Origin of the sequence: Hyphomonas sp. UBA4494, from assembly GCF_002388935.1 — a bacterium.
Classification (GTDB): domain Bacteria; phylum Pseudomonadota; class Alphaproteobacteria; order Caulobacterales; family Hyphomonadaceae; genus Hyphomonas.
On the sequence record NZ_DGNK01000038.1, the window covers coordinates 4,149 to 60,434 of the forward strand.

The 56,286-nt window shown below is 60.3% G+C and carries 55 protein-coding genes and 1 tRNA gene (1 of these 56 cut by a window edge); 18 read left to right on the forward strand and 38 right to left on the reverse strand.

The genetic code is table 11. The features are described from left to right. Together B2P82_RS14670 and trxB are read left to right on the forward strand one after the other, a co-directional pair. Positions 1-1,022: cation diffusion facilitator family transporter (locus tag B2P82_RS14670; protein WP_349679754.1), on the forward strand; the 1,022-nt coding region annotated here is incomplete at its 5' end. A gap of 86 nt (positions 1,023-1,108) precedes the next feature. Then, on the forward strand, positions 1,109-2,077 hold the full coding sequence (gene trxB, locus B2P82_RS14675; protein WP_290479867.1) for a thioredoxin-disulfide reductase: 969 nt from the start codon (positions 1,109-1,111) through the stop codon (positions 2,075-2,077). A gap of 4 nt (positions 2,078-2,081) precedes the next feature. Here the strand turns inward: trxB and B2P82_RS14680 are convergent, their stop codons facing one another. The 8 genes from B2P82_RS14680 to B2P82_RS14715 form a co-directional block, all read right to left on the reverse strand. Then, positions 2,082-2,846 carry a hypothetical protein gene (locus tag B2P82_RS14680; protein ID WP_290497715.1) on the reverse strand — a complete coding sequence of 255 codons (765 nt, stop codon included), beginning with the start codon at positions 2,844-2,846 and terminating at the stop codon, positions 2,082-2,084. A 61-nt stretch (positions 2,847-2,907) separates the two neighbouring features. Further along, positions 2,908-5,751: a BACON domain-containing protein gene (locus B2P82_RS14685; RefSeq protein WP_290497716.1), complete on the reverse strand. Its 2,844-nt coding sequence runs from the start codon at positions 5,749-5,751 to the stop codon at positions 2,908-2,910. Positions 5,752-6,122: 371 nt separating this feature from the next. Further along, a tRNA-Met gene (locus tag B2P82_RS14690) sits at positions 6,123-6,199 on the reverse strand. 90 nt (positions 6,200-6,289) lie between these two features. Beyond that, positions 6,290-6,682 (reverse strand): DUF983 domain-containing protein, encoded by a 393-nt coding sequence (locus B2P82_RS14695; protein WP_290497717.1) that lies wholly within the window; start codon positions 6,680-6,682, stop codon positions 6,290-6,292. Between the two features lie 7 nt (positions 6,683-6,689). Next, entirely contained in the window at positions 6,690-8,321 is a 1,632-nt protein-coding gene (locus B2P82_RS14700) for an ATP-binding protein (protein ID WP_290497718.1), read from the reverse strand. A gap of 150 nt (positions 8,322-8,471) precedes the next feature. Then, entirely contained in the window at positions 8,472-9,071 is a 600-nt protein-coding gene (locus B2P82_RS14705; RefSeq protein WP_034810690.1) for an ATP-dependent Clp protease proteolytic subunit, read from the reverse strand. Between the two features lie 114 nt (positions 9,072-9,185). Next, entirely contained in the window at positions 9,186-11,021 is a 1,836-nt protein-coding gene (recQ, locus tag B2P82_RS14710) for a DNA helicase RecQ (protein WP_290497719.1), read from the reverse strand. A gap of 49 nt (positions 11,022-11,070) precedes the next feature. Further along, positions 11,071-11,961 (reverse strand): histone deacetylase family protein, encoded by an 891-nt coding sequence (locus B2P82_RS14715; RefSeq protein ID WP_290497720.1) that lies wholly within the window; start codon positions 11,959-11,961, stop codon positions 11,071-11,073. Positions 11,962-12,098: 137 nt separating this feature from the next. Between B2P82_RS14715 and B2P82_RS14720 the strand changes: the two genes are divergently transcribed. The 3 genes from B2P82_RS14720 to B2P82_RS14730 all read left to right on the forward strand — a co-directional run bounded on the left by B2P82_RS14720 (position 12,099) and on the right by B2P82_RS14730 (position 13,777). After that, positions 12,099-12,794 (forward strand): pirin family protein, encoded by a 696-nt coding sequence (locus tag B2P82_RS14720; RefSeq protein WP_290497721.1) that lies wholly within the window; start codon positions 12,099-12,101, stop codon positions 12,792-12,794. 82 nt (positions 12,795-12,876) lie between these two features. Next, positions 12,877-13,188 (forward strand): cupin, encoded by a 312-nt coding sequence (locus B2P82_RS14725; protein ID WP_206991239.1) that lies wholly within the window; start codon positions 12,877-12,879, stop codon positions 13,186-13,188. Positions 13,189-13,285: 97 nt separating this feature from the next. Then, the gene (locus tag B2P82_RS14730; protein ID WP_206991240.1) at positions 13,286-13,777 is read left to right on the forward strand and encodes a hypothetical protein; all 492 of its coding nucleotides are present in this window, start codon (positions 13,286-13,288) and stop codon (positions 13,775-13,777) included. Here B2P82_RS14730 and B2P82_RS14735 read toward each other — a convergent pair. Both B2P82_RS14735 and queC read right to left on the reverse strand, forming a co-directional pair. Then, positions 13,774-14,193: a 6-carboxytetrahydropterin synthase gene (locus tag B2P82_RS14735; protein WP_290479876.1), complete on the reverse strand. Its 420-nt coding sequence runs from the start codon at positions 14,191-14,193 to the stop codon at positions 13,774-13,776. The two genes, B2P82_RS14730 and B2P82_RS14735, sit on opposite strands and share 4 nt — an antisense overlap. Positions 14,194-14,322: 129 nt before the next feature. Continuing rightward, positions 14,323-15,030, reverse strand: coding sequence for a 7-cyano-7-deazaguanine synthase QueC (queC, locus tag B2P82_RS14740; RefSeq protein ID WP_290484651.1), 708 nt, complete (start codon positions 15,028-15,030; stop codon positions 14,323-14,325). A gap of 211 nt (positions 15,031-15,241) precedes the next feature. Here queC and B2P82_RS14745 point away from each other — a divergent pair, with 211 nt between their 5' ends. After that, positions 15,242-18,115 carry a TonB-dependent receptor gene (locus B2P82_RS14745; protein WP_290497722.1) on the forward strand — a complete coding sequence of 958 codons (2,874 nt, stop codon included), beginning with the start codon at positions 15,242-15,244 and terminating at the stop codon, positions 18,113-18,115. A 119-nt stretch (positions 18,116-18,234) separates the two neighbouring features. Beyond that, positions 18,235-19,377: a PQQ-dependent sugar dehydrogenase gene (locus tag B2P82_RS14750; RefSeq protein WP_290497723.1), complete on the forward strand. Its 1,143-nt coding sequence runs from the start codon at positions 18,235-18,237 to the stop codon at positions 19,375-19,377. Between the two features lie 6 nt (positions 19,378-19,383). On the opposite strand, the gene recR is transcribed toward B2P82_RS14750, so the two are convergent. From recR to B2P82_RS14820, 14 genes are all read right to left on the reverse strand, one after another. Further along, positions 19,384-19,989 (reverse strand): recombination mediator RecR, encoded by a 606-nt coding sequence (gene recR, locus B2P82_RS14755; protein ID WP_206991245.1) that lies wholly within the window; start codon positions 19,987-19,989, stop codon positions 19,384-19,386. A 130-nt stretch (positions 19,990-20,119) separates the two neighbouring features. After that, positions 20,120-20,833, reverse strand: a complete 714-nt coding sequence (gene ctrA / locus B2P82_RS14760; RefSeq protein ID WP_034810668.1) for a response regulator transcription factor CtrA — start codon at positions 20,831-20,833, stop codon at positions 20,120-20,122. A gap of 135 nt (positions 20,834-20,968) precedes the next feature. Beyond that, on the reverse strand, positions 20,969-21,808 hold the full coding sequence (locus B2P82_RS14765; RefSeq protein WP_034810665.1) for a nucleotide-binding protein: 840 nt from the start codon (positions 21,806-21,808) through the stop codon (positions 20,969-20,971). Between the two features lie 4 nt (positions 21,809-21,812). Further along, entirely contained in the window at positions 21,813-22,823 is a 1,011-nt protein-coding gene (locus B2P82_RS14770) for a flagellar biosynthesis protein FlhF (RefSeq protein WP_034810663.1), read from the reverse strand. Positions 22,824-22,988: 165 nt separating this feature from the next. Then, positions 22,989-23,255, reverse strand: coding sequence for a flagellar motor switch protein FliN (fliN, locus tag B2P82_RS14775; RefSeq protein ID WP_034810661.1), 267 nt, complete (start codon positions 23,253-23,255; stop codon positions 22,989-22,991). Continuing rightward, positions 23,252-23,656 (reverse strand): hypothetical protein, encoded by a 405-nt coding sequence (locus B2P82_RS14780; RefSeq protein WP_290497724.1) that lies wholly within the window; start codon positions 23,654-23,656, stop codon positions 23,252-23,254. The genes fliN and B2P82_RS14780 overlap by 4 nt, the downstream gene beginning before the upstream one ends. Continuing rightward, complete coding sequence (locus B2P82_RS14785) at positions 23,653-24,582, reverse strand: FliG C-terminal domain-containing protein (protein ID WP_290497725.1); 930 nt, start codon at positions 24,580-24,582, stop codon at positions 23,653-23,655. Before B2P82_RS14785 ends, B2P82_RS14780 begins: the two co-directional genes overlap by 4 nt. Then, positions 24,579-25,256 (reverse strand): hypothetical protein, encoded by a 678-nt coding sequence (locus B2P82_RS14790; RefSeq protein ID WP_206991247.1) that lies wholly within the window; start codon positions 25,254-25,256, stop codon positions 24,579-24,581. Before B2P82_RS14790 ends, B2P82_RS14785 begins: the two co-directional genes overlap by 4 nt. A 106-nt stretch (positions 25,257-25,362) precedes the next feature. Continuing rightward, entirely contained in the window at positions 25,363-25,635 is a 273-nt protein-coding gene (gene sciP, locus B2P82_RS14795; protein WP_206991248.1) for a CtrA inhibitor SciP, read from the reverse strand. 210 nt (positions 25,636-25,845) lie between these two features. Beyond that, the gene (locus tag B2P82_RS14800) at positions 25,846-26,928 is read right to left on the reverse strand and encodes a phosphotransferase (protein ID WP_290497726.1); all 1,083 of its coding nucleotides are present in this window, start codon (positions 26,926-26,928) and stop codon (positions 25,846-25,848) included. After that, positions 26,929-27,567: a hypothetical protein gene (locus tag B2P82_RS14805; RefSeq protein WP_290497728.1), complete on the reverse strand. Its 639-nt coding sequence runs from the start codon at positions 27,565-27,567 to the stop codon at positions 26,929-26,931. 13 nt (positions 27,568-27,580) lie between these two features. Further along, positions 27,581-28,390, reverse strand: a complete 810-nt coding sequence (proC, locus tag B2P82_RS14810) for a pyrroline-5-carboxylate reductase (protein WP_290497730.1) — start codon at positions 28,388-28,390, stop codon at positions 27,581-27,583. Between the two features lie 10 nt (positions 28,391-28,400). Next, on the reverse strand, positions 28,401-28,904 hold the full coding sequence (locus B2P82_RS14815) for a type III secretion system chaperone family protein (RefSeq protein ID WP_034810645.1): 504 nt from the start codon (positions 28,902-28,904) through the stop codon (positions 28,401-28,403). A 129-nt stretch (positions 28,905-29,033) separates the two neighbouring features. After that, a complete protein-coding gene (locus tag B2P82_RS14820; RefSeq protein ID WP_290497731.1) occupies positions 29,034-29,285 on the reverse strand; it encodes an accessory factor UbiK family protein in 252 nt (83 codons plus the stop codon). Between the two features lie 85 nt (positions 29,286-29,370). Between B2P82_RS14820 and lgt the strand changes: the two genes are divergently transcribed. Both lgt and B2P82_RS14830 read left to right on the forward strand, forming a co-directional pair. After that, positions 29,371-30,327 (forward strand): prolipoprotein diacylglyceryl transferase, encoded by a 957-nt coding sequence (gene lgt, locus B2P82_RS14825; protein ID WP_290497732.1) that lies wholly within the window; start codon positions 29,371-29,373, stop codon positions 30,325-30,327. A gap of 7 nt (positions 30,328-30,334) precedes the next feature. Then, positions 30,335-31,381, forward strand: a complete 1,047-nt coding sequence (locus B2P82_RS14830) for a class I SAM-dependent methyltransferase (protein ID WP_290497733.1) — start codon at positions 30,335-30,337, stop codon at positions 31,379-31,381. Between the two features lie 6 nt (positions 31,382-31,387). Here B2P82_RS14830 and B2P82_RS14835 read toward each other — a convergent pair whose 3' ends face one another. Further along, entirely contained in the window at positions 31,388-33,346 is a 1,959-nt protein-coding gene (locus B2P82_RS14835) for an alpha/beta hydrolase family protein (protein WP_290497734.1), read from the reverse strand. Between the two features lie 165 nt (positions 33,347-33,511). Between B2P82_RS14835 and B2P82_RS14840 the strand changes: the two genes are divergently transcribed. Next, a complete protein-coding gene (locus tag B2P82_RS14840; protein ID WP_349679756.1) occupies positions 33,512-34,495 on the forward strand; it encodes an LLM class flavin-dependent oxidoreductase in 984 nt (327 codons plus the stop codon). Positions 34,496-34,519: 24 nt separating this feature from the next. Here B2P82_RS14840 and panD read toward each other — a convergent pair whose 3' ends face one another. Next, positions 34,520-34,876 carry an aspartate 1-decarboxylase gene (gene panD, locus B2P82_RS14845; RefSeq protein ID WP_206991255.1) on the reverse strand — a complete coding sequence of 119 codons (357 nt, stop codon included), beginning with the start codon at positions 34,874-34,876 and terminating at the stop codon, positions 34,520-34,522. A gap of 272 nt (positions 34,877-35,148) precedes the next feature. Between panD and B2P82_RS14850 the strand changes: the two genes are divergently transcribed. Next, positions 35,149-36,486, forward strand: coding sequence for a hypothetical protein (locus B2P82_RS14850; protein ID WP_206991256.1), 1,338 nt, complete (start codon positions 35,149-35,151; stop codon positions 36,484-36,486). A gap of 91 nt (positions 36,487-36,577) precedes the next feature. Further along, complete coding sequence (locus B2P82_RS14855; protein ID WP_290497736.1) at positions 36,578-37,189, forward strand: NAD(P)H-dependent oxidoreductase; 612 nt, start codon at positions 36,578-36,580, stop codon at positions 37,187-37,189. Here the strand turns inward: B2P82_RS14855 and B2P82_RS14860 are convergent. Further along, positions 37,181-37,621, reverse strand: a complete 441-nt coding sequence (locus tag B2P82_RS14860) for a secondary thiamine-phosphate synthase enzyme YjbQ (RefSeq protein ID WP_290497737.1) — start codon at positions 37,619-37,621, stop codon at positions 37,181-37,183. The two genes, B2P82_RS14855 and B2P82_RS14860, sit on opposite strands and share 9 nt — an antisense overlap. A 101-nt stretch (positions 37,622-37,722) precedes the next feature. On the opposite strand from B2P82_RS14860, the gene ypfJ reads away from it, so the two are divergent. Beyond that, positions 37,723-38,565 (forward strand): KPN_02809 family neutral zinc metallopeptidase, encoded by an 843-nt coding sequence (gene ypfJ, locus B2P82_RS14865; RefSeq protein WP_290497738.1) that lies wholly within the window; start codon positions 37,723-37,725, stop codon positions 38,563-38,565. 50 nt (positions 38,566-38,615) lie between these two features. Further along, on the forward strand, positions 38,616-39,905 hold the full coding sequence (locus B2P82_RS14870; protein WP_290497739.1) for an O-acetylhomoserine aminocarboxypropyltransferase/cysteine synthase family protein: 1,290 nt from the start codon (positions 38,616-38,618) through the stop codon (positions 39,903-39,905). A gap of 79 nt (positions 39,906-39,984) precedes the next feature. Here B2P82_RS14870 and rpoD read toward each other — a convergent pair whose 3' ends face one another. The 4 genes from rpoD to B2P82_RS14890 form a co-directional block, all read right to left on the reverse strand. Further along, the gene (gene rpoD / locus B2P82_RS14875; RefSeq protein WP_290497740.1) at positions 39,985-41,940 is read right to left on the reverse strand and encodes an RNA polymerase sigma factor RpoD; all 1,956 of its coding nucleotides are present in this window, start codon (positions 41,938-41,940) and stop codon (positions 39,985-39,987) included. A gap of 410 nt (positions 41,941-42,350) precedes the next feature. Then, positions 42,351-44,258, reverse strand: coding sequence for a DNA primase (dnaG, locus tag B2P82_RS14880; protein ID WP_290497741.1), 1,908 nt, complete (start codon positions 44,256-44,258; stop codon positions 42,351-42,353). Positions 44,259-44,380: 122 nt separating this feature from the next. After that, positions 44,381-45,148 carry a PRC-barrel domain-containing protein gene (locus B2P82_RS14885; protein WP_290497742.1) on the reverse strand — a complete coding sequence of 256 codons (768 nt, stop codon included), beginning with the start codon at positions 45,146-45,148 and terminating at the stop codon, positions 44,381-44,383. Between the two features lie 94 nt (positions 45,149-45,242). Then, positions 45,243-45,731: a GatB/YqeY domain-containing protein gene (locus tag B2P82_RS14890; protein WP_242517384.1), complete on the reverse strand. Its 489-nt coding sequence runs from the start codon at positions 45,729-45,731 to the stop codon at positions 45,243-45,245. Between the two features lie 154 nt (positions 45,732-45,885). On the opposite strand from B2P82_RS14890, the gene carA reads away from it, so the two are divergent. Both carA and B2P82_RS14900 read left to right on the forward strand, forming a co-directional pair. Beyond that, positions 45,886-47,067 carry a glutamine-hydrolyzing carbamoyl-phosphate synthase small subunit gene (carA, locus tag B2P82_RS14895; RefSeq protein WP_349679755.1) on the forward strand — a complete coding sequence of 394 codons (1,182 nt, stop codon included), beginning with the start codon at positions 45,886-45,888 and terminating at the stop codon, positions 47,065-47,067. A gap of 33 nt (positions 47,068-47,100) precedes the next feature. Further along, the gene (locus tag B2P82_RS14900; RefSeq protein ID WP_290497745.1) at positions 47,101-47,763 is read left to right on the forward strand and encodes a 2OG-Fe(II) oxygenase; all 663 of its coding nucleotides are present in this window, start codon (positions 47,101-47,103) and stop codon (positions 47,761-47,763) included. Between the two features lie 16 nt (positions 47,764-47,779). Here the strand turns inward: B2P82_RS14900 and B2P82_RS14905 are convergent, their stop codons facing one another. From B2P82_RS14905 to B2P82_RS14930, 6 genes are all read right to left on the reverse strand, one after another. Next, positions 47,780-48,364 carry a TetR/AcrR family transcriptional regulator gene (locus B2P82_RS14905; RefSeq protein ID WP_290497746.1) on the reverse strand — a complete coding sequence of 195 codons (585 nt, stop codon included), beginning with the start codon at positions 48,362-48,364 and terminating at the stop codon, positions 47,780-47,782. 382 nt (positions 48,365-48,746) lie between these two features. Beyond that, positions 48,747-51,479: a beta-glucosidase family protein gene (locus B2P82_RS14910; RefSeq protein ID WP_290497748.1), complete on the reverse strand. Its 2,733-nt coding sequence runs from the start codon at positions 51,477-51,479 to the stop codon at positions 48,747-48,749. Positions 51,480-51,601: 122 nt separating this feature from the next. Continuing rightward, a complete protein-coding gene (locus tag B2P82_RS14915) occupies positions 51,602-52,039 on the reverse strand; it encodes an EVE domain-containing protein (protein ID WP_206991266.1) in 438 nt (145 codons plus the stop codon). Next, positions 52,040-52,900: a heme-dependent oxidative N-demethylase family protein gene (locus B2P82_RS14920; protein WP_290497750.1), complete on the reverse strand. Its 861-nt coding sequence runs from the start codon at positions 52,898-52,900 to the stop codon at positions 52,040-52,042. It abuts the gene before it with no gap. Positions 52,901-52,909: 9 nt separating this feature from the next. Beyond that, positions 52,910-53,470 carry a class I SAM-dependent methyltransferase gene (locus B2P82_RS14925; RefSeq protein WP_290497752.1) on the reverse strand — a complete coding sequence of 187 codons (561 nt, stop codon included), beginning with the start codon at positions 53,468-53,470 and terminating at the stop codon, positions 52,910-52,912. Positions 53,471-53,532: 62 nt separating this feature from the next. Beyond that, the gene (locus B2P82_RS14930) at positions 53,533-54,252 is read right to left on the reverse strand and encodes a hypothetical protein (protein WP_034810600.1); all 720 of its coding nucleotides are present in this window, start codon (positions 54,250-54,252) and stop codon (positions 53,533-53,535) included. A gap of 227 nt (positions 54,253-54,479) precedes the next feature. Between B2P82_RS14930 and B2P82_RS14935 the strand changes: the two genes are divergently transcribed. Both B2P82_RS14935 and B2P82_RS14940 read left to right on the forward strand, forming a co-directional pair. Further along, the gene (locus B2P82_RS14935) at positions 54,480-55,382 is read left to right on the forward strand and encodes a DMT family transporter (protein WP_290497754.1); all 903 of its coding nucleotides are present in this window, start codon (positions 54,480-54,482) and stop codon (positions 55,380-55,382) included. Next, a complete protein-coding gene (locus B2P82_RS14940) occupies positions 55,382-56,131 on the forward strand; it encodes a peptidoglycan recognition protein family protein (RefSeq protein ID WP_290497755.1) in 750 nt (249 codons plus the stop codon). Before B2P82_RS14935 ends, B2P82_RS14940 begins: the two co-directional genes overlap by 1 nt. Here B2P82_RS14940 and B2P82_RS14945 read toward each other — a convergent pair. After that, a protein-coding gene (locus B2P82_RS14945) for a YhjD/YihY/BrkB family envelope integrity protein (RefSeq protein ID WP_206991272.1) crosses the window boundary here: on the reverse strand, positions 56,110-56,286 show its 3' end. It continues 768 nt past the right edge of the window; the window shows 177 of its 945 coding nt (coding positions 769-945); its start codon lies off the right edge, out of view; its stop codon occupies positions 56,110-56,112. The two genes, B2P82_RS14940 and B2P82_RS14945, sit on opposite strands and share 22 nt — an antisense overlap.

Genomic DNA, 56,286 nt, shown 5'->3' on the forward strand with positions numbered 1-56,286 from the left:
AACGCAACGCTATCACAGGCCGATTGACCCCTTCCCCCAGACCCGCCAGTACAGCCGATATGAGCGATCACTCCCATTCTCACCACCACGATCACGATCATGCACATGGCCACAGCCATGAGCACCATGCCGACATGACCAGCGCCGACTCGCGTCGCCGCGTCGCCATAGCCGGGCTGCTGACAGCCGCCTTCATGTTTGCCGAAGTGGCGGGCGGCCTGATCTCCGGCTCGCTGGCCCTGCTGGCCGATGCCGCGCACATGCTGACCGATGCCGGCTCGCTGGCCCTCGCCTGGGTGGGGTACAAGCTGGCCGAACGCCCGGCCGACCCGCAGCGCTCCTACGGCTTTGCGCGGATGAAGATTCTCGCCGCCTTCACCAATGGCATTCTTCTGGTCGCGCTGGCCTGCTGGATCATGTGGGAAGCCGTGCATCGCCTGCTGGACCCGGTTGATGTAATGGGCGGCGTGCTGATGGCCGTCGCCGTGGGCGGCCTGCTCGTCAACATTCTTGCCTTTGCCATCCTGCATGGCGGCAGCAAGGAAGACCTGAACCTGCAAGGGGCGCTCTGGCATGTCGCGGGCGACCTGCTCGGCTCGATCGCGGCCATTGGCGCGGCGATCATCATCATGACCACCGGCTGGATGGCCGCCGACCCCATCCTGTCAGCACTGGTGGCCCTGCTGGTCCTCATCGCCGGGGTGCGCATTGCCCGCAAGTCCGGCCATATCCTTCTGGAAGGCACGCCTGCCGGGCTCGATCCCGAAGACATACAGGCCGACCTGCTGGCCGAGATCGACGGCATCGCGGGCGTGGCCCATTTCCATGCCTGGGCCCTGACCGAATCCAAGCCCCTGATCACGCTGGAAGTCACCGCTGCCCCCGGCGCCGATCCTGACCAGCTGCGCCGCGCCGTAAAGGCCCGCCTCGCTGACCGGTTCGATGTCTTCCATGCCACGGTCGAAGTCGTCTGCGACGGCAATAACGGGGCTTTGGGCCCCGCCGGGCAGTGTTCACATTGATATGATGCCCGCAGCACTTTAAGGCTCATGCCGCAGGCCCCATATGCCGGGCCGATATGACAAGAACAGATGGCGGATCCTTCGCAATGGCTGACACGAAACACACCGAAATCCTGATCATCGGCTCTGGCCCCGCTGGCTGGACCGCCGCCGTCTATGGCGCGCGCGCCATGCGCGATGTGACCGTGGTGACCGGCATGCAGCCGGGTGGCCAGCTGACCATCACGACCGAGGTCGAGAACTATCCCGGCTTCACCGAGATCCAGGGCCCGGACCTGATGGTGAAGATGCAGGAACACGCCGAAGCCATGGGCGCAAACGTGATCAATGATCATATCGCCGAAGTCGACTTCTCCTCGCGCCCGTTCAAGGCCGTCGGCGAGAGCGGCACCACCTACACGGCTGATTCCGTTGTCATCTCCACGGGCGCACAGGCCAAATGGCTCGGCATCCCCAGCGAAGAGAAATACAAGGGCTTCGGCGTCTCCGCTTGTGCCACCTGTGACGGCTTCTTCTATCGCGGCAAGGAAGTGCTCGTTGTCGGCGGCGGCAACACGGCCGTTGAAGAGGCCCTGTTCCTCACCAATTTCGCGTCCAAGGTCACGGTCGTGCACCGCCGCGAAGGCTTCCGCGCAGAGAAGATCCTGCAGGACCGCCTGTTCAAGAACCCGAAAGTCGAAGTCATCTGGAACAGCGTGCTCGACGAAGTCCTCGGCGGCGGCGACCCGGCTGGCGTCACAGGCGCGCGCATCAAGAATGTCGAGACCGGCGAGACCACAGACCTGCCTGTCCACGGCGTCTTTATTGCCATCGGCCACGCTCCATCGACCGAGCTGTTCAAGGGCAAGCTGGAGATGAAGGACAATGGCTATCTGATCACGGCGCCAGACTCCACCGCGACGGAAATCCCCGGCGTCTTCGCAGCGGGCGATGTCACGGACGAGACCTATCGTCAGGCTGTCACAGCCGCTGGCATGGGCTGCATGGCAGCGCTCGAAGCCGAGCGCTTCCTCTCTGAACAAGAGGCCCACGCCGAAGCCGTCGCCGCGGAATAGCGCCCTACAGCATACCCGCCGCGATCTCCTGGGCGCGGCGGTCATCTCTCAGCATTTCGGCTTTCAACATGGCCGCGCGCGCCTGCATGACACGCTCCAGTTCGGAATCGACAGCTGCGGCAAGCGCTGCGTCCAGCGCGGATAATACTTCATCACGATACTTGCGCGCATTCAGCGCCGCGAGCGCCCGCGCCCATTGCCAGTGAACCGACGCCTCATCCGGCGCGGCGGCTATGGCGGCCTCATAATGGTCGCGTCCGTCAGAGACCCCCGCCCCCATGATCATGGCCCCGATCGGACCGCCGCGATTGACGACTTCCAGATTCCACACCGACAGGAAACCGTGCGCATAGACATTGCCGGGTTCGTCTTTCAGCACGCCCCGCGCCAGGTCTCGCGCCTCTTCCGCCCAGCCGGTCTTGCGCGCCTCACGCGTGCTCATCGGTCTCAGGATCAACGACAATGCAATCGCCCGCTGCAAACGCCCCTCGGCATGGGCCGGGTCCATGATGAGGGCGACATTGGCGTCATCCAATGCCCGGTGCAGCACATCCTCCGGTGGGTCAGCCGGCCCTGACATCGCCTCTGCCAACAGCGCCCGCGCGCGAAAGGCCAGCGCATCTGCAGTTTTGCTATCCGACAGTTCCGTGCGGGCAGTATCATACTCCCCCCGCACAAAGGCCGCCTCCGCCGCTGCCTCATCAGCCACCGCCAAGGGCGCAAAGGCCAGGCCCGCCAGTACGAATGCAAGGAAAACTGATCGCGTCATGGATGAACATGATAGAGCGCGGCATCTTGTGCGGCCAGTCATTCTCGCGAATTTTAATCCCCTACTCGGCCGCCAGAATCGCCGTGTAGCCGTCTACCGGATCAAAGTAATCGGATATCGCACCGATGATCCTGCTGCCGTCTCCCGAAACAATCAATTGCCTCTGTCGCAACTGGTCCGAAGACTTCCCGACCGAATATTTTTTTATCAAGCTTCCTTCGCGGTCATACGCCCACACATCTCCCTGGTCTCTGGTAATACGAAACCCACCATAGAAGATGCCATTCACGTCGACCTCAGCCGCAGTAGGATACGGATTGCCCGCGAGCGTCTGGACCTGTTTCAACGTCGTCGTGTCGAACACATTGAACTGATAGGGGGACCCGGAAGCGGTGTAGGCTACGGTACCGTCAAGTGACAATGCGGTGTCCGCCCCACCGGATCCCACACCATGATCAACGTCCCCATGATAAAGGGAGTGAAGTGTCCCGCCATCCCGATGGCGATATGTCAGGCTGAAACAGTACAGCGAAAACGGGCTCAAGCCCTCGTCCAAGAGGCATAGCTTCTCACCGTTTCTGCTGACATCAACCGAGTTTCTGTTGTTGTAGGTGTACAGGCCAAAGTCCACATCCAACTGCTCTCTATTCGCGAGATCGTATGCCAGCCCCGAACCGGTAAAAAGAATTTCCTTTCCATTTACTCGCCTGACCACCATTGAATCGAGGTACTCAGTACTCCATCCTTCCTGGACCTCGTATGTGGACAGGTCTACTGGAACGATGTTGTTATTCGTCTCGTCGAACACATACAGGAATGAGCCGTCAGGACTGATGGTCATGACACCATTCTTAGGTGACACATTCTCAATCGTTTCCACGAGCTCTCCGGTATAGACATTGAAAATGTCCACGTTCTTATCAACTATGTAATCGCGGTCCGTCGTATTAGCGTAAAAGTATGGTCTCACAGGATCTGCAACAATATTTCTGGCACCAATTGCATTGTTTGTGACCTCCAGCCGAGCTTCAGGGTCCTCTTCCCCAATCCAGAGGGAGACCTCGACTTGTTCAGTATTCTGCACGAAAGTGTTGTCCGTCCTCACCTCGACCTGAGCCATATGCACCACACCGGCGGCAAGGCCGGTAGGGTCCGCCTGAAGAGTCAGCACACCTGGGGTCTGGCCGGAGGGCGTGACAGTTAGCCAAGCCGCATTGTCGGTCGCTGTCCAGTCCAGCGGATCACCCGAATTTTCGGAGACGGTGATCTCCCGATCCAATATGGATTTGGCAGGAAAGTGCGAAAAGCTCACGCCCGTTTCTTCGACCAGGATTCGGCGGGGCTCAATATACACATCGAGTCCGACCGTGAAGGACTGGTCGAAATTGGTGTCCACGAACTTTACATCCGCCCTGTACTTGCCGGGCGCCAGATCTGTCGGGCTCATAGTGATCGTGGCGAAGTCAGGCTGGCTTGCGCTGGACGGTGTCACGCTGACCCAATCCTGCAGCGGCTCTGCCTTCCAGGATACGTCCAGGCCTTCAACACTCACCCGCCGTGTCAGGGCCTCCGTTGATCCTTGCACGGCCTCAAGATCAGGCCCGTCAAGCACCGACACGATCAGTTCATTTCCCATCGCAAAGGAGACATCGACGATGTGTTGCTTGGGGGCCTTGGTATCATAGACGATGAAGATGCCCTCATTCTGGCCTGCCTCTGCCATATCGGTAAGGGGCGTGACCCTGACGGTGGCATAGCCTGTTCCTTCCGTCCTGCTGAAGGTCAGCCACGGGGCCACCTGTTTGATCTTCCACGGAATACCCTCGCCCGCGATGTGAATCTCGGCCCCCTCGATAGTTCGACCCCGAACGCCCCTGAACGACATTTCCGTCGTCGACACTTTCAGAACGGGACGCTCAGGAAGGTCGGAAGATCGCGTACCGGCGGCCGTGGCCACGATGGCAAGATAATCTGCTTCCAGTTTCTCGTTTGCTTCGGAGAACGCTTCTCCTTCACGCGGGAGGTGTTCCGCGGTTTCCACTGCGCTCACGAAAACATCTTCCATGCTGAGGACAGCCGCATTGTCCTCAGCCTCGTTCATGATCATCTGGCCGCCATTCTCGGTGAAGTCCTGGATCAGCGCGTCCATACGCTGGTCCAAGGGGCCCGACCCTTCCAGCAGCGCGCCGAGGAAGCCGGCATTGACATAGGCGGCCCGCAAGATATCTGCGGGCAGATCATTGTCGGGTTCCGCCGTCGTCACATCGACCCCCGGCAGGCTGGTCAGGTCTTCGCTCTCGAGACCGAACAGGTCGGCCACCTGGCTGTTCGCGGCGACAATGTCTGTCCGGTCCAGTACATCACCGTTGGCATTGTATTCCATAAGCTCTGCGGCCAACGTGGTAATGGCGTTGACGTGAACCGTCGCGCTGCCTCCGTCAGTGGGCGTTTCAATGATTGCAGAGAGTTCGAACTCGTCGCTGATTTCGAATGTCTCGCCAAAATCCACATCGTAACAACCCGAAGGCGCGTCACAGACCATGACGGCACCACTGCCGCCGGTCACCACGATTTTCACGACCTGGCCCTCGAAGCCGGTGGAGCCGAGAACCGACAGGTCAAAACTGCCGTCGAATGTCGTGGTTGTGCCGGTCGCAATCTCGACGGACGCGTCATTCGCATCCAGCACGCGAACCGTGCCGCCCAGTATCACGCCCTTTGTCGCAGTGCCCTCCAGTTCGAAACTGATACCGCTCGGAGCGGGTGGCGCAGGGGGCGGCGCCGGATCGGACCCGCCACTTCCTCCTCCGCCACCGCAGGCCGCAAGCAGGACCGCACACACCGGGGCGATCAGACCAGGATACCATTTTCTAAGCGCGTGATGAGAGGTGGAAAACGGCAGCATTCTACAGTCCTTTGCCTTGTCCGGGCCCGCCTGACAGCAGGCCCAGGCACCAGTGTTGAGCCGGCCTTCGGGCCAGCCGTCAGTTTTGGGAAGGCGCGGGTTCCAGCCCCTCCCCTGTGAAAATGTCCAGACAAGATACGCCGTCCCGGCACCAGTTCCCCGAGAACTGTTCCGTTAACCACGCGCCCGGTCAGGCGATTGATTTCAAAGATGAATTACCGACTTTCCCCCGGTCTTTCCCTTTGCAATACGTCGCCATACTTTGGCGAGCCAAGAGGTGGGCCGTCAACCTAGGAATGGGAAAATTACGCCAAGAAAGTACGTTGGTGCGACAGAATGCTGCGCAACACGACAATTCGGGGAACCGCAAATGGTGGTTCGGGGGAGACTTGAACTCCCGACCTCGCGATTATGAGTCGCGCGCTCTAACCAGCTGAGCTACCGAACCGTTTCGCTGTTGCGAAGCGCGCCTCATACACGCGGTTTCTCGCCTCCGCAAGCACCCGGCCTGCACGCGATGCAGGAGAATTCCGGGCCCTTAATCGGCCTTCCCTGCCCCAGTGCCCATACCGGAGACCCAGAGCGCCGCGATGAAGGCACCCTTGATGCGGGGAAGCAAGAGGAGCACCGCCCCGGTGACGGCGATGGCGGCCACCGGCAGAGCGGCCCAGAGCGGGAAGTGGCCGAACGAAACAAAGAAGGTTATTGCCACGAGGAATGGACCGAGCGACAGAACGGTCAACCAGGCCGGGCCATCATCGGCGCGAATGCTGCCAAGCGGTTCGCCGCAATGATCGCACGCATCGGCCTGTTTCAGGTAAGCCCGGAAAATCCGCCCCTGCCCGCAATTGGGACACCGAAATCGAAGCCCTCGCCCTATGGCGGTCATCAGGCTTGGTTTCTGGTCTTGCGCAGGCGTGTGACCCGTCATGCCCGGATCAGGCCAATTGGCGGTGGTCTGCTTCGGCCGCTGCTGCGCGATCCGCAAGGAGGATGTCGACAAGCGTCGCGACCAGCGCACGCGGCCGGATCGGCTTTTCGATGATTGTGGTGAAGCCCGCCTCTTCGCACGCCAGACGGCGCTCCGGGCTGACATCCGCGGTCACCGCAATGACCGGCGCAAGTGCATTCGGGGCTCGCCCATCGCGAATGGCCTTGAGGACCTCGTCGCCGGTGGCCCCCGGCAGGTGGATATCTGTCAGAATGGCCTGATATGTGTTGGTCGCGGCGCGGTCGATCGCATCTTCGGCGGTCTGGACGGAATCCACCTGCCAGCCTGCCGCCGACAGGGCGCGGGTGACGACAAGGGCGCTGACGGCATGGTCTTCGGCCAGCAGGATGCGGCCGAGATCGAAGGCGCGCATGCGCGGCTTCGGCGGCGCACCGGTGACCGCAAGCCGCGGCCCCGCCCGTTCGACGGGCATGGTGACGGTGAAGATTGATCCGCCATTGGGATTGTCCGTCAGCAGGATTTCTCCGCCGAGACGCTTGGCCAGCCCCTTGGCAATGGACAGACCCAGGCCGGATCCGCCATGCGTGGTGGCGGTAGAAGCATTGGCCTGTTCAAAGGCTTCAAACAGGCGCGCCTTGTCGATATCGGTAATGCCACAGCCAGTGTCTTCCACCGTCATGCGCAATTTAAGGTTTCCCGCAGCTTCGAATGTGGACAGCTCGACGCCGATATATCCGCGCTCGGTAAATTTCAGCGCATTGCTCATCAGATTGAACAATATCTGGCGAAGCCGCATCGCGTCGGCTTCCAGCCTTGCCACAGCGCCGCCGGCGACCTTGATGCGCAGGTCCAGCCGTTTGCCGGCAATACGCGACTGCCAGAGGTCGCGCGCCTCATTCGCGAAATCGTGCAGGTCGAACGGGGCATTGTTCACGGTGAGCTTGCCAGCTTCCAGGCGTGACAGATCAAGCAGGTCGCTCAGCAGTCGGTCGAGATGGTGCCCGCTTTCCGAAATGGTGCGCGCGAGGCGTTTCGGCTCACCGCCGCTCACGCTGTCCTGCAACAGGTCAGCAACGCCGAGAATGCCGGTCAGTGGCGTGCGGATCTCATGCCCGACAAATGCCAGGAAGCGTGCCTTCTCTTGTTCGAAGGCGCCAGTATCCGTCCGTGATTTCTGTAGCCGCTTTTGGGCGACCTGCATGGCGCGGGCGCGGGCGGCGTTTTCCAGCGCGACGGCGGAGAGCATCGCCGCGGGGCTGATCAGGCCGAGATACTTGCCGTCAGACAGGACGATCACGCCATCGGTCAGCGCCGAGGTCGAGCCGTCCGCGGCGAGCTTTGCCACCAGGCCGATCGGTGTTCCAGCCTCGCACATGATGGGATGCTCGATCATGATTTCGGTAATGCGCGTGGTGCCATTGGCCTGACGGGCGCTGGGGGTTGCGAGCGCCTCAAACACGGACCGGCGCGAAACCATGCCCAGCGCAGCGCCATCGCTGACAATCGGCACGGCAAATACATCAGGATGGGCGAGCAACCGCGTAAAGACCGCTGACACGGTCGCAGCTGTGGGTACAGGCCGCACAGCGACCGCAATGTCTTCTACTCGTACCGGCATGAAAGCGACGGTGTCCTTACACAGGTTAAGAAGACACCTTGCTACATAAACCTTTACGTGCGGCAAACACATCCCTAACCAAAAATGAACGCCCGATCCTTTTGGAGGACCGGGCGTTCAATTCGGTAATCTTTCAGCGCGGGGGCGCGCCTAGTTGACGTCGCTGCGATGGTTCACGACCTTGCCGACGAGACCGTATTTGACGGCTTCTTCCGCGCTCATCCAGAAGTCACGATCGGTGTCTTCCTTGATCTGCTCCAGCGACTTGCCCGTGGCGGCTGCGAAGATCTTGTTGAGGCGTTCGCGCATCTTGATGATCTCGCGGGCCTGAATTTCAACATCCGTGGCCTGGCCGCCAACGCCGCCCCGCGGTTCATGAAGCAGGAAGCGGGTGTTCGGCAGGCAGAAGCGGTTTTCCTTCTTCGCCGCCGCATAGATCAGCGCGCCAGCCGAGGCGACCCAGCCGGTGCCAAGGATTTTCACGGGCGCTTCGACGAATTTGATCATGTCGTGGATCATGTCGCCGCTTTCGACGTGACCGCCGGGCGAGGAGAGGACCAGCAGGATCGGCTCCTTGCTCTCGGCCGACAAGGCCAGCAGGCGCTGGCTGACGCGGCGGGCGGCATGGAAATCGATGCCGCCTGTCAGCAGGATGGTGCGGGCCTTGAACAGCGCTTCCTCAAGGAAGGCGTTCGGCTCGGACTGAGGCTTTTCTTCTGTCTCGTCATCGAGGCGGTGCAAAAGGTTCATGAGGACTCCGAAAGGCGGGAAATCTGGTTGAGCCTATAGGTGAGGTGCCACGCGCGCCGGGTCAAGGCTGGACCTGCCTGTCCGCGCGAAAACCTGTGACAGCGGCCAGCGCGATCAGGCCGCCTCGCCGACGATGCGGGATACATCCTCGGCGTAGCGCTGGGCCTTTTTCTCGCCAACGCCGCTGATCAGGCGCAGCTCGTCGGCGTCGGCGGGGCGCTCGCGGGCGATTTCGGCGAGGGTCCGGTCATGGAAGATGACATAGGGCGGCACGCCGCGCGTCTTGGCGGTTTCGGTGCGCCAGCTGCGCAGCATGTCGAACAGGATCTGGTCGCGCTCCGACATGTCAGCCAGGGCCTGCGCAGCGACGCGGCTCTTGCCCTTGGCGCGCTTGCGGGTGGCGGCGGGGTCAGCACGCAGCATCAGGGTCCGGTCGCCCCGGAACAGGGCGCGGGCGGCCTCGGCATCCGGCACGACGACCGCCGGCCGGTTCATCTCACCGCCCTCGGCCAGCATGCCATCATAGAGCAAGGCGTCGAACACGCGGCCCCAGCCCTGTTTCGGCATGTCCTTGCCGATGCCATAGGTCGACTGGGTGGAGAGTTCCTCGTCGAAACTGTCCTTGGCCTGTCCGAGCAAATGATTGATCAGGCGGCCGCGCCCGATCTTCTGGCCGCAGCGCAACACGGCGGAGACCGCCATCTGTGCCCAGCGGGTTGCATCATAGGGCTCGCCGGTCTCACCCCGGCAGGTATCGCACGCGCCGCAGGCCTCGACCCCCTCTTCCCCGAAATAGCGGCGCACGGCAGCGCGGCGGCATTCATCGCCATCGAAGAAGGCAAACAGCTGGCGGGTCTTGGTGATCTGCACGCGCTTGACCGCTTCGGGCGCGTCGCCCTCATAGGTCCAGCTGAGCGAGCGGCGCATGTCGGCGGGGCCGTAGAGCGCGACGCCTTCGGCGGGCTCTCCGTCGCGGCCTGCGCGGCCGACTTCCTGCCAGTAGGCTTCCATCGTCTTGGGCGGATCAGCATGGATGACGAAGCGGACGTCCGGCTTGTCGACCCCCATACCGAAGGCGACGGTGGCGCACATGACGAGGCCATCTTCCAGCAGGAAGCGCCTCTGGCGCTCGGCCCGCACATCCGCATCGAGCCCCGCATGATAGGCGAGCGCCGTGATGCCCGCACGTTCGATGGCCTCGGCGAGGTCTTCGGTGGCGTTGCGGGTGGCGGCATAGACGATGCCAGACAGGCCCGGACGCGCCTTGACGAGGGAGACGACCCGCTGGGCGCGGTTGCCTTCCTTGGGCTCTGCGGCGAGGGCGAGATTGGGCCGGTCGAAGCTCGCCACATGGACGGCCGGTTGGGTGAGGTCGAGCTGCGCGAGAATGTCGTCGCGCGTACGGGTGTCAGCCGTGGCGGTCACCGCGAGGCGCGGCACGCCGGGGAACAGATCCTTCAGCCGCCCGAGGGCGCGATAGTCCGGGCGGAAATCATGGCCCCATTGGCTGACGCAGTGGGCCTCGTCCACGGCGATCAGCGAGACCTTCATCTGGGCAAGCCGCTGGGCCAGCCCCGTGCCCATGCCTTCGGGCGAGACATAGAGCAGATCCATCTCGCCGCGCGCGGCCGCCTCCAGCGCTTCGGCGCGGGCATTGAAATCCATCGAGGAATCCAGCCGCTCGGCGCGCACGCCGACCTGTTTGAGTGCATCGACCTGATCGGCCATCAGCGCGATCAGCGGCGAGACGACAATGCCGATACCATCACGCAACAGCGCCGGGATCTGGTAGCAAAGCGACTTGCCGCCGCCGGTCGGCAGCACGGCGAGGCCATCCTTGCCCCCCAGCGTGTCGGCGATGACATCCTCCTGCAGCCCCCGGAAGGCGTCATAGCCATAGACGCGCTTCAGCAGCGCGCGGGCATCATCAAGAGTTGGCTGGGCAGGCATCAGCCTCTTGTGGCGACGCAAGTGAGTCGGGGCAAGAGCACAGGTGCCTTCACGCAGCCGCGCCGAACGCCTCGACAAGAAACGTATGGCGACGGGCGACGGCGCGGGCGTCACGGGCATAGCCGCCGCCGAGGACGCCGCAGAGCGGGATACCGGCTGAGCGGCAGGCCCGCGCCACGAATCCATCTCGCGCGCGCAGCCCCTCATCGCTGAGGGACAAAAGGCCCAGACGGTCTTCTGCATGCGGATCGACCCCGGCATTGTAGAAGACGATATCCGGCGATGTGCCGAGCGCGGCCTCGACCAAGTCTTCCAGCGCGGCCAGATAGGCGGCATCGCCCGTGCCCTTCGGCAAGCCGATGTCCAGATCAGAGGGCGGCTTCTCGCGCGGCCAGTTCTGTTCGCAATGCAGCGAGGCGGTGAAGACGCGCGGATCATAGCGGAAGATCAGCGCCGTGCCGTCGCCATGATGGACGTCGCAATCGATGACCGCCACACGGCGCACTTCCTTCGTTTCCAGCAAGAGCTTTCCGGCAACGCCGACATCGTTGAACACGCAGAAACCCGCGCCGCCGTCGGGCCCGGCATGATGGCTGCCGCCGGCAAGGTTCACAGCGGCCCCCTGCTCCAGAGCAAGGCGCGCGGCGAGACATGTGCCGCCGACCGATGCAGCCGAGCGCCGGGCAATGGCGGGCGTGATCTCGAACCCGACCTTGCGCGCGGCCTTCGCGTCCAGCGTCTGGGTCATGATGGCGCTGACATAGGCCTCGTCATGCGCGAGGTGCAGCCAGTCTTCCAGCGCGGCCTCCGGCGCTATGAAACGGTGGCCCGCGTCGCGGAGAAATTCGGCCACGAGCGCATATTTGCGCATCGGGAAGCGATGGTCATCGGCGACCGTTTTCGCGTCATAGTCAACATGGTGGATAATGGGCAGTGTCATATCGGGCGGAACCTAGCGGGTTTTCCGCCCGTTTCCACTTATGCACGGTGCGCATAGGTGTGATGGCTGGCCGCAATCTACAGGCAGCGCCCGGACGCGTCATATTCGCTGCAACACGAGCGCGAAAGGAAATCGCCATGATTGAACACAGACCCTTCAAACAGCTCGGCCGGTTCCAGAATGACTGGCTGAATGCCAATTACCATTTCTCTTTTTCCGGTTATCACGACCCGGAGCGCATGGGCGAAGGCGCCTTGCGCGTCTGGAATGACGACACGATCCAGCCGCATACCGGCTTCCCCCCCCACGGGCACCAGTCGATGGAGATCATCACCTATGTCCGCACCGGCGCGATCACGCACAAGGATTCCATGGGTAATACCGGCCGTACCGAGGCCGGGGACGTCCAGGTCATGAGCGCTGGCGACGGTGTGCAGCATTCCGAGTGGAACGCCGAAGACGAGGAAACCACCCTGTTCCAGATCTGGATCCTGCCGCGTGAAGCAGGCGGCAAGCCTGGTTGGGGCGCCCGGAAATTTCCCAAAGGGGAACGGTCCGGCAATTGGGCGGTGCTGGCCTCAAGTGACGGCGCAGACGACAGCCTCGTCATCAATCAGGACGCCAATGTGCTCGGCGCGACACTGAAGGAAGGCGAAACGCTGACCTATGAAGTGAAGGAAGGCCGTCATGGATATCTGGTGCTGGCCGACGGATCTGTCGAGTTGAACGGCATTGTCATGACCGGACGCGACGGGGCCGCCATCACCGGCGCCGAGACCCTGACAGTGAAGGGCATTGCCGACGCCGAGATCGTGTTCGTCGACACGGTTTGATCTCTGCCTCCGGCCACGTTACTTCGAAGACCGGGCCGCAGCGCAATGCGGCTCGGTCTTATTGGTTGTGGGAGGTCACACGATGCAAGTTATCCGCGGCAAGGCGTTTACCGCGCCCAAGGCCTGGGGTGCGATCGATGTCGCAAACATGGACGGGATCACCACACGCCTTCACTGGACCGACCAGCCCTATATCTGGCACGTCAATGAGGGCGAGGAGGTGTTCGCGGTCCTCGATGGGATCGTGGACATGCACTACCGCGAAGACGGTGCAGAGAAGATCGTGACGCTGGAAACAGGAGACATTTTCTTCGCCGGGATTGGATGCGAACATGTCGCTCACCCCCGGGGTGAAGCCCGCATCCTTGTGGTCGAGCAGGAAGGCAGTGTTTGAACCCCTGACAGGTGCACTCCACGCTCACAGGCCTGTGACTTCTACGGGCATGGGCAGCGTGGTAGGATGAATCTATAGCAGTTTTGGAGAGACTTCGATGAAACGACTAGTTCCCCTCGCCGCCCTAGCCTTGCTGGCCGCCCCGGCCGCGCTCGCAGGCGAAATCAATGTCACCTTCAGCCCGGAATTCACCGAGGAGCTGAACGATGAATATGGCATGCGCGAAGCTGATTACCTGATAGAAGAAGTGCAGGAAGACCTGACCCGCGAACTCGGCAAGGCCGGGCTCGACATAGCCCGCATTGATGTGACCATCCTTGACGCCAAGCCCAACAAGCCGACGTTCAAGCAATTGGGCGATACGCCCGGCCTTGATTATGGCGACTCCAAAAGCATTGGTGGCATGAAACTGTCAGCAACGGCCTTTGATGCCAGCGGCAAAGCGACAGGCGACCTGACCTATGACTGGTATGAGACTGATATTCGTTATGCCGGTATCTCGACCTGGCAGGACGCCAAGCGCGCCTCTGACCGGTTTGCCCGCAAATTCGTGAAAGAACTGACAGCCGCGACGCCGTCCGGCAGCTAGAGAACCAGCTCGCACCGCTCATTCAGGCTTGGCCGGGAAATGGCGACTTTCGTCAGGCCCGGCAGGCCTTCTTTCAGGTCGGCTGCTGCCCAGAGGCAGATCCGCTCCAGCGTCGGAACTTCAAGCCCTTCAATGTCATTCAGCAGCTTGTGATCCAGCTTCGCTGCCGTAGCCTGCAGGCAGGCGGTCAGATGAGAGAAATCCTCAACCCATTGCTCGCCTGGCTTGACCGTGCCCGCAACCGTCGCCTCCAGTACAAAGGAATGGCCGTGCACATTGCGGTAGGGATGCCCTTCAGGCTTGCCGCCCATATAATGGGCCGCCTCGAAATTCACAGATTTCGAGATCGCAAACACGCGGCCTTCCGGGCTGGTCGCCGCGGCTGAGGTGCTGGTCTGGTCAGTCTGTGTGGTCATCGGTTCGTTTCAATTCTCGTGCGGATTTGCGCCAACAAGTGCTCGAGGCGCGGATTGGCGACCAATTGCTGGAAAAAGCTCGAAAAGTCCAGTTGTTATGGCTGCTTCTTCTGCAAGTGAATAGGGTGTTCAGGCACCGGCTTTCCAGCCTGCCCAGCCCTTTGCGCGCAGCTCACAAGCCGGGCATTCCCCACAGCCATAGCCCCACTCATGGCGCTGGCCGCGCTCGCCCAGATAGCACGTATGGGTATCTTCCGCGATCAGATCGACCAGCGCCTGGCCCCCCAGATCTTCTGCCAGCGCCCACGTCCCTGCCTTGTCTATGTACATTAGTGGCGTGTCGATCTGCATCGGAACATCGAGGCCCAGCCTCAGTGTTTCAGCCTGGGCGTCCATCGTCGTTGCGCGGCAGTCGGGATAGCCCGAATAGTCCGTTTCGCACATCCCGCCGACCAGAACAGAAATGCCCCGGCGGCTGGCCAGAGCGCCCGCCAAGGTCAGGAACAGCAGATTACGGCCCGGCACGAAGGTGGAAGGCAGGCCGGCCTCTGTCATCTCGATGCTGACATCGTGCGTCATCGCCGTTTCTCCGAGCGACTTCAGCACGGTGGCGTCGAGCATATGGTCCGGTCCAAGACGGCTGCCCCAGTCTGCATTTAGGTCAGCCAGACCCCGCCGTACCGTCTCCCGGCAATCGAGTTCGATCCGGTGGCGTTGGCCGTAGTCAAAACCGACCGTCTCTACCCGCCCGAATCGCTCAAGCGCCCATGCCAGGCAGGTCGTGGAATCCTGCCCTCCCGAGAAGAGGACCAGTGCGGCTGTAGAAGAATGTGACATGCTGCGCCTGTAACAGGCATGGGCAACGCGGCCAAGCAAGGGCGTTACATTTTTAACACCCGCATTTTAAAACCCGTCATTACCCCAGCGTCATGTTGACAGACCCGTCACGAATGCATTCAGATGACAATTGAAGCAGGCCCAAAAGAGGCCGGCTCGGCTAAAATTGCTCGAGGCAGCACTAAAGCGGCCCGAGGGGAGGAAACAAAACATGCGAAATATCAGACACTCGAAATCCGTCTGGCTGGCTGGGGCATCCGCTCTCGTGGTCGGTCTGGTGGGGCCGATGGCCGCCGCTCAGGATGACTCCGACGAAAGCCCGCGCACCCTGTCAACGGTCACGGTGACGACACAGAAAACCGAGGAATCCATTCAGGATGTTCCGATCGCGGTTTCCGCGTTCGATGAAGATGCCCTCGACCGGCTCCAGCTTGCCGGTGGCCCTGACCTGGTGAAATCCATTCCCAACGTCAGCTTCACCAAAGGCAACTTCACATCATTCAACTTCAAGATCCGCGGTATTGGCGCCGACGTGGTTGCGCAGTCCGGGGATGCGGGTGTGGGTATCCACCAAAATGACATTCCGCTTACGGCCAACCGCCTCTTCGAAGCCGAGTTCTATGATGTTGAACGTGTTGAGGTCCTGCGTGGCCCACAAGGTACGCTTTATGGACGCAACGCGACTGGCGGTGTGTTCAACCTGATTACTGCCAAGCCGGTACTGGGCGAATTCCAGGCTGACGCCGAGCTCACCTATGGCAATTACAACACGTTCAAAGGCAAGGGCATGGTCAACCTGCCCCTTGGCGAAAACGCCGCCCTGCGTGTGGCTGGCTCCTATCTCGGCCGTGACGGCTATGTGGACAATCTGACAACCGGCAATGATGTCGATGATCGTGACCTCTATAGTGTGCGGGCGACCCTCGCATTCGAGCCCACAGACTGGGCCCGTGGCTGGATTTCGGTTGAGCATTTCGAAGAAGACGATTCCCGTCTCCGCTCCGGCAAACAGCTGTGCGACAAGGATGAAGGCTTCGACAGCTTCATGGGCATTCCGGTCTCGGCTGTTGACCAGTTGGCGACATCGCTCGGCTGTGTGGATGCTCCGCTCGATCAGTCCCGTGACCGCGTGAATTCGCAGGCCACCCTCGCTGGCGGCCTTGGCATCTTTGCCGGCCTCCTGAACGGCGATGTGAACCTCGATCCGGCCATTGCAGACTTGCGCAAGATCGAGTCGGCCTTCGACCCGATGTACCAGGCCGACCAGACGCTTTATTCATGGAAGGCTGAAGCCGATATCGGCGACAATCTGCTGCTGACCTATCTCGGCAGCTATAGTGAGAGCTCAGTCGTATCGCGTGAGGATTACAACAAGGCCTCTGCATCGCTGACCTTCAACACAACGGCCGGCCCCTTCATCAACCCGGCCCTGGCACCCCTCTACCCCCTCCTGTTCCCAGGCGGCGTCGTGAACGATCCGGAACTTGGCGCTGCCAATTCCTTCCGAACATTCGACCTGTCCGGCGCGAACAGCGAGCAGTCGACCCACGAACTTCGTCTCCAGTCTGACTATGATGGTCCATTCAACTTCAATCTTGGCGCCATCAAGGTGGATTTCGAAACCATCGATCCATACAATGCTGAAGACGGTTATTACGTTCTGTCGAACGCGCTGACGGCCCTGACGCAGATCAATAATGCGGCTGGTGGCGCCTTGTTTGGCGGCAACGTTCCGCTTGATAGCGGCTCTACGACCTCCGATGGTGCGTCCCTGTTCGACCTGTCCCTGAATGGTGACGGCGGGAACTATTACCGCTCGCTGTCCCCCTACCAGCTGGAATCCTTCGCTGTCTTTGGTGAAGGTTACTATGACGTCTCTGACGATCTCCAGCTCACGCTGGGCCTTCGCTATACGGATGACCAGAAGGAACAGGACATCGTCTCGACCTTCCTGTTCACACCGCAAGCCGCGGGTGCTGATCCACTTGCGTCTCAAGGAAAGCTGAAAGCCGACTTCCAGGAAATCACTGGCCGTATCGGTTTTGACTACACAGCTGATCTCGACTTCACAGACGATACGCTGATCTACGGCTTCTATTCCAAGGGCTACAAGGGTGGCGGCATCAACCCGCCACAGCCAGCAGGTGCAAACCTGTTCCCGCAGACCTTCGATCCGGAATTCATCAACTCGTATGAAATCGGAACGAAGAACACGTTTGCAGGCGGCACCGCCCAGCTGAACCTGACCGGCTTCATGTATGACTATGAAGGCTACCAGATCACGCAGATCATCAACCGCTCTTCGGTGAACATCAACGTGGACGCAGAGCTTCAGGGTCTTGAGCTGGAAGCCCTATGGACGCCGGCAGACAATTGGCTGCTGACGGCTAATCTCGGCCTTCTGAATGCCGAAGTCGTCGACACTTATGGCATCGACGTGCTCGACCGCACCAATGGACGGGCAGATCTCGTCGCGCTGAAGAATTCCAGCACCTATTCGAACTGTGTCGTGTCCGCTCAGGGCTATGCCACAGTGCTGGGAGCGATTCAGGGCGGCCTGCTTGCTCCGGGTTCCACGCTTGGCCTCTGTACCGGCGCATTCTCCGGGCAGGAAGCCGCCTTCGGTCTGGACGGCGTCACCGTGACCTACACGGACTCCAATGGCGACACGCAGACGGCCACGGCCCTGCAGCCCATCGAAGGGGATGCCAAGAGTCTGGATGGCAACTCCATGCCGGGCGCCCCGGACATGACGCTGAACCTGGCGGCGGAATACACATTCCCAGCCATCAGCAATTCCAACTGGGACCTTACGATCCGCGGCGACTACTACATGCAGTCGGAAAGCGAGAGCCGTATCTGGAACACGCCGCGCGATGGACTGGAATCCTGGTCCAACGTCAACCTGTCGATCCTGCTCAACAATCCAGAGAGCGGATGGGGCGTGGAAGTCTTCGCCAAGAACTTGACCGACGAGGAAGTCATCACCGGTACGTACCTGACCGACGATTCCTCAGGCCTGTTCACCAACGCCTTCCTGACCGAGCCAGCCCTCTACGGCGTCACGGTCAAGAAGTCCTGGTAGGACCCGGACTCGTCTGAATTCCAAGGGCGGCCTTTCGAGGTCGCCCTTTTTGTTTGGCCAATCGGCAGGCTCGTCCTATGGTCCCAGCAAACCTCCCTGCCTCAAACGGAGACGCCCTCATGCGCCCTATCATCCCCCTGCTTCCGCTCGCACTGATTGTTGCCGCTTGTGGCGGGCCAGCTGAAACCACGCCGGTCGCAACAAGCGACTTTGACGTGAAACTCACGCCCGTCGTGACCGAGGCCGAGTGGCCCTGGGGCCTCGCCTTCCTGCCGAATGGCGATTTGCTGTTCACAGAGAAGGAAGGCGGCCTGAAATTCGTTGCTGGAGGCGAGGGCACCCCCTCTTCCGTGACCGGCCTGCCGGAAGCGTTCATTGAAGGTCAGGCAGGATATCTTGGCCTAGTGCTGGATCCGGACTTCGAGACCAACCGCATGGTCTACATCTCCTATTCCAAGGGCGATGGTGCCACGAACGCAGCAGCCGTCATCAAGGGCCGCCTCAGCGACGATGCCAGCGCGCTGGAAAATGTTGAGGAAATCTTCTGGGCCGATGCGCGCGATACCGCCTACCATTATGGCTCGCGCCTGCAATTTGCGAATGACGGCACCCTCTTCGTTTCCCTCGGCGAGGGCTTCAGCTTCATGAAGGATGCTCAGGATCCCACCAATACGCATGGTACCATCGTCCGCATCAACACAGATGGCTCTATTCCTGCAGACAATCCGTTTGCCGATGGTGAAGCCGGTGCGCCCGCAGTCTGGTCCTATGGTCACCGCAATGTGCAGGGGCTCTACTACGACACCGCCACGGACACGTTGTACGAGACAGAACACGGCCCCAAAGGCGGCGACGAACTCAACATCTCCACGGCCGGCGCGAATTATGGCTGGCCCAAGATCACCTATGGCGTGAATTATGATGGCACAATCATAACGAATGAGACCGAAGCCGAAGGCATGGTTCAACCGCTCACTTATTGGGTACCATCAATTGCTCCTTCAGGCCTCACCATGCTGACCAGCGACGTTTATCCGGGCTGGAAAGGTGACCTTTTCACGGGCGGCATGAACGGTCCGGCCGGACTGGAGCTGACGCGGATCGACATGGAAAATGGAGAAGTGGTCGGCAAGCAGTCACTGTTTGACGAAGAATATGCGATCCGTGACGTGGTTCAGGGCCCCGATGGTCACCTCTATGTCGCGACCAAGGATTTCGACGGCATATTCCGCGTGGACATCGCTGAAGCGGAAGCCGAATAGGCCCGATCAGATATCGCGGCGTGACCTGAGTGCGGCGGCGAGCGTTCCATCATCGAGATGGTCCAGTTCGCCGCCCACAGGTACGCCATGCGCCAGACGCGTGACACTGACTCCCTTCCCCTCAAGCAACTCGGCCACGTAGTGCGCTGTCGTCTGGCCATCAACAGTGGCATTGAGCGCCAGGATCACTTCGCGTATGCCGCCGGCCTCCACGCGGGTCACCAGTGACGGAATGTTGAGGTCATCCGGCGTAATACCGTCGATCGCCGACAGGACGCCGCCGAGCACATGGTAGCGCCCCCGGAACGCGCCACCGCGCTCCAGCGCCCAGAGATCCGGCACGTCTTCCACCACGCACACCAGCGCATCATCGCGCCCACCTGCCTGGCACACTGCGCAAGGCTGCACCGTGTCGAAATTCCCGCAGACCTTGCACCGTTCGATCTTTTCGCCCGCCTCAGCCAGCGCGTCGGCCAGCGGTTTCAGCAAAGTGTCGCGACGCTTTAACAGGAACAGGGCAACGCGCCGCGCAGACCGGGGCCCGAGGCCCGGCAGGCGCGAGATCAGTTCAATCAGGCGAAGGATTTCAGGACCGGCAGAATTCTGGGACATGGCGTTCAATGTCAGCTATTTGCGCCTGGTTGCAAGCCGGAACGTGTAAAAGCCATTTGCGCACAAAACAAAACCCCGACCTTTCGGCCGGGGTTCGGGAAGCACTCTTAAAGCTTCGAAACTCTGGGCGTCAGGCCGCCGCTTCGACTTCCGCCGTTTTCGAGCTTGGACGCGGATCGCGCAGAACATAACCGCGCCCCCAGACCGTTTCGATATAGTGGTTGCCGTTGGTCGCATTCTGCAGCTTCTTGCGCAGCTTGCAGATGAAGACGTCGATGATCTTCAATTCTGGCTCGTCCATGCCGCCATAGAGGTGGTTCAGGAACATTTCCTTGGTCAGCGTCGTGCCTTTCCGGAGGGAAAGAAGCTCGAACATCTGGTATTCCTTGCCGGTCAGATGAACGCGCTCGTCGTCCACTTCTACGGTCTTCGCGTCAAGATTCACAACGATTTCGCCCGTGCGGATCACGCTCTCGGCATGGCCTTTGGAGCGACGCACAATGGCGGTGATGCGGGCGATCAGCTCGTCCTTGTTGAATGGCTTGGTGAGATAGTCGTCGGCGCCGTAGCCGAGCGTCTTCACCTTCGCTTCAATGTCGGGATTGCCGGAGAGGATCATCACGGGCGTGTTTACACGGCCCATGCGCAGCTGCTTGAGCACTTCGTACCCGGAAATATCAGGCAGTGAGAGGTCAAGCACGATCATGTCGTACTCATAGACCTTGCCGAGGTCCACGCCCTCTTCGCCGAGGTCGGTGGTGTAGATGTTGAAGCCTGCAGCCTTCAGCATCAACTCGATGGAACGAGCCACCGCACTATCATCTTCAATCAGCAGGACGCGCATCTCTCGTCTCCCGAATCATCATTACGACCAAGCTAGCCGCATTTCCTGTCAATGTGAATCCTACGGGCTGTTCCTTTAACGAAGGTTAACAAGCCGTACGATCCGCCCCCAAAACTTCTACTTTCTTCACACAGATTAATAGCCAATATCGACACCTTGACGGGCGCCTATGAGCATCTGAGAAATGGCAATTGCGTCCTGGATCGGCTGTGCCTGCTGGTCTGTGGAGATCAGCGTCTTCTGGCAGCGGATCGCATCGCGCACTTTCGGATCCCGCATTACGGTACCCGCAAGATGCGGACGGAAGCCGAGGAAGGTCTGACAAGCGCGCGCAATCGCTTCATAGGTGCGCTGGCCTGCGGCCCGAGACTCGGCCTGATTGATACAGATGACCGGTTCGACGTTCGGCGCGTAACCGCGCAACACCTTGATGAACGCATAAGCGTCCGTCATCGAGGTCGGCTCGTCGGTGATGACCATGAGCGCCTTGTCGGCGGCGCGCGCCAAGCGCATGCAATTGGCTTCGATCCCGGCGCCAAGGTCCACGACCACCTGGTCGTATTGCAGCGCCAGCGCCGAAAGGCCTGCAGCAAGGCGGGCAACTTCCTCAGGCGGAAGCTCAGCCAGCGCGCCAGAGCCGGATCGGCCAGGCAATACGTCAAAGCCGCCATCTGCTGCGCCGCCATCGACGGCCGTCACAGCGTCATCCAGTTCGACCCAGCCTGCGATGACCGCAGCGAGGTCGGTTTCCGGAGCGATGCCGAGTTGAACGTCGACATTGGCAAGACCCAAATCGCCATCCACCAGCAGTGTGCGCTTGCCGGCCTGGGCAAAAGCGGAGGCCAGGGTAATGGCCATGAAAGTCTTGCCGACACCACCTTTGCCACTCGCAACAGCGATGATCGAGGCTGGCGCGACGCGAGGGGTCGGCCGCTGAGCCGGACGTTCCTGCGATTTTCGAAGCATGAAGCTCATAAGATTACGCAGCTCCTTTCAAGGCGATCACATCGCCGGGGGCATCTTCCATCAACAAGGCAGCCAGCCGGGACGGCGCTGCCGGCACCAGCCCGCCGCCTATAAAGGGCGTAACGGCAAGGTGCGAGAAGGCGATTCCCGCAGAAGACAGAGCCGAAATGGCCCCTCCCCGCCTGCGGGCGATATCGAGTTTGGTCAGGATAGCGCGGCGTATGCCAGCGCGGGCAAAGATGCGGGCAGCATCTGCCTGGTCTTCCGGGTGACCTTCGGCTGACATGACAAGTACGGGCTCGGCGCGCACGACCTGAATCAGGTCCTGCAGGCTGTCCATATCATCCTGGTCGAACGCATTGATCGATGGCAGGTCAATCACACAGCGATGCCCGGCGGCCCGTGCGGTGCGCAACGTGTCGAAAAGGGCATCTGGCGTCAAAGCGGTGCGAATCTGGCCACGCTCCTGTTCCAGATAGGCTGCGAGCTGAGCGCCGCCTGCAGTTCCATCAAGGTCTGCAGCGATTGGCAGGATGGCCGTACGGGCAACCGCCGCCCGGCGGGTCAGTTTCGCTGCAGTGGAGGTCCGGCCATGTCCTGGCGGCCCCACGAGGATGATGTCGCGTTCCATGCGGGCCGCAATCGGATCGCAGGTGACGATGCGCTCCAGACCGGCCGCGATCGAATCCTCTGGCGAGTCGCCCGGAACCGCATTCTGATCAGCGCCCTCGTGAGCGACCCGATCCGCAAAGCGCTTGGGGGCGCCATGCCATAGAAGAGCGTCGCGAACGCGACTGTAGAGAGGGTTTTCAGAGCCACGACCATGGCCGGTGCCACGGGCTTCTCGCAGGAATAGCGGTTCGCTTGGAACAACGCCGCCTCCCAGCTTGTCCGTTGCAGCGCGAACTTCCACACCGCCGTCGATCTCCCGTTCAGACAGGATGACCGCGTCCGCTCCCATTTCGGCAAAAATCATCGCTTTGGCGGCCTCAAGGGTCTCCGCGGCGAACATCTTCATGCGCATGTTTGCATGTTCCCTTGTGTTGATCACCCCGCCGATCGCCACCCCAATAGGCCGACAGGACATGCTTTCGTTGGAAGCAGTTAACACCGGCAAAGGTTAACAACTTCCTTTCTTCCGTTAGGAATTGGGCGGCCTTGCAATGTTTTAATGATAATTGCCTAAGCGTCAGGCAGCCGCGCGATCGTCGACGATTTCCGACAGGGTCACACCCAATTGGCCATCCGCTATAACCAGTTTGCCCCGCGCCATCAGGCGATCTGACAGATAGATGTCAACCGGCTCACCCGTATGGCGCTCCAGGGCAACGATGTCCCCTTCTGCCATGGCCATCAGTTCCTCGATGGGCATCCGCAGTTCACCCAGCACCACATCCACCCGGACAGGCACATCCATCAGGCTCTTTTTCAGCGCGGGATTGGCAGAATCAGTCATGAGGCACCTTCGGGTGTAACACGCGTGAGAGATTGCCGGGCGTCGAACAGATCACCCTGCCCGTCAAGAATGGTGCGGGCGGTGGCCCTTATTAACGCATGGGCCCGGTCACTGAAACCCTCCTCATAGGCGCAGGCCTCCAGATGACCTGTCAGCGCCACGAGATTGGCGAGGGCTTCGTTGAGTGCATTCGTCACGCCCTGCAAGCGCTCGCTGTCGGCGCGGGCCGCTTCGGCGCGCACACTGGCAGCGCCTTCCGCACGGGCTTCCGCCAGCATTTCCAGCAATTCCGGCGTGGTCAGCTTCACCGGTGGGTCGAGCTCGACCGGAGCCGCTTCGCCCGGACTGAAATCGCTGCGAAATTCAAATTGCGTAACAGATTTGACAGCGCGGTGGATCATTCGACGAGTTCATCCTCATCTTGCGGACGCCCTGCGCGAATGTCTCCGCGCTCGATCAGCGTGCGGGCCAGATCAACCAGTTCCATTCGTGCGGCTTCAATCTCGCTGCGGCGCACGGCGCCAAGCATGTCGATTTCCTCGCGCAGCAATTCTCCAGCGCGTTGCGTCATGTTTCGGAAGAAGGCCGCGCAGGTCTCTTCGCGTGCGCCTTTCAGCGCAAAGGTGAGGCGTGTACGGTCTGCGGCAGACAGCAAGGTCTGCAGTCCCCCCGCATCCAGATTCGCCAGATCGTCGAAAGTGAACATCAATGAGCGGACGCGCTGTCCTGCGCCTGGCACAGCGGATTCCAGCGCGGACAAAAGGCTTTGTTCTGAACGGCTATCCATCCGGTCGAAGATACGGGCGACACCTTCATGACCACCGGTTCGGGAAGCTGGCGCCGCACCGGCCATCCATGCCGACACGGCTGTTTCGAGCGCTGCGACCGCGCTTGGATGCGCCGGACCCAAGTGTAACAGGCGTTGCATCACATCGACGGCGACAGGTTTCTCGAGCGCCTTCAACATGCGCGCCGAGGCTTTGCCATCCAGGCGGGAAAGCATCAGGGCAAGTGCTTGCGGGTGCTGGCCCTCAGCCAGTTTCAACAAATCTCGCGTTTCAAGTTCAGACACTTCAGCCCAGATTGGCGTATCGGCTTCGGTAGATGTGCCGCTGCGCGCATGCGCCTGTTTGTAGCTTTCCAGCGCCTCAGTCTCATCACGCAAATCATCGTCCAACGCATCCATTGCGGCGGAAAGTGCGCGGGCTTCCTGCGGACTCAATTCGCTCCAGACTGGCGCGGCCTCAGGCCCCAGAGCGCGCATCAGACGCGCCGACCGAGCAAGCCCGGCCGTGCCGCGCGGTCGTGAAATCGCCAGCGCGCTCATGCGGCATCTCCTTCACCGCGCATCCAGCTGCGCAGGATTGATGCGGTGCGCGCGGGGTCCTTGCGCACAAGGGATGCAGCGTCCGGGTCCGGCTGGCGGACCGGGCGTGGTTTGGACACCGGAATGATGTCGGCAGATTCGATGCGGGTCGACTTTCGGTCAGCTGGCGCGCCGGTGCTCGTCGCCGCGGGAGCCGCATCAAGCGGGGCACGAAAACCAACCCATGCCAACAAACCGCAAAGCAATGCGTACAGGCCAAGCTCAGTCCAGCCAGTTGCATCCGGACGACCGGCAACACCGCGCGCGAAGTCAGCCTGTTCGATGATCAACTGATCGCCGGTTTCAGGCGACAGGAGAATGGCGGAACTTGCAAGACGTTGCAGGGTTGGTGCGGTCTCGCTCGCATCTGACGCCAGCAGGATGAGGACCGATCGGCCTGAGCGACCATCGCCGGACACGGAAAGGCGGATATTTCCCGTGCCAGCCACCGGCTCAAGAATACCCATCAGGGAAGTTTCAATGGCTGATCCAGGCACCCAGGATTCAACGGGCTGGGTGAACAGGTCGCTGGCACGCCAGCTGCCCAGCACGCCAGCAATGACAAGCGCAAACAGCGCGACTGCTCGTGTGGAGAGCATCGCGCTGCCTTGGAATTTTGCGAGCTTATGGTCCATTCGCCACTCCTGTTGCCGGGTAAACTTCCGGCATTCAGGACCAGTGATAGGCGCTGGCATTTAAATTTGTGTTTAACGGAGAGGAGTCCGTTAACCGTGACGCGTCCTAGCGGCGGTATTGCTGCAAACGTGTGGTCCGCAGTCCCTTGGTTCCGTGACGGGAATAAAGCTTCTCCCACGTCTCGAATTCTTCTTCGCTCAGGCTGTAGCGATCACAAGCAGCCTTGCGGGACAGGAGCCCCCCGGAGACTGCTGCAACGACTTCAGCTTTGCGACGCGTAACCCAACGCGAAATGTTAGGTGACGGAAGATCCGCCAGGGTCAGCATCTGGCCATCGGGGCCGGGGACGCTGATGTTACGTGCATTGTGCTGTTCCATGTCCACACCATTCTAGTTGCTATGACAGGACTGCCCGGCTTCTCCGGGCGCCATGGAAATCAACATACAGGGTGGGGTTTAAGCCGAGGCGTAAGCGACCCGGTCAGTTTTACTCCCCCGGTTAGAGGAATGTTTGGAAAGCTGTACCGGGCCGGGACAAATTGTGGGAATCGGCTGGATTCATTACAGAAAGTATAACTTTCGTCTGGATTACGGCAGCAATGCCAGCGCATCATTGTCGCGCGCCTGCGCTGCGTGACGGCGCAGCATGGTGAGGAACATCTCGTCTCCGCGATCCGTCTGCTTCACCAGCATCGCAGCCCCGAAAGCGACCGACATGCCGTAAAAGCTGAACCAGCGATAATGGTCGTAGAGCGCCTCGAACGAGTAGTCGGAAATACCCCGCTCGGTCAGCCGCGCATGATAGAAGCGCAGCAATGCCTGCTCATGCTTTGGCCGGTCTTCGCGCGTCAGGCCGGCGCCGATAAAGTATGCGACATCGCCAGCTGGCGCGCCCTTGCCAGCTGTTTGCCAGTCTACAACGGCCAGTGGCTTGGGTGCCGCGTCCGCGCCGAACAACATGTTGTCGAGCCGGAAATCATTGTGCGTAAGCGCGTGCGGGCCGTCATAACCCTCACTCCAGGCTGGCAACGCGGCCGCATAGGCATCGCCCACAAGGATGTCGTCAGCCTCCAGCCGTTCACCATACCGATCCTTGAATCCATGCCAGAGCCCACTCACTGCTTCCGGTGTCAGCGCGGGTGGCGGCGCAAGGTCACTGCCCTGCAACCAGGCGTGCGTGTCAAGCGAAGGATCATTCCAGTACGCGGCATGCAACACAGCCGCTGCCGACAAGGCACGCTCGGCCTCGGCAACGCTACACCCCTGAAGTTGGTCGCCCTGCTCTGACGGCGCCATGTCTTCCATGATCAGCGCGAACCGGTTCGTGCCCGGGTCATAATCGGTGTAAAATGCCGCAGGTGTAATCACGCCGGCCACTTTCGGAAAAGTCCGATAGAATTTTACTTCCCGCTCATAATGGCCGAGCAGCTTGGCGGTCATCAGGCTTTCCGGGCTGTCAGACGGAAACTTGCCTACCAGTGTCGCCGGAGCATTCGGCCCCTTGCGCGCATAGTCGAAAACAAAGCGGACATTCTCGCCGATCTGTCCGGTGCCGATGGATTTTGCGGTGAGGCCAGCAACCTCGGCGTCAATACCGATCTCTCCAAATAGCGCATTGAACCAATCCGCTCCCAATGAGAGCGGGTCTGCGTCGAGGCCTGGTCGACTCATTCATGTTTCCTCCGGTTTCGTTTCCTCGTCGGCAGTGTTGTCCTGCCGTGTTTTCTTTTTTCCCCAGCCAGTGAAGCGCTGAAGCTCCTCCATCCGGTCTTCGGCGCCGCGCAGGCCCTTGTCGAGCGCGGCCATGGTCAACGCGAAATCGCCGCTGGTTTCCTTGCGCCAGGCGCGTTCGGCTGTGTCGATCACATAACCAATCGCGACGGATTTGAGCCCCACCGGCGCGCCGGAGCGATTGTCGAGCCCGGCTGAGACAAGCGCCCAGTCGGCGCTGCGCTTTCGAGCGAGTGGAAGCGAGAGCAAGAGCGACGGCGTATGGTCGCGATACTTCATCAGCGAAAGGAGACCGGCACGGTGCGCTTCCATTGCCTCGAACCGCAGCATGATAACGTCGAACAGGCGTTCCCGCGGGCTTTCGTCAGGCGACACGCCCTCTTCCGACATGGCCTTATCGAAATAGGCATCGGCATGTGCAGCAAGATCATCCTTGCCAGCAAGCCCGTGAAATTCGGAAAGACTGGTATCTGCGGCTTCCGCAATGGCCGACAGTGTCAGATCGGCCCAGGACGTCTCGTCGGCGAGTTCCAGTGCGGCGAGCAGGCCCTTTTCCAATATGCCTGCCTGCGTCGTCATCGGTAACTGTCCTCTAATCCGGCTCTCTGGAAAGCTCCCGGTCGCGGGTCACAGCGGCGCGCAGGGCTTTCCTCAGCAATATAGGCATCCCACCGTCATCCATAAGGATGTCAAGAGCGGCCTGGGTGATGCCGCCGGGGGAAGTGACCATTTTTCTGAGCGCATTTGGAGTCTGGCCAGATTGTTCCATCAGGGCCGCCGCGCCGATGATCGTCTCGATGGCAAGGCGTGCCGCCATGTCCTTTGGCACGCCTTCGGCTTCTCCGGCTTCGGCCATTACCTCGGCAAGCAAGAAGACATAGGCCGGGCCGCATCCTGAAATGCCTGTCGCGGCAACCATCGTCTTTTCGTCCATCGGCCCTTCAACAAGTCCCAGCGGTGTGAGCAGTTTGCGGGCCGCCTCGATGTCAGCCGCGTCCAGAGACGAGGCCGCCGACAGCAGCGTGACGCCCTTGCCGACGGACCCCGGCGTGTTCGGCATGGCGCGGATCACATGCGGTGTGCCGAGGCGGTCTTCGAGCTGGCTCAGCTTGATCCCGCCCATGACAGAGATCACCAATGTTCTCTCATCGATGTATTGCTTGATGCTTTCTGCAGCGCGCGCGAATTGCTGGGGCTTGATACCCAGAACGACGATGCGCGCAGGCGACGGGTCCGGGTTGAGCGTGATGCGGCCGGCTTCAGCCCATTCTTGCACTTGCGGGGTCGGGCGCGGCGCGACGATGGAAATACTAGGCTTGGAACGCCCCGACAGCCAACCGGACGCCAGTGCGCCGCCCATGCGGCCTGCCCCGATCAGGACAATTGACTGTGCCGCCGCCACGCGCCGGGTCTCAGGCTTCGCCGTGGGTTTCGAACATGACCGCATCCATCGCTTCGCGTGGGCTCTTGCCAGCCCAGATCAGGAAGTTGAACGCAGGCACAAACCGGTCAACGGCGCTGACGGCCGCCGCGATGGTCGAACGGAGCTCGCCCAGCGAGGCTTCATCCCGATCCATCATGGAAAAGGTATATCGGAAAATGACCACACCTTCGTCTGCCCAGTAATCAAAGTGGCCGAGCCAGAGGCGCTCATTGGCCATGATGATCAGTTCGGACAGCTGACGGCGTTTGTCGGCAATCGGCTTGATGTCGAGGGTGACGGAAAAATGGATCGCGGCTGGCTCAGGGCGAAACGCAAACAGCGCGCCCATATCACCCCAACGAGTCTCAGCCACAGCCTGAATAGTGCCTTCTTCGTCGCGTTCGTGTTGCCACCCGGCGATTTCGAGGGCCTCTTCGACGCGATCGAGCGGATCGATCCCTTCGAATTCTTCGCGTGAAAGATCAAGGCTCATGAAAGTCTCCCCTTCTTTCTGAAGTCATGGACACAGGATTCGTGCCCAATGGCCATCCCCGTTGAAACGCGGCGCAGGGTCTGCGTCCACCCCGAACAACAGGTAGGCATACAAAGTCTGTGGGTTGCGCTATTTGGATTCTGCAGCTGCTTCGAGCTCTGCCACACGCGCTTCCAGCGCTTCGACACGCTCCAGCGCCGCCGTGGCGAGCGTCTTCAGTGCCTCGACTTCGTCGCGGCCCGCCAAGTCCATATCGGCGATCAGGCCCTTCACGCGGGCCTGGGCAGCGGTCTTCGCCTCTTCGCTTGCGGCCCGTGCAGCACCCATTGCGCCGGTCATCAGACCTGCAATGTCATCTAGCAGTGGATTTGTTGTGGCCATGCGGCTACTCCTTCGCGGCATCGGGCGGACAAGTTCTCGGTCCCCTAACAGATAGGTCCTTATCCATACAGGGAAAAGACGCTGCATGCTGGATATGATGAGCTTCGCTGCAACCCTCCTGCCCGCTGCGGCGCTGACATTCCCGGATGTCAGTCCGGCGCTGGTCTCGATCGACCTCGGTTTTCTCGGTCTGGGCAAGTTCCATCTGCGCTGGTACGCGCTGGGATACATGGCGGGGATCGCCCTGGCCTGGTGGTATGCCTCGGCCATGATCCGGCGGCCAAGCCTGTTCGGCGGCGCCAGCCCGCTGACCAAGGACCAGCTCGACGACATCATGTTCTGGATCATTGTCGGCATCATCCTCGGCGGACGCTTCGGCTATGTCCTGTTCTACATGGTGCCCTACCAGTTCGACGTGATCGCGGCGAACCCGCTGACCATCTTCAAGATCTGGGATGGCGGCATGGCGTTTCATGGCGGCATTCTGGGCGTTACCATCGCGCTCAACCTGTTCGCGCGCCGTCGCAAAGTGTCACTGCTTTCCATCGGCGACATTGCCGGCGTGGTCGCGCCGATCGGCATCGGCCTCGTCCGCCTCGCCAATTTCGTGAACGCCGAACTCTATGGCCGCCACACCGACGCGCCCATCGGCATGGTCTTCCCGGAAGGCTATGTGCGCGGCTCCACGCCTCCTGCCTATAATTGGGAAACCGGCGAATGGGTCAGCACCGGATTTGAGACAGCACGCCATCCGAGCCAGCTGTATGAAAGCGTGCTGGAAGGCTGGCTGCCGCTGCTTGTGCTATCGGTCCTGATCTGGCGCTTCGGCGCGCTGAAACGCCCCGGCCTCGTCGCCGGCCTGTTCCTGCTGATGTATGCTGCGGGCCGCACCATTGTCGAAAATTTCCGTATGCCGGACAGTTTCGCGACCAGCCTGCCGGACTGGATCACGATGGGCCAGCTGCTTTCCATCCCGATGTGGATTGGCGGGATCTGGCTGGTCTGGAATGCGCTGAAGAAAAAGCCTGCGACTGCGGACTGATCTGCCCATGACCCTCAAGGAACGCATCATCCGCCTGATCGAAACCGGCGGCCCCATCCCGGTTTCAACTTACATGCAACTCGCCCTGCATGACGCCAGCCAAGGCTATTACGCCACGCGCCCCGGCCTTGGCACGGATTTCATCACGGCGCCGGAAGTCAGCCAGGTCTTCGGCGAACTGATCGGCCTGTGGGTCGTGCATGAATGGCGGGCCATGGGCGCGCCGGACTCGTTTCATCTGGTCGAGATTGGTCCCGGTCGCGGCACGCTGATGGCGGATGCGCTGCGCCTCGCCTATGTCGCGGGCGGCCGCGAATTTGCCGATGCCGCCAAACTCACCCTCGTCGAGCCGAGCCCGAAACTGCGCAAGGTCCAGGCCGAGCGCCTCAGCGATTACACCCCGTCCTTTGCCGATACGCTCGCCAATGTGCCCGCCGGCCCGATGATCCTCGTCGCCAATGAATATCTCGACTGCCTGCCCGCCCGCCAGTTCCGCAAGGCGGAAGATCAGTGGCGCGAATGCGTGGTCGGGCTGGATGCGGACGGGGCGCTGGCCTTCGGTCTCGCCGCCGACGAGCAGCGCGCCCCCGATGGCGCCGCCAAAACGTCAGAGGCCGTCGAGGTCCAGATCGGCTTCGACCTGTTGATTGCAGACCTCCTCACCCGCCCCGCGCCGATGCGCGCGCTGTTCATTGACTACGGCCCCGCCGATGCCACGCCGGGCGACAGCCTCCGCGCCTTCAGCCAGGGCGAACAGGTCTCCCCCCTCGCCCAGCCGGGCGAGACCGATTTGACCGTGGACGTTGATTTCGGTCGCCTGAAACGACTCGCTGCCCGCATGGGACTGGATGTGGCCGGGCCGACACCGCAGGGCATGTTCCTGATGGGGCTCGGCGCGCAGGCCCGTCTCAACCAGCTGGTCGAGGCCAACCCGGACCATGCCGACGCGATCTTCAACAATGCCCAGCGGCTGATCGACCCGAAAGACATGGGTAGCCGCTTCAAGGCGATCTGCCTGTCGAGCACGGGCCTGCCCGCGCCGGTTGGGTTCTAGGCGCCCCTACTCGGCTTCAGCGCCGATATGCTGGTCTATGAATGTCGCCATAGCGCGTAATGCGTCAATTCGCGTATCGCCATCCGACATCCAGTGATCCTCACCTTCCAGTTCGAGGAAGGTGACGCTCTTGCCGGCTTTTTCGAGAGCCCGTTCCATGATCTCGCTCTGCTTGATCGGCACGACGGTGTCGTCATTGCCATGGATCAACAGTACGGGTGCCGTGAACTTGTCTGCGGCTCTGGCTGGCGAGATAGCATTCAGCTTCTCGCGCTCTTCATCAAGATCGCCTATGTTTTCCTGCCAGTAGTCCAGCGCCCAATGCTTGCGCCCATTATCCCACTTCACATCCACGAGGAGGGGTCGAATGTCCGACACGGGTGCAATCGCCACGACGCATTTGTACAGGTCGGGTGTGAACGCACCGCCCGCGAGCGCCGCATAGCCGCCATAGCTGGCCCCGACAATGCAGACACGTGTCGGGTCTGCCAGGCCCTGCTCCACCAGCGTCTGCACGCCATCAGTGATGTCATCCTGCATCTTGCCGCCCCACTCCCCCTTGCCGAGAATCCGGTGCTCAGTTCCGTAGCCTGACGACCCCCGGAAATTCGGCTGAAGCACGAGGTAGCCCCGATTGGCGAAATACTGCGCCATCCAATCGAACCCCACCGCGTCATACGATTCTGGTCCGCCATGTGGCATCACGACCAGAGGCAGCTTGCTGGCCGTTTCAATATCCACGCCCGCCGGCCAGGTCAGGATCGACGGAATGTTGAGCCCATCCCGGGCTTTGTAATTGACAGAAACCATCTGGCCGACGGCGTCTGGGGGTATGTTGTCACGCTCATCCGCGACGAGCATCATTTGGCCGGTTTCCCGATCCTGCAGGACAAAACTGCCGGGCGTGTCGCTGCCATAGATCAGGTAGAGTAGCTTCGACCAGTCATCGGTCCAGGATACGAGATTTACGGAGGCCGTGGAAAACTGGTTCACCATGCCCGAGACGGCCGCGTCCACATCCGGATCATAAAACTTGTACGAAGGCACTGCGCCGGAATATTCGACACCGAGAACCAACCGGTTCCCATCCTTGATGATCCGCTCGATCGTACCGCCCTTCCCGCCGAGCGATGCAGGCGTCAACTGCCCCGAGAAATCGAGCTCATAAACGTTTCCGGAATCATCGGCATCACTACCGTCGGAAAACAGCAAGGCGGACCGGTCAGCCTTGATACCCGTGACACCGGGGGGCAGTTGCGATGTTTCGAGTTCATAGATGAGCTCACGCTTCCCGTTCACATAGGTATAAACCCTGTAGGTATCCGTGGTGTTATTATAGTCCTCCCGCGCAAGTACCGTCCCATCCTTGTCCACGAACCAATCAACCGTATTGTCGACACCGCTCTTGAACCGTCTTCCTTTGCCGGTCTTCAAATTGACGCGCAGCAGGCTGTAATTCGGATGAGAATAGCGATCTCCGACATAAGCCGGCATGAAGATGTAGCCGGGGTCGGCATCGTCACCGACAATCCGCCCAAGATCGCCCTGGGCTGGATAGATGTTGTCCGTACCCCTCAACAGGAATGTCAGTTTCTTAGTCTTCAGACTGAAAGAGAAAGCGCCCGAATATTCAAACTCCCCCCGAAACCCGATCACGAACTTCGTTTCCGAAGCAAGGATGACGATGTTCTCCTCATCGGCGAACCAGATGTCTCGCGTGGCAACGTCGTCGATCTTCACGTGATAGGTCTTCTGTCGCGTCGCGAAGTCAAACGTGACCAGATAGTCCGCCCCTTCCCGGCGCTCGGCAAAGGCAACGATCGATCCATCCGGAGACAGGGCCATGTACCGGATTGAGGGCAGGTCGCCATAGGCTTCCAGCGGCGGGTGGGTGACCTCGGCGCTGGCCGTGTTGAAGCCAAAGCCGAGCCATGCCGCCAGAACGGCGAGGACCAATACTCGCATGCAGGATCTCCCGAATAATTGCGTTCAGGCTATTTTGGATGGAAAGGCGAGGCAACACCGAAACCGCCCGATTTCGACCAACTCCCCCCTTCCGCTGCGCAAGCCGGGCTTGGCTTTGGCGGCGCGGTCCCCATGTCTCAGGGACGCAATGCAAGGGGCCTTGATGTGGCTGAACTTTCGATCCTGGAACTCGGACGCGTGCGCGAGGGCTTTACCCGCGCCGACGCGCTGAATGATGCCCGGCGCCTCGGCCAGCACGCCGAGGCCCTTGGCTACAAGCGGCTTTGGGTCGCCGAACACCACAATATGAAAGCCGTCACGACGGCGGCTACCTCGCTCGTCGTCTCGCACATTGCGGCTGGCACGAAGACCCTGCGCGTTGGCGCTGGCGGCATCATGCTGCCCAATCACGCGCCCTATATCATCGCGGAACAGTTCGGCACGCTGGAGGCGCTCTATCCGGGCCGGATCGACCTTGGCCTGGGCCGCGCCCCCGGCACCGACCAGATGACGCTGCGTGCGCTGCGTCGGGATCCCAACAGCGCCGACCGCTTCCCCCAGGATGTGCTGGAACTGCAGGCCTTCCTCGGCCCGGTCGAGCCCGGCCAGCAGATCGAAGCCGTCCCCGGCTCCAATTCGAACGTGCCTTTGTGGATTCTCGGCTCCAGCCTTTTCGGCGCGCAGGTCGCTGCGGCCTATGGCCTGCCTTACGGGTTTGCCTCGCATTTCGCACCCCAGGCACTGGATGATGCGCTGGCCACCTATCGTGCGAACTTCCAGCCATCAGATCGGCAGAAGACGCCCTACGCGCTGATCGGCGTGAACATCATCGCTGCCGAGACGAACGAGGAAGCCAAGTATCTAGCGACCTCCCAGCAGATGTCGTTCGCAAACCTCGTGCGCGGCGACCGCAAGCTGACCCAGCCGCCGATTGACGACATCGACACCTATTGGACGCCGGAAGAGAAAATGCGCGCGTCACACATGCTGAATTTCAGCATTATTGGGGACGCGGATACGGTGAAACGCGGCGTCGAGGCCCTGCTCGCCCGCACACAGGCCGACGAGCTGATGATCGTCTCCGACATGTATGATGTCGACAAGCGCCTGAGCTCGTTCGAAATCATCGCGAACGTCCTGAAAGACTGAATTGTCGTTTGATGACCGCCCCGGCTAGACGGGGCGCTTGATCTCGTTGTGGTCGTCGAGCAGCACAACGGTCGGCGCATGCTGGCGGGCCTTGTCGGCATCGATCCCGGCAAAGGCCGCAATGATGACTTTGTCACCGGCCGCAAAGTGGCGGGCCGCCGCGCCGTTCACACCGATCGTCTTCGAACCGCGGGGAGCTTCCAAAGCATAGGTCTGGATGCGAGCGCCATTGGTGACGTTCCAGATATCCACGCGCTCATTCGGCAAGATGCCCGAGGCGTCCAGCAGGTCCTGGTCGATCGATACCGAGCCTTCATAGTGAAGGTCGCACTGCGTGACGGTCGCAGAATGCAGTTTCGCTTTCAGCATGTTGAGCAACAAGGATGGATCCTCCCGGATTATTATGAGCGCATCATTATGCTCATAATGAGCATATAGGAAGGCCTGCGGCCTTGCGCAAGGCGCTTATTGCATCGCAGCAAATGTGAGTAAAGACGATATTGGACGCTTGGGCCTCACCTTCACGCGAGGTCATGACATACCCTCGCTCCCATACCCCTATCTCGCGAATTCCGTATCAAAATGGGTCGCCTTGCAGGATTTCGTCTGTTAACAATCTGTAAGGCTGGGGAATAATACAGGGGAAGAACGACATGAAACAGGTGTCAGCAAGCGCCATCGCCATCGCAATGATCGTCGCCGGCTGCGCGTCCAGCCCGGACCCCGCACCCGCGTCTCCGCCGCCCGCAGACGGGCAGGCACCCAATGGACCCGTGCGCGGCATACCCAATCCCGGTGATGATGACTTTCTCGGCGCGCCAACCCCCACCGTGCGGCGCCATACCGGCCGCGCCAGCGGCGGCGCCGTGCCCGCCAAGGACTACCTCCCCTATATCGATGTCGCGATTGACGAGGCAGCCGTCTATTCTGAGTTCGGAGACATGCTGCAGGACCGTTACACGCGCATCCAGATCGTCACGCTGAAACCCGACGCTTATGACATGGAAGGCGTGACGTCCGGCGTGCGCAGTCAGGAAGTTGAGGCTCGCAATTATGACGAGGAGAGCCGGGGCTGGTTCTCTCGCATGATGTCATCGCGCAGCATTACCCGCACCCTGATCGCCGAATTCGATGTGGCCAAGCCGGACATCACCGCAACCAACGCGCTCTTCTCCTCCACCTTTTCCTCGAATAACCGCGAGGGCGAATCCTGGACGACGAACGAAAGCATCTCGGTCTATGCCACGCCTTACTTCAAGGTCGGACCCAACACGACCATTGAGGCACGCTTTCGCCTGCAGTTGTCGGATGAAAAGGAATCTTCAGCCAGCGCCAATGTGATGGGGGCGCTGACCACCGCCGCCAATCTGATCGCACCGACTTCCACACTGGTCACCTATTTCAATGCGCCCCTGATGATGGAGGCTTCCAACTTCCTGAATAACTCCACCAGCACCCTGTTCGGTCAGTCGATAACGGAGCAATCGGTCAGCGCGTTTTCCGTGAAGGCATGGAGCGACAAGCCGATCCTCGTTGTCTCCGCACAATTGCCGGACACGAATGATATCAAGGACACGCGCGGCAAAGGCGCCATCGGTCAATGGGCCGTGTATCTGGACCAGCCGATCCCGTCCATTTTCACAGCAGGTGTTTCGGATACCGGATACCCGGACTTTACCGGCGTCACTTCAGGCGACATCCTGGCTTTTGACGTTGGTGAAGACCTGACCGTGTATGATTACATCTTCTCACGGCTCGACCTGTCAGATCGCATCTCCTACCTCAACAGCTCGGCTGACCCGGACGTTGCCGGCCTGATCTGCAACCGGATTGAGCGTGGCCTTTCCGAGATCGGATTCACATCCTATGACGCGGCCGCTGCGGTCTGGGCCGCATCCGTCTCCGATCAATTCAATGGCGCCGCCAAGTCTGCCTTCCAGGGCGAAAACACATGCGAGGCCATGATACGCTGGAAAGCACTGGGCGGCTGATCCGCTCACGCGACCACCAACCCTCCCCTGTTAGCAGCACTTATGGCCTCATGCAGTTGCGATCCTTTGATGGCCCAGCCAGAAGGAGAGGATGACAAATGTCCTCATCGTCAATGGTCACCAGCCCTTTCCAACCTCTCCCGGTACGCTGAACGCTGCCTTTGCCGAATGCGCTCGGCGTATATTCGAGGCGGCCGATTGGAACATTCGCACCAATCATGTGGCAGATGGATGGGACACGGAAGAAGAGGTCGCCAATCAACTCTGGGCCGATAAGATACTCATTCAGTTCCCCCTGAACTCCATGGGCTTGCCCTGGTCTCTGAAGCGTTATCTCGATGAGGTATACACCGCCGGTATGGATGGCCGCCTGTCAAAGGGAGACGGGCGCAGCCGCAAGGACCCGTCCCGTCAATATGGCAGCGGCGGTCACCTGACCGAAACGCAATACATGCTGTCGCTCACACTCAATGCGCCGCGAACGGCATTTGGCGATCCGAACCAGAATTTCTTTGAAGGTCGCTCCGTCGAAGACCTGCTCTGGCCGGTGCATTTGAATTTCCGATTTTTCGGTATGCAGGCCCTGCCGAGCTTTGCGGCATATGATGTTTCCAAGGCGCCGACAATCGCGGCAGACTTCGAACGCTTCGATGCGCATTTGCGAGGCGCGTTTGGCTTGCCCGCCCAGCAACCCTCAGCTTGATGTGAGGAAATGAGCGACCACGCGCCGGGTGTGCGGGGCGTCGCGATGCTCGAACAAATATATGCCCTGCCATGTGCCAAGCGCCATGCGCCCGCCCGACACCGGAATAGAGAGCGAGGTCTGCGTGAGGGCGGCCTTGATGTGGGCGGGCATGTCGTCCGGCCCCTCGGTGCGATGCACCAGATAGTCCATGGAAGGGTCATTGGCGGGCGGCACAAGGCGCCGGAAGAAGGCCTGCAAATCCCGCTGCACGTCCGGATCGGCATTCTCCTGCACCAGCAGCGAACAGGAGGTGTGCTGGCAGAACAGGGTCAGCAGGCCATCGCCCTCTCCGGCTACGAAGGCTGCCGCATCGCGGGTGAACTCATAAAGGCCGGAACCGCGCGTCGAAATCGTGAGTTGGGTCTGCATCGCTTCCGAATACCCGTCCATCTTGCGCCCGGCAATCGGCAGATGACTTTGCGGGGTGACGGCTCACGCTGCGCCCTGTATCCAAATACTTAACTGGATTAACCAATTGCACGGAGTGGGACATGCGCTGGAAAGGTGGACGCAGAGGCGGAAACGTCGAGGACAGGCGCGGCATGAGCGGCGGCAAGCTTGCGGGCGGCGGCATCGGCTTTGTCTTGATCGCGCTGGTCGTGTCCTATTTCCTGGGCATTGACCCCCAGCCCCTGCTTGAAGCCAGCAGCGGCATGTCATCCGGCCAGCAACAGCAATCCGGCGAAGTCGGCACCCCAGAGGATGAGGCCGGCCAGTTCGTCGATGTTGTCGGAACGAACGTCAACGATGTCTGGGCCGAGCTGCTCGACGGCTATAAGAAGCCGAATACCGTCATCTACACGCAAGGCACGGGCACGGGATGCGGCTATGGCCAGGCCGCGATGGGGCCTTTTTATTGCCCGGCCGACCAGACCATCTATCTCGACCTCTCCTTCTGGCAGCAGATGGAAACCCAGCTGGGCGCGTCCGGCGCAGATTTCGCCCGCGCTTACGTCATCGCACACGAGTTCGGCCATCATGTGCAGACGCTGACCGGCGCCTCACAACAGGTCCGCAAGGCACAGCAACAGGCTCGTAATCAGGCCGAAGCCAACAAGTATTCGGTCGCGCTCGAACTGCAGGCCGATTGCTATGCCGGCGTATGGGCCGCCCGCGCCGCAGAGGCCTCCAATGGCCAGGTCGCACTCGAACGCGGTGACATGGCAGAGGGACTGAAGACCGCCAATGCCATTGGCGACGACATGCTGCAAAAGCGCTCGACCGGTCGCGTCTCGCCCGAAGGCTTCACGCATGGCTCGGCCCAACAACGCATGGAATGGCTGACCCGGGGTTATGAGAGCGGCGACCCCCGCCAGTGTGATACGTTCAACTGAGCCCCTGCCCGAACGGGGGAAGCAACACCACTCAAAGAGGGAGAGCCGACATGACCGACGGCAAGCCAATGGGGTTCGACACCCTGCAGATTCATGCGGGCGCAAACCCGGACCCCACCACTGGCGCGCGTCAGGTGCCGATTTACCAGACAACGGCCTATGTCTTCCGCGACGCAGACCATGCCGCCGCGCTCTTCGGCCTGCAGGAAGTCGGCTATATCTATTCCCGCCTGACCAATCCGACCGTGGCCGCCCTTGGGGACCGGATCACCGCGCTGGAAGGCGGCGCGGGCACTGTCTGCTGTTCGTCCGGTCATGCGGCCCAGATCATGGCGCTGTTCCCGTTGATGGCCCCCGGCCGCAACATCGTCGCCTCGACGCGCCTCTATGGCGGCACGATCACCCAGTTCAGCCAGACCTTCAAACGCTTCGGCTGGTCGGCCACCTTCGTGGACTTTGACGATCTCGACGCCGTGAAGGCCGCGATTGACGACGACACGCGCGCCATCTTCTGCGAGACCATCGCCAATCCGGGCGGCTATATCACGGACCTCGACGCGATCGCCGAAATCGCCGATGGCGCGGGCATCCCGCTGATCGTCGATAATACAACGGCCACGCCCTATCTCTGCCGTCCGATCGAGCATGGCGCGACGCTGGTCGTTCACTCGCTGACGAAATACATGACCGGCAATGGCACGGTGACCGGCGGCGCGATTGTCGATTCCGGAAAATTCGACTGGTCAGCCTCTGACAAATTCCCGTCCCTGTCGCAGCCCGAACCGGCCTATCACGGCCTGAACTTCCACGAGACATTCGGCCCCGCCGCGTTCACCTTCCACGGCATTGCCATTGGCCTGCGCGACCTCGGTATGACGCTCAACCCGCAGGCGGCGCATTATACGCTGATGGGCATCGAGACGCTCTCCATGCGGATGGAGAAACACATTGCAAACGCCAAGAAGATTGCCGCGTGGCTGGAAGGTCATGATGCGGTTGCTGGTGTCACCTATGCCGGGCTCGACTCCTCGCCCTACAAGGATCGCATCCCGAAAATCTGCCCGAAAGGGGCTGGCGCCCTGTTCACGGTCCAGCTGAAAGGCGGCTATGAAGCCTGCACAAAATTTGTCGGCGGCCTGAACCTGTTCAGCCATGTCGCGAACCTCGGTGACGCGCGCAGCCTGGTCATCCACCCGGCCTCCACCACGCACCGCCAGTTAACCGAAGAACAGCAGATCGCCGCTGGCGCCGCGCCCAACACGGTCCGCCTCTCCATCGGCATCGAAGACGCCGGCGACCTGATCGCAGATCTGGATCAGGCGCTGAACGCGGCAGGCTAGTCACGCTTCGACAAATCCAAAAGCAAAAAAGGCGGCCTCGACGGGCCGCCTTTTTCAAACTTGGATCGGCGCTTGCGCCTTATGTATCCAGGAAGCTGCGCAGTTTGCGGCTGCGGCTCGGATGCTTCAGTTTGCGGAGCGCCTTGGCTTCGATCTGGCGGATTCGTTCGCGGGTCACCGAGAATTGCTGGCCGACTTCTTCCAGCGTGTGATCCGTGTTCATACCGATGCCGAAGCGCATGCGCAGCACGCGTTCTTCACGCGGCGTAAGCGAGGCGAGCACGCGCGTCGTCGTTTCGCGCAGATTCGACTGGATCGCGGCGTCGACAGGCAGAAGCGCCATCTTGTCCTCGATGAAGTCGCCGAGGTTTGAATCCTCGTCGTCGCCAATCGGCGTTTCCAGAGAAATTGGCTCTTTCGCGATCTTCAGAACCTTGCGGATCTTTTCCAGCGGCAAGCCCAGCTTTTCGGCCAGTTCTTCGGGGGTCGGCTCGCGGCCGATCTCGTGCAGCATCTGGCGCTGGGTACGGATGATCTTGTTGATCGTCTCTATCATGTGCACCGGGATACGGATCGTGCGGGCCTGGTCCGCGATGGACCGGGTAATCGCCTGACGGATCCACCAGGTGGCATAAGTCGAGAATTTGTAACCGCGGCGGTATTCGAATTTGTCGACAGCCTTCATCAGGCCGATATTGCCTTCCTGGATGAGATCCAGGAATTGCAGGCCACGATTGGTGTATTTCTTCGCGATGGAGATCACGAGGCGGAGGTTCGCCTCGACCATTTCCTTCTTGGCGATGCGCGCTTCGCGTTCACCCTTCTGCACCGTCTGCACGATACGGCGGAAATCATCGATCGGAATACCGATTTCCTGCGCGATCTCGGAAATATTGTCGCGGGACTCGGTGATCTCGGCTTCCTTGCCTTCGGCAAAGCGCTTCCACTTGGCCGACAGGCCCTTGACCGCGTCCAGCCAGTCCGGCTCCAGTTCGCGGCCAAAATAGTTTTCGAGGAATTCCTTGCGCGGCACGCCATAGGCATCGCCCATGCGCATCAGCTTGCCTTCCATGCCCATCAGCTTCTTGTTGATAGCATAGAGCTGTTCGACCAGCGCTTCGATCCGGGCATTGTTGATGTGGATCGTCTTCAGGTTTTCGACGATCGAATTTGACAGCGAGTCATACTCTTCCTGAGCCTTCGGCGTCAGGTCCTTGCCTTCGAGGCGGCGGTTGACGAGCTTGTCCTGCAGCTTGCGGTATTTCGCAAAATCGTCGGCGATCTCGTCCAGCTTGGCCAGAACGCCATCGCGCAGTTCGGCTTCCATGGCGGACATGGACATTGCCGCAGCATCATCCTCGTCCTCGTCGTCATCATCGTCTGAGGATTCTTCGCCTTCGGCTTTCGCCTCGTCCGCTTCGTCTTCTTCTTCCTTGGGCTTTGGCTCAGGCGGCGGGTTTTCCGCGCCATAGGTGGCCTCAAGGTCGATCAGGTCACGCAACAAGATGCGCTCGTTCACAAGCTCGTCGCGCCAGACCATCATGGCTTCGAAGGTCAGCGGGCTTTCGCACAGCCCGCGGATCATCGCATCGCGACCAGCCTCAATGCGCTTGGCAATCGCGATCTCACCTTCACGCGACAGCAGCTCAACAGCGCCCATTTCGCGCAGGTACATGCGGACCGGATCATCGGTGCGGTCAGAACCGCGCGCATTGCCCTTCTTGGCAACGACTTTCTTGTCTTCAATTTTGGTGAGCGCCTTGCCTTCGGCTTCGGCTTCTTCTTCGCTCTCGACCACTGCAATGCCCTGTTCGGAGATCTGGGACATCACGTCCTCGATCTGGTCGGAGGTCATTTCGTCATTGGGAAGCAGAGCGTTGATTTCGTCATGCGTGATGAAGCCGCGCTTCTGAGCGCGCTTCAGGACTTTCTTGACGTCGGTCGCATTGAAATCGACCAGGCCGTTTTCATTGTCCTTGTCGTCATCACGGTCGCCATCGCCGGAGACGTTCTTTTTCTTGGTGGCTGTTGCCATTCAAATCTCTCCTGTGAGGACCCCGACTGCGCTTGCCGAGAACTCTCCCAAAATAATACCTGCCTGTTAGCTTTCGCTGACTGTTCCTGCTGCCTCGTACATGCGGTCCCGCAGGACCGTTCGGTTCTCAACGAGCTGAAGACGCCTGTGCCATATACATGACGGCAGGGTCGATCCCTTGCACGCAGCATCCATGCCACGGTCAAGAGCAGGCTCGTGTGAACGTCCGTCTTCCAGAAATTGCTCGATGGCCGTTGGCCAGTCCTTTGCCTCGGGTTCAAAAACCGCGTTCAGAGGCAGATGAGGATAGTGTTTGAGCAGTTTGTCAGCGCGCATGTTCCCTGCTTACAGTAAATGGGCATGGATTGCGTTGCGGTCAATAGGTTTTCCTGCGTTTGAAGCCGCGATGCCTAATTGCTGGAGCCATCTGGCTTGAACCAGGGGTTCTTCTCTTCGAACTGTTTCCAGAAATCGCCGATATTCGCCTTGCCCATCGCCTTTTCCTGCTGATCGACCAGAACACGCTCCTCATAGGCCTTGCGCTTCTCGGCCACCAGTCGACGTTTCAATTTGAGACGCCGCACTTCGTCATCCGCAGATGGGGCGGTGTCGACCGGGATGAACACCTCGATCGCAGCTTTCCAGGACCGGTAGGCCGGATCGTCAACATTGATCCGCGATACCTGCGTCATGTCGATCTGGGAGACTTCCCGCTCATGCCCCTCCCGCGCCAGCAATTCCAATACGGCGTCGAAAGTCAGCTCCCTGTTTTCGATCAGGAAATCAACGAGCAGGTCGCGCAACCGGTTGGACATTACATTGCGGAAATCCGCCGCGATCAGCGTCTCTTCCATCCCGGACAAGATTGCAGGACTGGCAATGGCCTGCATCAGCAGCAGGACACCGGGGCTCTGTTTGCCGCCGGTTTGCGGCCCTGTTGATGGGCTGCCTCCATAGGGGTACGCGCCGCCCTGCCCCCGTCCTCCGGGCTTGCCGTTGGTAAAGGAACTCTGCCGCTTGGCCTGACGGATCTGCCAGAAATGATCCTTCATGCGCGCGCGCAAGTCACGCTCATAGGCCGCCTTGACGCCGGGATGCTTGATCTGGGCTGCAGCCTGCATCAGCCGCGCCTCCAATCCGGCCTGACGTTCCGGCGTATCCAAGGGCTCAGCATCGCGCTCGCGCAGCCAGAGCAGTTCCGACAGGGCGATTCGCCCGTCCAGTGCTTCGCCCATCGCCATCGGTCCACGCTCGCGGATCAGGTCATCCGGATCCATGCCGTCTGGCAACAGCACGAAGAACAAGGACCGGCCTGGCTCGACATGCGGCAGCGCGCGGTCAACGGCGCGATAGGCGGCGCCAAGACCAGCCCGGTCACCATCGAAACACAATACCGGCTCCGGACCAGCGCGCCAGAGCAGGCTGATCTGCTCCTCGGTCAGCGCCGTGCCAAGAGGGGCAACCGCCTGACCGAAGCCTGCCTCGGTCAGTGCGATGGCGTCCATATAGCCTTCGCAGACAATCAGGCCGCCGCCCTCACCATGCCCCAGCGCCTCGCGTGCCGCCTTGTAGCGGTAGAGCACGCGAGATTTGTGAAATAGCGGCGTGTCGCCGGAATTGAGGTATTTCGGCTTCGCGTCCGGCGTCAGCCCGCGACCGCCAAAGGCGATGATTCCGCCCCGGCTGTCAGGAATCGGAAACATGAGTCGGCCCCGGAACGCATCATAGGGCTCCCCGCCCTTGTCGCTTTCCTTGGTCAGGCCAGCTTCCAGAATCTCGGCGGCGGTAAACCCTTCGGCCTTCAGGTGCGCGCTCGTCTTGCGCCAATCATCCGGCGCATAGCCCAGCCTGTGGCGCTTCCAGGCCGCGGGCTTCAATCCCCTGCCCTCAAGGTATTCGCGCGCCGCGGCGCCTTCGGACGATTGCAGTCGTTCTTCGAAATACGACGCGGCTGCTTCGCAGACTTCCTGCAACCGTTTGCGATGGTCATAGGCTTCAGCGGCACGCGGATCGGACTTCGGCAATTCCATGCCGGCCTCTTCGGCCAGCTTCTCAACCGCTTCCATGAAGGAGAGCCGCTCGGTCTCCATTACGAAACTGATGACATCACCACCCATGCCGGACGAAAAGCATTTGAAGATGCGCTTCTGGTCGTTGACGTAGAAGCTCGGTGTCTTCTCGGCCGTGAACGGCGACAGCCCGACCCATTCCTTGCCCTTCTTGGTCAGCTTCACCTTGCGGCCGATCACATCCGAAGGCCGGATACGGGCCTTCAGTTCATCGACGAAGCCATCAGGAATGCGGACAGGGGAACTCATAGCGGCGCAGTGTAGCCTCAATGGGGAATTGGGGGAACGCTCCCCTGCCTGCTGAGGAACCGGAATTGCACAAAAAAGGCCCCGCGCGAGCGGGGCCTGATCTTGATGCCAAAGGAAATGGCTTAGTCGATGTCAGCCGTGAAACCCAAAGCACTGTTGAATTCCTGTTCGCTCAGGTCGATGACGATCTCGCCATCGCTGTCGCCTTGGGCAACCATGATCTTCGCAGGATCGATCAGGAAGCGTTTATCCGTCACAGCTTCGACGATGCCATCAGACACAACAGCATACTTGGCCTGGCCGTCTGTCTTCATGATCAGGTCTGTGACGCGCACGTCCTTGTCATTGAAAGCCAGATTGATGTTCGTGCCAGTCAGCTCTGACGCAAGACGATAGTCGTTCATGCCATTCTGCTCGAACTCCTGGAGGTCATCCAGCATTTCCTCGGTCAGATCCATACGCGCAGCAGGTTCACCTTCCTCGTCGAACCAGATTGAGGCTTGCTCGAATGACACGGCGTGCAGATCACCGGCAAAACCATCACGAATGATCAGCATTGGTTCCATCGTACCCGACGCCAGCATGACGTCTTCAACTTCGCCAACTTCCTCGCCATTGGAGTCCATGACTTCTTCGCCGATCAGCTCAGATGTGAGGAATTCGCCAGATGTCAGTACATAGTCGTCGCGGTCAGCCTCGGCCATATTGGTCTCGGTCGTCGCATCGCCGTAAACATCATTTTCGGTGTCGAACTCGCCATCATAGGTCGCGGTCTCGGTCATCGCCGTTGTATCGGTCTCAGCGGTCTGTGTGTGGGTATCAGCGCCCGAACAGGCCACAACACCCATCATCAGGGCAGCCGCACTCGTAGTCAGAAAAAGCCGTTTCATTTCAAAGTCCTTTCGTTGTGATCAATGCACAACCAACGGACCTCTAGCGGCCTTTGTTCCAACCTTTCGCAGAATTAACCAGCTGGGCCATCGGCTATTTTGCCGACGCCTTGTTCGATGTCAGCGCCTTGCGCATGACCTTGCCGGCGGTGCCGGATTCGATCTTTCCGGGATAGCGTTGTTTCAGGGCCGACATGCACCGACCGATATCCTTCAGTTTGCTGGCGCCGAGGTCTTCAACCACTTCTTCAACAGCCTCTTCAAGCGCCTTCGTACAGAGCGGCTCAGGCAGGAATTTGCGGATAATCTCGATTTCTTCGCGCTCACGAATGGCATCTTCGATACGGCCGGCATCATCATGCTCGTCGGCTGCTGTTTCGCGCTGGGCGATCATGATTTCGAGCACGTTACGCACGTCGGCATCCGGACAGCCTTCGCTGTCGCCACGCCCACGGGCGCACACATCACGGTCACGAATGGCCGCATCAATCAGGCGCAGCGTCGACAGGCGGGTGGTACAGCCACCGTCCTTTTCGCGCTCGGCATGCAATGCCTGCGCAACGCGCGCTTTAAGCGTCATCATGTCAGATTTATCTTCGTGGCCCATTCAAAATACGCCTTTCACACCAGCAACGTTCGTCTATGCTTGACGTTGCAGGGACTCAGTCCCATTACCCGGAAAAATGTCGGCGGAGAGAGTTAACCGTCTGACAACGATCCCGGAAGGCCAGCCAAATATGTCCGAACAAAGCAAAAAGCAAGCCAGCTCAACCGCCACGGGAGCTATCGCCTTGTCTGACGGCACTATTTTCTTGGGAAAAGGTGCAGGTGCCGAGGGCGTACACGTCGGTGAGCTCTGTTTCAACACAGCCATCACAGGCTATCAGGAGATCCTGACAGACCCCTCCTACTCATCGCAGATCGTGCTCTTCACCTTCCCGCATGTGGGCAATGTCGGCGCAAATGCTGATGATCACGAGGAATCCTCGCTTCCCGGCGCGAATGGGGCCTGCGGCACGATTTTCCGCGAGCCGATCACAGCGGCGTCCAACTGGCGGTCTGGCGAGGAATTCGGCGACTGGCTGACCCGCCGCAATATTGTTGCCCTGTCAGGCGTCGACACCCGCGCCATCACGCGCATCGTGCGCGAGCAAGGCATGCAGAAAGCCGCAATTTGCCACAAGCAGGACGGTAATATCGACCTTGATGCGCTCATTGAGGCTGCCCGCGCCTGGAACGGCCTGGAAACTGCTGACCTTGCCGCAGATGTAGATACAGATGCGCCCTTCGAGAATGCTCAGCGCCTGTGGCAGATTTCCGGCGGCTATAGCGACATGGCCGACGCCAAACACCATGTCGTCGTTGTTGATTTCGGCGTAAAGAAGAACATCCTGCGCAATCTGGCCCAGACTGGCATCCGCACCAGTGTCGTGAATGGCGATGCCACCGCGGACGAGATTTTCGCCCTTAATCCCGATGGTGTGGTCTTTTCCAACGGTCCCGGCGACCCCGCCGCGACGATTGCCCGTTCCGGCGACATGATCCGCGCAGTCATCAACAAGGGCCTGCCAATTCTCGGCATTTGCCTTGGCCACCAACTGCTCGCCCTCGCACTTGGCGCCAAGACCATGAAGATGGCTCAGGGTCACCATGGCGCAAACCACCCGGTAAAAGACCTGGTCACCGGCAAGGTCGAGATTGTGTCGATGAATCATGGCTTCACAGTAGACCCGTCCACGCTGCCTGAGGAGGTCGAGGAGAGCCATCGCTCACTCTTTGATGGCACCAATTCTGGCCTCGCCGTGAAAAACCGCCCGATCATTTCCGTACAGCATCATCCGGAAGCCAGTCCCGGCCCCCAGGACAGCTTCTACCTGTTCCAGCGCTTTGCGGACCTGATGGCCGCGCACAAGTCCTGATACCGGCCACCGCGCCCGACATTCCGGCCCAGCATGGACGCTCCCCTTCCCCTACCGGGTGACAATCGTCTCGGCTGCGTCGCCGCAGACCTTGCAAGCCAGGGCTGGTCATGGCAGCCAGGCTTGCTGCCAGATACCTTGCTGGCCGCCATGCGCGCAGAGATTCAGAGACTGGACGCAGACGCCACACTGGCCCCGGCCGGAATCGGGCGCGATGATGACTTTCAGGTCGACCGCTCCATCCGCAAGACACGCATCACATGGCTTGATGGCTCCAGCGCCGCCCAATTGGCCTTTGCCGAATGGGCTGAACACTGGCGGGAGTTTCTCAACCGCACCCTTCTGCTTGGCCTGTTCGAGTTCGAAGCCTGCTACGCCGTCTATCCGGAAGGGGGCTTCTATGATCGCCATCTCGATAGTTTCGAAGGCGCGAAAAATCGGATCGTGTCGATCGTGGTCTACCTGAACGAGGCTTGGAGCGTAGACGATGGTGGCGCGCTGCTGGTCTGGCCGGAAGGCGCGACCGATGAAGCCTCTCCCGTTGCCTGCATTGTCCCGGAAGGCGGCGGGGCGGTGTTCATGCTGTCGGAGACGATCCCGCATGCCGTCGAGCCAACAGCGCGTCTGCGCTATGGCATTGCAGGGTGGTGGCGCGTAAATCCCGCGATAAATGGGCTCGCGATCCCGCTGGACTGAGCGACGGCCAACTGAATCAGGACAATTTCCGCAATAGGTGTTCAATCGTGTTGTAGATCGACTCGACTGTCACACCCGGCACTTGCCGGCTGAGCGCGACGCCCGCCCCGTTCAACGCCCCCTGCAGGATGACTGCAGAAGATGCCGCATTTTCGGTCGCTATAGCCCCCTGTTGGACAAGGTATTCGACGCCAACCCGCACACTTTTTTGGCTGAGATCAAAATCGGCCTCATACCAGTCCCGTCCCAGTGCCGCACGACCATCGATCAGCACAATCCTCTGATAGTCGGGCCGCGCGGCCCACTCCAGATACCGGCGCGCACCAGCGAGCATTGCCGAATATGGATCGCCCGAAGACCGGCCCTCCGCGGCGGCCGCCTGCGTGTCCTGGTTCATTTCCTGTTGCAAGGTTCGCCAGACCTCATAATAGAGCGCCTGCTTGTTCTCGAAATGATGGAACAGGGCACCCTTGGTGATCCCCGCATCTTCCACAATACTTGAGAGACTCGCTTCAAATCCTTCATCGGTAAAACGTTGCCGCGCCGCGCTCAGAATGGCTGAGCGTGTCTCACTGGCCTTTTTGGATCGACGGTTGGACATGTTTAGCTTTTCGGTTGTCGATCTAACATACCAGTGGTATGTAAAATTACCAATGTGGAGGCTCGAGAACGGTTCGTTCCCGATAAGGTACCACCAACTAGACACCAGGCTGGGTGGCATTCCGATACTGCATTGCCAAAGTGGGACGCGGGACGGTTACGGAAACGGGCAGACTGCCTGACGCCGTAACCGTCTTTCCACTTGTCGGCACAGGTCGTCACTTCCGGCAATCATCCCCCCGCACAATCTGTAGTAAACACTACAGGATCGAAAGGGCTTTGCAAGTCGTTTGCAAGGACTGGCGTCCACCTGTCATGTAAAAGGCGGCGGGCCTGCTTGGAAGCAGGCCCGTCTCAACTATCCATCAAATTGTGAGGTAGAACTACTCGTTCCGCTCAAAGCGAACAGAACTGGTTTTGATGGCACTATCCTTAACAAAGCCGGGCTGACCACTGCCCAAACTGAGGATGGCTTCGGTGCCCTGCGGTGTGACGAACTTCCCATCGATCGCGTAGTAGCCAATGCGCTCTGCCGATAGCGTAAGGCTGACAGTTTGGCTTTCTCCAGGGGCAAGTTCCACGACCTCGAACGCCACCAGCTCGACCTGGGGAATGGCGGCGTGCGCCCGGTCTTGATGCTGGATATAGGCCTGCACCACTTCCCGGCCGGGCATGTCGCCCGTATTTGTCACAGTCACGCTGACCGGCAGAGGCTCTGAGGCGTCATGCGTCTCCGGCACCGACAGGCCGCTATAGTCGAAGCTGGTATAAGAGAGGCCGTGGCCGAATGGATAGAGCGGCTCGCCCTCGTAATATTTATACGTCCGGTTCGCCATCGAATAGTCGCCAAAGTCCGGCAGATCATCGACTGACTTGTAGAAGGTCACCGGCAGCCGGCCCGACGGGCTGAATTCACCCCAGAGCAGGTCTGCAATGGCCTTGCCCGCCTGCTCGCCCGGATAGAAGGCCTGCACGATGGCCGGCAAATTCTCGTTCTCCCAATTCAGGCCCATCGCCGAGCCGGAGAAGTTCACCATCACGACAGGCTTGCCCGTGGCGTGCAGCGCTTTCAGCAAAGTCTCTTGGCTTTCCGGCAGCTTGATATGCGTGCGGTCACCGCCGAGGAAGCCATCGAGCTCGACGCCCATTTCCTCGCCTTCGAGATTGGCATCAATGCCGCCGAAGAACAGGATCACGTCTGCATCTTCTGCCGCCGCCATGGCTTCGGCTTTCAGGTCACGGGAAACGTCTGTCCAGTTGAGATAGGCGTATTTGTCCAGCTGGTCGCGCGGCCAGCCACTGTCGAATTTCAGCACCATACGGAAAGAATAGGCTTCACCTGCCTGCATTTCGACGCCGTCCATCTCGCCGACGGCTTCCCCATTGATCTCGACCTCACTCCACCGCGAAGGCTGGAAACGATAGACGCCATCAGCTTCGGGCACGATCACGCCGTCCCAAGTCGCGCTGAATTCGTCATTCAAACCGCCTGTGCTGGGGGTGCGGTCCCAGTAGAAGTCGATCTTCTCTTCGACCTGTTCCAGCGTCGGCTCGCCTTCGAGCGTCTTGTTGGGATAGTAGGCCGCCTTCACGCCCGGCACGAGATTGCCGTCGGTATCCTCATGGAACAGAGCGGAAGCAGGCACAGGCTTGTAGTTGGAGTAATTGTCGCCCGCGATGGTCGAGCCGACTGCATAGGTGACGTTCTCGGCACCGATCTTTTCCTTCACGCCTTCCAACGCCGTAACGGGCTGGGTTGGGCGGCCATAGTAGTTTGCCACCAGCGTCCACCAATTGTCGGCATTTGGACCGATCACGGCAACCTTGGTCTCGGGCGCCAGCGGCAAGATGCCGTCATTCTTCAACAGGACAAGGGACTGGCGCGCTGCCTGCTCAGACAGGGCAATGTGTTCGTCACTCGCCACGATATCGAGCGGCGTATCGGCCCACGGCACCAATGCGGGATCATCGTACATGCCAAGGCGGAACAGTGCAGTGTAGAGCCGCTCAACCGACTGGTCGATGGTGGCCTCATCGATCAGGCCCTGTGCCACGGCGTCTGGCAGGGCATCCATTTTGTTGCCTTCACCATCCCCGCAATTGAGGTCGGTTCCCATCTTCACCGACAGGGCGGCTGCTTCGGCGCGCGTATCAACATAGTCATGCGCCGCATAGGGCGCTTCGCCTGCCTCATGTTTCGCTTCGTCATAGTAGAAGTCGCCAATCGCGCCGCAGTCGGAAACCACATAGCCGTCGAACTTCAATTCATCGCGCAGCAAATCCACCATTAGCCGTTCGCTGCCACAGGCTGGCGCGCCCCAGACGGCGTTATAGGCGCACATGACCGAGCCGACATCTGTCTCGTCGAACGCCATCTTGAAGGCCGGCAGATAGGTTTCCCAGAGATCGGCATCAGAGGCGTGATAATCGTCGCGGTGGCGCGACGGCTCAGGGCCGGAATGGACGGCGTAATGTTTCACTGTCGCAATGGCTTTCAGGTATTTGTCGTCATCGCCCTGGATGCCGTTGACGAAATTCACAGCCATGCGGCCCGTCAGGAACGGGTCTTCGCCATAGGTTTCCTGACCCCTGCCCCAGCGCGGGTCCCGGAAGATGTTGATGTTCGGCGACCAGAAGGTCAGGCCGCCATACATGGCGTACACATCTTCAGAGGCGTAATAGTGATGCTTGGCGCGGCCCTCGTCGGAAATCGTCGTGGCGATCTCCAGCATCAGGTCTTCGTCCCAGGTCGAGGCCAGGCCAATTGCCTGCGGGAAGACGGTTGCGTGCCCTGCGCGCGCGACCCCGTGCAGGGCCTCGTTCCACCAATTGTATTCGTGCAGACCAAGGCGCGGAATGCCGGCAGCCTTGTCATACATTTGGGCGGCTTTCTCTTCCAGCGTCATGCGGCTGACGAGATCCCTGGCGCGGGCCTCCGGGCTCAGGGACGCGTCCATATAGGGCAAAATTACCGGCGCCGTCTCGGCCGTGGTCTCCACCAGCTCAGCAGACGTTTCCCGTGCGTCCAGACTCGCGCACCCGGTCAACAGCGCGATGGATGCCGCAGCCCCCAGAAGATTGAATTTATTCAAAATTTTATGCCGCTGCATAGCCATGCCGGTCTCCCTGTGACGTTTCTCAGGGGCGGCGACCATGCGCATACACCCCCATATTGGGCGCATTGTTGCACGCTAACATTTTTTACGCCAGAAGCTTTTTTTGGCTTTTTTACCTGCGGTCAGACCGGCTTCAGTGTCTTCGGATCAAGCCCGCCCATCCGGCAGACTTCCTTCCACTCGTTCGGCTTCACAGGCTGAACCGACAGGCGAAATGACGTGACCAGACTCATGTCTTCCAGCTTCGGATTGGCCTTCACGTCTTTCAGCTTCACGGGCTTGGGCATGTCGGCCAGCGCGCGCAGATACACACAGTCCCAACGCTCATCATCTGTCGTGGAATCGGGTGCACTCTCGGCAGAAACTTCCACCACGCCCACGACTTCCAGTCCCTTGTTGGAGTGATAGAAGAAGGCCCGGTCGCCAATCTTCATGTCGCGCATGAAATTGCGGGCCTGATAATTGCGGATGCCGGACCATTCCTCGCCCTCATCGCCCTTGGCCTTTTGCTCGTCCCAGCTCCACGCGTCGGGTTCGGATTTGAACAGCCAGTATTTCATTTATCCTGCCTCGTCTTTTCTGCTGCGTTTGGAAGTAACCGGATTCAGGCTGGCGTCCAGTGCAGCCCGGACCAGACGGTCATAGAGGGCCCAGCCTTTGTAACGTGCCATGGCAGGATCGACACTCTGCCAGGCCCATGCAAAAGCCTCTGCATGATGCGGCGTCGAGATCGCTGCGCGCAGCGGATCCATCACGATACGGATGGTAAAAAGCAATGCACCCGTCTCTGGCAATTTCCGGATTGTCTGGCGCTCCACGCGCAGGTGCAGCTGGTCCAGCGCGTCTGCTTCTGGCATTGCTTGCGCGCGGGCTTTCAGGGGCGCAGAGCTGGGCGTGAACCGCTCATCTCCCGGCTGGACCGACCAATTGCACCGTTCCAGCACGAGCCCCGGCCTGAGCCCATCAAAGATGCGGGAGATACGCGCGGCAAGGCCCGGGTCCCCACCCGGTACAGGGGCGTGCAGTCCGCCAAGCGGCTTGCCAAACTTCTCGGCGAGGCTCCAATAGGTTGGCGTGCAGAGGCTGGCGGCCTTCAGTCTCCACAGCCCCTCAGCGTCACGCACCATGATGCAGAGATCATCCGAAACCATTGCGGAAGCCGCTTCCAGCGGGGTAGACCAGTCGCCAACTGCCGGACCGGTTGCTGCCAGTACAGTCGTCGCAGCCTCTGTCATTTCGGCGTCTGCGTTATGGGCTGCAAAGACGTCTGATCGGCGCGTTCGCATCAATTCACGTTTGGGGGCAAGCCACACCGCGGCCTCGGTGTCCGGCCACAACCAGGCTTCGGGGGCAATCGGCTTCAGTCCCGGCGCAATGCTGGGTGGCCCGTCCAGAAAAGGCAGATAGGGTGGTGCACGCATGCCTTGGTGTCAGACCGGAACCGCTGTGCCCCAGCTGACGAAGCCAGCCACTTTGGGCGTTGATGGCAGATACATCGTCTCAGCGTCTTCCAGCCGGAACCCGGCCGAGGCAAACATGGCTTCGGTATCGCGCGTCAGGTGACAACCGCCCGCAAGCGGCTTCCACACAGGTTCGATCCGTCGCTGCCACTTCGACACGCCTTCATCGGGCGCAAGGCCATGTTCGGAGAACAGGATCTTGCCGCCGGGCTTCAGAACACGGCGCACTTCCTTCAGCGATGCCTCCCAGTCCGGAATTGTGCACAGGACGAAGGTTATGACGACCGTGTCGATGGAATCATCTTCCAGCGGAATGGATTCTGCGCCGGTCTGAAGAAAATCGATATGGTGGCCAATGCCGAGGCGCCCCGCTTCGCGGCGAGCCTTGTTGACCATCAATTCGGAAGGTTCCAGCGCGTAGAGATGGTCGACCTTGTTGCCATCATAGAGCGCGAAATTCGTACCCGATCCCGCACCGATTTCCAGCACCTGACCGGTAGCCTTCGGCACGACTTTCTCGCGCTGTTTCATAATCGGCTTGGTGCTGCAGGCACACGCTACAATGTGCGGGACAACGTAGCGGTCCCACGGGTTCACTGACCCGACTCCTCAGTGGCGGAGTAGCCCGGAAAGCGCTGTTTCTGGATCAGCGTCTTGGTCGCCTCGGATGGGCGCGCAATGAGCGCGTCCTGAGAGATGTTTACGACATACTCGAACCGGTCGCCCATTGGCTGGTAAGTGGCCGATCCGTATTGCGCATCAATGCCGAACCGCCCGCCCTGCTCCTCGGCGAGACGATGAACATCCAGCCCCGGATTGGTTGCCAGGGCGATCCCATTGGTTGTCGCCTCGGTCACTGAATCCGGTGTGAAGCGGCGCGACATGCGGCCTTCGATGAAGTCGAGCCGGTATATCGAGTCATATCCCAGCATATTGGCCATCGGCTTGAACTTGATGACCTGCGCACCGATCTCGAATTCATTGCCGCGCAGCACTGGCTGGGCCCCATTGGCCTCAACCAGTTTGCGACCATCGGAAAATGTCAGATCCAGTGTGTAGGCATTCGCTTCGCCTTCGACCGCTTCAAACTTGATATTGGCGGCGTAGCGTTCCTTTGTCAGGCGCTTGTAGGTCTGCAGGTTGAGCCCGGCAAAGGCCACGACCCCCGCCAAAGCAAGCATTCCGGCGCCAAAGGTCAGGCGAACGGCGCCGGAACCTGCTTTCAGGCGTGCCAGTTTTCCAAAACCTGCAAACAGCAACATCAGACCGATCACGGCCGCAATTGCTGGCAAAATCCACCAGATCAGTCCCATACACCACACCTCCTGATAACAGGTCCGGATTGGCCCCGCCTTCCACCTGCCAATGACTATAACATCTTCTTAACGATTGTTTAGCGCATCCCGCAGCCGTCAGTTCCCTCGCAAGCCTCACCTGACTGCAAGCTGAATATACCAATCTGCTCTACAGCTGCCCGGCCAGCAAGAGAAAGTCCGAAGCCCCCTGCCCAGCCCGGATAAATCCTGCTAACCGCCAAAGCATGTCCTTTCGCGATTTCATTCTCCTGTTCGCCGTGTGCCTTGTCTGGGGCCTCAACATCGTCGTCACCCGATGGGTTGTTGCCGATATCGGCGTGCCGCCGATTTTCTTCGCGGGCATCCGCTTTGCCGGAGTCGCCCTGCTGCTGCTCGCATTCCTGCGGCCAAAGCCCGAAGACCTGAAAATGCTGTTCCTGATCGCCATGTTCATTGGCGCGGTACACTTCTCTCTTCTCTTCATGGGTTTGCAGAATGCCGAAGCGTCCGCCGCCTCGATCACCGGCCAGTTGGGCGCGCCCTTCTCGACATTGATGAGCATGGCATTTCTCGGCGAAACCATCGGCTGGCGACGCGGACTTGGCATCATGCTGTCCTTTGCCGGCGTCGTGCTGATCGCATTCGATCCAGCCAGTTTCACCATCTCTATCGGACTGGTCTACATCACCATCGCTGCCTTTGTCGGCTCGGTGGGCGGCATCCTGATGAAGCGTATGGCCCCGATCAAGGCATTGCGCCTGCAGGCCTGGGTCGGCCTGTTCAGCTTCGCCCCGCTCCTGATCACGTCCAGCATGATCGAGACAGGCCAGTTGGAGGCCATGTCACGCGGCGGATGGCAGCTGGCCGTGGCCTGGCTGTTCGCCGTGGTCGGCGTGTCCATTTTCGGCCATGGCGGTTTTTACACGCTGATCAAGAAATATGACATCTCGCTGCTCTCGCCGCTCACCCTGATGACGCCCGTCTGGGGCGTCGTATTCGGCATCGTCCTGCTGAACGAGCCTATCACGGCACGCCTGGTACTCGGTTCGGTCATCTCACTGTCTGGCGTATTTGTCATCGCCGTGCGCCAAAACAAGACCCTGCCGGACGCGGCCATCGTCAAGAAAATGGGATCCGGAGGCAGCTGATGGACATCACGCAAACGCCGAGTCCGAACTTCAACATGCGCAAGCACAAGCTCGACATGCTGATCCTGCACTATACCGGCATGGCGACCGGCGAAGAGGCCCTGGAGCGCATGTGCGACCCGGCCGCCGAAGTCTCTGCCCATTATATGGTCTGGGAAGACGGCCGCATCACCCAGCTGGTCGATGAGGACAAACGGGCCTGGCATGCGGGTGTTTCGAGCTGGAAAGGCCAGCAGGATCTCAACTCCCGCTCTATCGGCATCGAGATCGTCAATGGCGGGCATGACTTCCCCCCGCCCGATGGCGGCCTGCCACTCTATCCGCGCCCGCAAATCCATGCCCTGCTGGATCTCGTCCACGACATTCTCGGTCGCCACGATATTCCAGCCACGCGCATCCTCGGTCATTCCGACATCGCGCCCCTGCGCAAGCAGGACCCCGGAGAGCATTTCCCGTGGGAACGGCTCGCCCGCGCCGGCATCAGCCTGTGGCCGGAATTCGACGGCACGACGAAAGAGATCATCGGCAAAGGGCTCGAACGCGGCACCTCCGGCTCCAGCGTCTGGCGTCTCCAGACCATGCTGTCAGAAATCGGCTATGGCTTCGACGTGACCGACATCTATGGCGAGACCTGCGAGAAGGTGATCACCGCCTTCCAGCGCCGCTGGCTGCCAGAGCATGTCACCGGGCAAGCCGACCTCAACACGCTGCGCCGTATCGGCGTCATTCACGCGCTGTTTACGGCCTGAGCCTCAACCGCTTCGATCTCTTCATCCTCATCTTCCGCAATCACCTCTTCCCGCTGCATACGCGCGGCCCATTCGACCGCCAGCGCTGCGCCAAACAGAAGCGCCGAAACCGACACTGACAACCAGATGAAGCCAAGGATCACCGAAGCCAGCGC

Excerpts from the sequence above, each read along its gene's own strand:
- trxB (WP_290479867.1), top strand. The coding sequence starts at position 1,109 with ATGGCTGACACGAAACACACCGAAATCCTGATCATCGGCTCTGGCCCC.
- B2P82_RS14680 (WP_290497715.1), bottom strand. The coding sequence starts at position 2,846 with ATGACGCGATCAGTTTTCCTTGCATTCGTACTGGCGGGCCTGGCCTTT.
- B2P82_RS14685 (WP_290497716.1), bottom strand. The coding sequence starts at position 5,751 with ATGCTGCCGTTTTCCACCTCTCATCACGCGCTTAGAAAATGGTATCCT.
- B2P82_RS14695 (WP_290497717.1), bottom strand. The coding sequence starts at position 6,682 with ATGACGGGTCACACGCCTGCGCAAGACCAGAAACCAAGCCTGATGACC.
- B2P82_RS14700 (WP_290497718.1), bottom strand. The coding sequence starts at position 8,321 with ATGCCGGTACGAGTAGAAGACATTGCGGTCGCTGTGCGGCCTGTACCC.
- B2P82_RS14705 (WP_034810690.1), bottom strand. The coding sequence starts at position 9,071 with ATGAACCTTTTGCACCGCCTCGATGACGAGACAGAAGAAAAGCCTCAG.
- recQ (WP_290497719.1), bottom strand. The coding sequence starts at position 11,021 with ATGCCTGCCCAGCCAACTCTTGATGATGCCCGCGCGCTGCTGAAGCGC.
- B2P82_RS14715 (WP_290497720.1), bottom strand. The coding sequence starts at position 11,961 with ATGACACTGCCCATTATCCACCATGTTGACTATGACGCGAAAACGGTC.
- B2P82_RS14720 (WP_290497721.1), top strand. The coding sequence starts at position 12,099 with ATGATTGAACACAGACCCTTCAAACAGCTCGGCCGGTTCCAGAATGAC.
- B2P82_RS14725 (WP_206991239.1), top strand. The coding sequence starts at position 12,877 with ATGCAAGTTATCCGCGGCAAGGCGTTTACCGCGCCCAAGGCCTGGGGT.
- B2P82_RS14730 (WP_206991240.1), top strand. The coding sequence starts at position 13,286 with ATGAAACGACTAGTTCCCCTCGCCGCCCTAGCCTTGCTGGCCGCCCCG.
- B2P82_RS14735 (WP_290479876.1), bottom strand. The coding sequence starts at position 14,193 with ATGACCACACAGACTGACCAGACCAGCACCTCAGCCGCGGCGACCAGC.
- queC (WP_290484651.1), bottom strand. The coding sequence starts at position 15,030 with ATGTCACATTCTTCTACAGCCGCACTGGTCCTCTTCTCGGGAGGGCAG.
- B2P82_RS14745 (WP_290497722.1), top strand. The coding sequence starts at position 15,242 with ATGCGAAATATCAGACACTCGAAATCCGTCTGGCTGGCTGGGGCATCC.
- B2P82_RS14750 (WP_290497723.1), top strand. The coding sequence starts at position 18,235 with ATGCGCCCTATCATCCCCCTGCTTCCGCTCGCACTGATTGTTGCCGCT.
- recR (WP_206991245.1), bottom strand. The coding sequence starts at position 19,989 with ATGTCCCAGAATTCTGCCGGTCCTGAAATCCTTCGCCTGATTGAACTG.
- ctrA (WP_034810668.1), bottom strand. The coding sequence starts at position 20,833 with ATGCGCGTCCTGCTGATTGAAGATGATAGTGCGGTGGCTCGTTCCATC.
- B2P82_RS14765 (WP_034810665.1), bottom strand. The coding sequence starts at position 21,808 with ATGAGCTTCATGCTTCGAAAATCGCAGGAACGTCCGGCTCAGCGGCCG.
- B2P82_RS14770 (WP_034810663.1), bottom strand. The coding sequence starts at position 22,823 with ATGCGCATGAAGATGTTCGCCGCGGAGACCCTTGAGGCCGCCAAAGCG.
- fliN (WP_034810661.1), bottom strand. The coding sequence starts at position 23,255 with ATGACTGATTCTGCCAATCCCGCGCTGAAAAAGAGCCTGATGGATGTG.
- B2P82_RS14780 (WP_290497724.1), bottom strand. The coding sequence starts at position 23,656 with ATGATCCACCGCGCTGTCAAATCTGTTACGCAATTTGAATTTCGCAGC.
- B2P82_RS14785 (WP_290497725.1), bottom strand. The coding sequence starts at position 24,582 with ATGAGCGCGCTGGCGATTTCACGACCGCGCGGCACGGCCGGGCTTGCT.
- B2P82_RS14790 (WP_206991247.1), bottom strand. The coding sequence starts at position 25,256 with ATGGACCATAAGCTCGCAAAATTCCAAGGCAGCGCGATGCTCTCCACA.
- sciP (WP_206991248.1), bottom strand. The coding sequence starts at position 25,635 with ATGGAACAGCACAATGCACGTAACATCAGCGTCCCCGGCCCCGATGGC.
- B2P82_RS14800 (WP_290497726.1), bottom strand. The coding sequence starts at position 26,928 with ATGAGTCGACCAGGCCTCGACGCAGACCCGCTCTCATTGGGAGCGGAT.
- B2P82_RS14805 (WP_290497728.1), bottom strand. The coding sequence starts at position 27,567 with ATGACGACGCAGGCAGGCATATTGGAAAAGGGCCTGCTCGCCGCACTG.
- B2P82_RS14815 (WP_034810645.1), bottom strand. The coding sequence starts at position 28,904 with ATGAGCCTTGATCTTTCACGCGAAGAATTCGAAGGGATCGATCCGCTC.
- B2P82_RS14820 (WP_290497731.1), bottom strand. The coding sequence starts at position 29,285 with ATGGCCACAACAAATCCACTGCTAGATGACATTGCAGGTCTGATGACC.
- lgt (WP_290497732.1), top strand. The coding sequence starts at position 29,371 with ATGCTGGATATGATGAGCTTCGCTGCAACCCTCCTGCCCGCTGCGGCG.
- B2P82_RS14830 (WP_290497733.1), top strand. The coding sequence starts at position 30,335 with ATGACCCTCAAGGAACGCATCATCCGCCTGATCGAAACCGGCGGCCCC.
- B2P82_RS14835 (WP_290497734.1), bottom strand. The coding sequence starts at position 33,346 with ATGCGAGTATTGGTCCTCGCCGTTCTGGCGGCATGGCTCGGCTTTGGC.
- B2P82_RS14850 (WP_206991256.1), top strand. The coding sequence starts at position 35,149 with ATGAAACAGGTGTCAGCAAGCGCCATCGCCATCGCAATGATCGTCGCC.
- B2P82_RS14855 (WP_290497736.1), top strand. The coding sequence starts at position 36,578 with ATGACAAATGTCCTCATCGTCAATGGTCACCAGCCCTTTCCAACCTCT.
- B2P82_RS14860 (WP_290497737.1), bottom strand. The coding sequence starts at position 37,621 with ATGGACGGGTATTCGGAAGCGATGCAGACCCAACTCACGATTTCGACG.
- ypfJ (WP_290497738.1), top strand. The coding sequence starts at position 37,723 with ATGCGCTGGAAAGGTGGACGCAGAGGCGGAAACGTCGAGGACAGGCGC.
- B2P82_RS14870 (WP_290497739.1), top strand. The coding sequence starts at position 38,616 with ATGACCGACGGCAAGCCAATGGGGTTCGACACCCTGCAGATTCATGCG.
- rpoD (WP_290497740.1), bottom strand. The coding sequence starts at position 41,940 with ATGGCAACAGCCACCAAGAAAAAGAACGTCTCCGGCGATGGCGACCGT.
- dnaG (WP_290497741.1), bottom strand. The coding sequence starts at position 44,258 with ATGAGTTCCCCTGTCCGCATTCCTGATGGCTTCGTCGATGAACTGAAG.
- B2P82_RS14885 (WP_290497742.1), bottom strand. The coding sequence starts at position 45,148 with ATGAAACGGCTTTTTCTGACTACGAGTGCGGCTGCCCTGATGATGGGT.
- B2P82_RS14890 (WP_242517384.1), bottom strand. The coding sequence starts at position 45,731 with ATGATGACGCTTAAAGCGCGCGTTGCGCAGGCATTGCATGCCGAGCGC.
- carA (WP_349679755.1), top strand. The coding sequence starts at position 45,886 with ATGTCCGAACAAAGCAAAAAGCAAGCCAGCTCAACCGCCACGGGAGCT.
- B2P82_RS14900 (WP_290497745.1), top strand. The coding sequence starts at position 47,101 with ATGGACGCTCCCCTTCCCCTACCGGGTGACAATCGTCTCGGCTGCGTC.
- B2P82_RS14905 (WP_290497746.1), bottom strand. The coding sequence starts at position 48,364 with ATGTCCAACCGTCGATCCAAAAAGGCCAGTGAGACACGCTCAGCCATT.
- B2P82_RS14910 (WP_290497748.1), bottom strand. The coding sequence starts at position 51,479 with ATGGCTATGCAGCGGCATAAAATTTTGAATAAATTCAATCTTCTGGGG.
- B2P82_RS14915 (WP_206991266.1), bottom strand. The coding sequence starts at position 52,039 with ATGAAATACTGGCTGTTCAAATCCGAACCCGACGCGTGGAGCTGGGAC.
- B2P82_RS14920 (WP_290497750.1), bottom strand. The coding sequence starts at position 52,900 with ATGCGTGCACCACCCTATCTGCCTTTTCTGGACGGGCCACCCAGCATT.
- B2P82_RS14925 (WP_290497752.1), bottom strand. The coding sequence starts at position 53,470 with ATGAAACAGCGCGAGAAAGTCGTGCCGAAGGCTACCGGTCAGGTGCTG.
- B2P82_RS14930 (WP_034810600.1), bottom strand. The coding sequence starts at position 54,252 with ATGGGACTGATCTGGTGGATTTTGCCAGCAATTGCGGCCGTGATCGGT.
- B2P82_RS14935 (WP_290497754.1), top strand. The coding sequence starts at position 54,480 with ATGTCCTTTCGCGATTTCATTCTCCTGTTCGCCGTGTGCCTTGTCTGG.
- B2P82_RS14940 (WP_290497755.1), top strand. The coding sequence starts at position 55,382 with ATGGACATCACGCAAACGCCGAGTCCGAACTTCAACATGCGCAAGCAC.